This is a genomic window from Kitasatospora azatica KCTC 9699 (genome assembly GCF_000744785.1).
Taxonomy (GTDB): domain Bacteria; phylum Actinomycetota; class Actinomycetes; order Streptomycetales; family Streptomycetaceae; genus Kitasatospora; species Kitasatospora azatica.
The window spans coordinates 2969101-3025862 of sequence record NZ_JQMO01000003.1; the positions used below are offsets into that span (position 1 = coordinate 2969101).

The 56762-nt window shown below is 71.0% G+C and carries 47 protein-coding genes, 5 tRNA genes and 1 pseudogene; 23 read left to right on the forward strand and 30 right to left on the reverse strand.

Annotation, left to right across the window (positions count from 1 at the left end; genetic code table 11):
• Positions 1-34: 34 nt before the first annotated feature.
• The gene (locus BR98_RS23890; RefSeq protein ID WP_083976905.1) at positions 35-1444 is read right to left on the reverse strand and encodes a purine-cytosine permease family protein; all 1410 of its coding nucleotides are present in this window, start codon (positions 1442-1444) and stop codon (positions 35-37) included.
• 315 nt (positions 1445-1759) lie between these two features.
• Between BR98_RS23890 and BR98_RS23895 the strand changes: the two genes are divergently transcribed.
• From BR98_RS23895 to BR98_RS23910, 4 genes are all read left to right on the forward strand, one after another.
• Positions 1760-3505 carry a S1C family serine protease gene (locus BR98_RS23895; protein ID WP_063774834.1) on the forward strand — a complete coding sequence of 582 codons (1746 nt, stop codon included), beginning with the start codon at positions 1760-1762 and terminating at the stop codon, positions 3503-3505.
• Positions 3506-3555: 50 nt separating this feature from the next.
• Positions 3556-3643: transfer RNA gene (locus tag BR98_RS23900), tRNA-Ser, on the forward strand.
• Positions 3644-3728: 85 nt separating this feature from the next.
• A complete protein-coding gene (locus BR98_RS23905; protein WP_035847421.1) occupies positions 3729-5093 on the forward strand; it encodes an FAD-binding oxidoreductase in 1365 nt (454 codons plus the stop codon).
• Between the two features lie 293 nt (positions 5094-5386).
• Positions 5387-5716, forward strand: coding sequence for a hypothetical protein (locus tag BR98_RS23910; protein WP_035847423.1), 330 nt, complete (start codon positions 5387-5389; stop codon positions 5714-5716).
• Between the two features lie 172 nt (positions 5717-5888).
• Here BR98_RS23910 and BR98_RS23915 read toward each other — a convergent pair whose 3' ends face one another.
• Positions 5889-6833, reverse strand: coding sequence for an EamA family transporter (locus BR98_RS23915; RefSeq protein WP_083976909.1), 945 nt, complete (start codon positions 6831-6833; stop codon positions 5889-5891).
• Positions 6834-6992: 159 nt separating this feature from the next.
• On the opposite strand from BR98_RS23915, the gene BR98_RS23920 reads away from it, so the two are divergent.
• A complete protein-coding gene (locus tag BR98_RS23920) occupies positions 6993-7946 on the forward strand; it encodes a DUF1906 domain-containing protein (protein ID WP_035847425.1) in 954 nt (317 codons plus the stop codon).
• 305 nt (positions 7947-8251) lie between these two features.
• Positions 8252-9928 carry a long-chain fatty acid--CoA ligase gene (locus BR98_RS23930; RefSeq protein ID WP_035847428.1) on the forward strand — a complete coding sequence of 559 codons (1677 nt, stop codon included), beginning with the start codon at positions 8252-8254 and terminating at the stop codon, positions 9926-9928.
• Positions 9929-9955: 27 nt separating this feature from the next.
• On the opposite strand, the gene BR98_RS23935 is transcribed toward BR98_RS23930, so the two are convergent.
• The gene (locus tag BR98_RS23935; protein WP_035847429.1) at positions 9956-13228 is read right to left on the reverse strand and encodes a hybrid sensor histidine kinase/response regulator; all 3273 of its coding nucleotides are present in this window, start codon (positions 13226-13228) and stop codon (positions 9956-9958) included.
• 200 nt (positions 13229-13428) lie between these two features.
• On the opposite strand from BR98_RS23935, the gene BR98_RS23940 reads away from it, so the two are divergent.
• The 3 genes from BR98_RS23940 to BR98_RS23950 all read left to right on the forward strand — a co-directional run bounded on the left by BR98_RS23940 (position 13429) and on the right by BR98_RS23950 (position 13865).
• Positions 13429-13522, forward strand: a tRNA-Ser gene (locus BR98_RS23940).
• 154 nt (positions 13523-13676) lie between these two features.
• A tRNA-Arg gene (locus tag BR98_RS23945) sits at positions 13677-13752 on the forward strand.
• Positions 13753-13789: 37 nt separating this feature from the next.
• Positions 13790-13865, forward strand: a tRNA-Arg gene (locus tag BR98_RS23950).
• A gap of 67 nt (positions 13866-13932) precedes the next feature.
• On the opposite strand, the gene BR98_RS23955 is transcribed toward BR98_RS23950, so the two are convergent.
• Positions 13933-15171, reverse strand: a complete 1239-nt coding sequence (locus BR98_RS23955) for an MFS transporter (RefSeq protein ID WP_035847432.1) — start codon at positions 15169-15171, stop codon at positions 13933-13935.
• A 94-nt stretch (positions 15172-15265) separates the two neighbouring features.
• Here BR98_RS23955 and BR98_RS23960 point away from each other — a divergent pair, with 94 nt between their 5' ends.
• The 5 genes from BR98_RS23960 to BR98_RS23980 all read left to right on the forward strand — a co-directional run bounded on the left by BR98_RS23960 (position 15266) and on the right by BR98_RS23980 (position 21470).
• On the forward strand, positions 15266-15859 hold the full coding sequence (locus tag BR98_RS23960; RefSeq protein ID WP_035847434.1) for an ArsR/SmtB family transcription factor: 594 nt from the start codon (positions 15266-15268) through the stop codon (positions 15857-15859).
• A gap of 305 nt (positions 15860-16164) precedes the next feature.
• Positions 16165-18783, forward strand: coding sequence for an Ig-like domain-containing protein (locus BR98_RS39600; protein WP_157537912.1), 2619 nt, complete (start codon positions 16165-16167; stop codon positions 18781-18783).
• Between the two features lie 204 nt (positions 18784-18987).
• Positions 18988-20103 carry an SPFH domain-containing protein gene (locus BR98_RS23970; protein ID WP_051970136.1) on the forward strand — a complete coding sequence of 372 codons (1116 nt, stop codon included), beginning with the start codon at positions 18988-18990 and terminating at the stop codon, positions 20101-20103.
• Positions 20100-21152 carry a C40 family peptidase gene (locus BR98_RS36620; protein WP_051970137.1) on the forward strand — a complete coding sequence of 351 codons (1053 nt, stop codon included), beginning with the start codon at positions 20100-20102 and terminating at the stop codon, positions 21150-21152. The genes BR98_RS23970 and BR98_RS36620 overlap by 4 nt, the downstream gene beginning before the upstream one ends.
• 120 nt (positions 21153-21272) lie before the next feature.
• Positions 21273-21470: a hypothetical protein gene (locus BR98_RS23980; protein WP_035847438.1), complete on the forward strand. Its 198-nt coding sequence runs from the start codon at positions 21273-21275 to the stop codon at positions 21468-21470.
• A gap of 48 nt (positions 21471-21518) precedes the next feature.
• Here the strand turns inward: BR98_RS23980 and BR98_RS23985 are convergent, their stop codons facing one another.
• The 8 genes and pseudogenes from BR98_RS23985 to BR98_RS24020 form a co-directional block, all read right to left on the reverse strand.
• Positions 21519-22511, reverse strand: a complete 993-nt coding sequence (locus tag BR98_RS23985; RefSeq protein ID WP_232247505.1) for an endo alpha-1,4 polygalactosaminidase — start codon at positions 22509-22511, stop codon at positions 21519-21521.
• Positions 22508-23296 (reverse strand): spherulation-specific family 4 protein, encoded by a 789-nt coding sequence (locus tag BR98_RS23990; RefSeq protein WP_063774835.1) that lies wholly within the window; start codon positions 23294-23296, stop codon positions 22508-22510. Before BR98_RS23990 ends, BR98_RS23985 begins: the two co-directional genes overlap by 4 nt.
• A complete protein-coding gene (locus BR98_RS23995) occupies positions 23293-24189 on the reverse strand; it encodes an NAD-dependent epimerase/dehydratase family protein (protein WP_035847439.1) in 897 nt (298 codons plus the stop codon). The genes BR98_RS23990 and BR98_RS23995 overlap by 4 nt, the downstream gene beginning before the upstream one ends.
• Before the next feature lie 116 nt (positions 24190-24305).
• A pseudogene (locus BR98_RS24000) lies at positions 24306-25010 on the reverse strand (nucleotidyltransferase family protein); the annotation flags it as partial.
• 78 nt (positions 25011-25088) lie between these two features.
• The gene (locus BR98_RS24005) at positions 25089-26081 is read right to left on the reverse strand and encodes an SDR family NAD(P)-dependent oxidoreductase (protein WP_035847440.1); all 993 of its coding nucleotides are present in this window, start codon (positions 26079-26081) and stop codon (positions 25089-25091) included.
• Positions 26082-26124: 43 nt separating this feature from the next.
• Positions 26125-27633, reverse strand: coding sequence for a hypothetical protein (locus tag BR98_RS24010; protein ID WP_035847442.1), 1509 nt, complete (start codon positions 27631-27633; stop codon positions 26125-26127).
• Positions 27630-29084, reverse strand: coding sequence for a GT4 family glycosyltransferase PelF (gene pelF, locus BR98_RS24015; RefSeq protein WP_051970139.1), 1455 nt, complete (start codon positions 29082-29084; stop codon positions 27630-27632). The genes BR98_RS24010 and pelF overlap by 4 nt, the downstream gene beginning before the upstream one ends.
• Before the next feature lie 159 nt (positions 29085-29243).
• Positions 29244-31457 carry a hypothetical protein gene (locus BR98_RS24020; protein WP_035847443.1) on the reverse strand — a complete coding sequence of 738 codons (2214 nt, stop codon included), beginning with the start codon at positions 31455-31457 and terminating at the stop codon, positions 29244-29246.
• Between the two features lie 397 nt (positions 31458-31854).
• Between BR98_RS24020 and BR98_RS24025 the strand changes: the two genes are divergently transcribed.
• Positions 31855-32772, forward strand: coding sequence for a tyrosine-protein phosphatase (locus BR98_RS24025; RefSeq protein WP_051970140.1), 918 nt, complete (start codon positions 31855-31857; stop codon positions 32770-32772).
• Between the two features lie 46 nt (positions 32773-32818).
• Here the strand turns inward: BR98_RS24025 and BR98_RS24030 are convergent, their stop codons facing one another.
• The 11 genes from BR98_RS24030 to BR98_RS24075 form a co-directional block, all read right to left on the reverse strand.
• Positions 32819-33709 carry an RNA polymerase sigma factor SigF gene (locus BR98_RS24030; protein ID WP_035847446.1) on the reverse strand — a complete coding sequence of 297 codons (891 nt, stop codon included), beginning with the start codon at positions 33707-33709 and terminating at the stop codon, positions 32819-32821.
• Positions 33710-33881: 172 nt separating this feature from the next.
• Entirely contained in the window at positions 33882-34715 is an 834-nt protein-coding gene (locus tag BR98_RS24035) for an RNA polymerase sigma factor SigF (protein WP_407639489.1), read from the reverse strand.
• 230 nt (positions 34716-34945) lie between these two features.
• The gene (locus BR98_RS24040; protein ID WP_035847448.1) at positions 34946-35239 is read right to left on the reverse strand and encodes a Dabb family protein; all 294 of its coding nucleotides are present in this window, start codon (positions 35237-35239) and stop codon (positions 34946-34948) included.
• A gap of 121 nt (positions 35240-35360) precedes the next feature.
• The gene (locus BR98_RS40480; RefSeq protein WP_198042410.1) at positions 35361-35501 is read right to left on the reverse strand and encodes a hypothetical protein; all 141 of its coding nucleotides are present in this window, start codon (positions 35499-35501) and stop codon (positions 35361-35363) included.
• 369 nt (positions 35502-35870) lie between these two features.
• Positions 35871-36320, reverse strand: a complete 450-nt coding sequence (locus tag BR98_RS24045; RefSeq protein WP_051970141.1) for a DUF6917 domain-containing protein — start codon at positions 36318-36320, stop codon at positions 35871-35873.
• Complete coding sequence (locus BR98_RS24050) at positions 36317-37303, reverse strand: Gfo/Idh/MocA family protein (RefSeq protein ID WP_051970142.1); 987 nt, start codon at positions 37301-37303, stop codon at positions 36317-36319. Before BR98_RS24050 ends, BR98_RS24045 begins: the two co-directional genes overlap by 4 nt.
• Positions 37300-38475: an Ldh family oxidoreductase gene (locus BR98_RS24055; protein WP_083976912.1), complete on the reverse strand. Its 1176-nt coding sequence runs from the start codon at positions 38473-38475 to the stop codon at positions 37300-37302. Before BR98_RS24055 ends, BR98_RS24050 begins: the two co-directional genes overlap by 4 nt.
• Positions 38466-39794 carry a M20 family metallopeptidase gene (locus BR98_RS24060; protein WP_232247507.1) on the reverse strand — a complete coding sequence of 443 codons (1329 nt, stop codon included), beginning with the start codon at positions 39792-39794 and terminating at the stop codon, positions 38466-38468. The genes BR98_RS24055 and BR98_RS24060 overlap by 10 nt, the downstream gene beginning before the upstream one ends.
• Positions 39788-40057: a hypothetical protein gene (locus BR98_RS24065; protein ID WP_157537913.1), complete on the reverse strand. Its 270-nt coding sequence runs from the start codon at positions 40055-40057 to the stop codon at positions 39788-39790. Before BR98_RS24065 ends, BR98_RS24060 begins: the two co-directional genes overlap by 7 nt.
• Positions 40047-40229, reverse strand: a complete 183-nt coding sequence (locus tag BR98_RS40485; protein WP_198042275.1) for a hypothetical protein — start codon at positions 40227-40229, stop codon at positions 40047-40049. The genes BR98_RS24065 and BR98_RS40485 overlap by 11 nt, the downstream gene beginning before the upstream one ends.
• A 436-nt stretch (positions 40230-40665) precedes the next feature.
• Positions 40666-41547, reverse strand: coding sequence for a hypothetical protein (locus tag BR98_RS24075; RefSeq protein WP_035847453.1), 882 nt, complete (start codon positions 41545-41547; stop codon positions 40666-40668).
• Between the two features lie 836 nt (positions 41548-42383).
• Here BR98_RS24075 and BR98_RS24080 point away from each other — a divergent pair.
• From BR98_RS24080 to BR98_RS24095, 4 genes are read left to right on the forward strand one after another with little or no spacing between them, the layout of a single operon-like run.
• Complete coding sequence (locus tag BR98_RS24080; RefSeq protein WP_035847456.1) at positions 42384-44756, forward strand: ATP-binding protein; 2373 nt, start codon at positions 42384-42386, stop codon at positions 44754-44756.
• The gene (locus tag BR98_RS24085) at positions 44753-46423 is read left to right on the forward strand and encodes a DEAD/DEAH box helicase family protein (protein WP_035847458.1); all 1671 of its coding nucleotides are present in this window, start codon (positions 44753-44755) and stop codon (positions 46421-46423) included. The genes BR98_RS24080 and BR98_RS24085 overlap by 4 nt, the downstream gene beginning before the upstream one ends.
• On the forward strand, positions 46420-47019 hold the full coding sequence (locus BR98_RS24090; protein ID WP_035847461.1) for a hypothetical protein: 600 nt from the start codon (positions 46420-46422) through the stop codon (positions 47017-47019). Before BR98_RS24085 ends, BR98_RS24090 begins: the two co-directional genes overlap by 4 nt.
• Before the next feature lie 59 nt (positions 47020-47078).
• The gene (locus BR98_RS24095; protein WP_051970143.1) at positions 47079-48395 is read left to right on the forward strand and encodes a sigma factor-like helix-turn-helix DNA-binding protein; all 1317 of its coding nucleotides are present in this window, start codon (positions 47079-47081) and stop codon (positions 48393-48395) included.
• Positions 48396-48524: 129 nt separating this feature from the next.
• Here the strand turns inward: BR98_RS24095 and BR98_RS24100 are convergent, their stop codons facing one another.
• Positions 48525-49193, reverse strand: a complete 669-nt coding sequence (locus tag BR98_RS24100) for an Eco29kI family restriction endonuclease (protein ID WP_035847463.1) — start codon at positions 49191-49193, stop codon at positions 48525-48527.
• A gap of 326 nt (positions 49194-49519) precedes the next feature.
• Here BR98_RS24100 and BR98_RS24105 point away from each other — a divergent pair, with 326 nt between their 5' ends.
• The 3 genes from BR98_RS24105 to BR98_RS24115 all read left to right on the forward strand — a co-directional run bounded on the left by BR98_RS24105 (position 49520) and on the right by BR98_RS24115 (position 52677).
• Entirely contained in the window at positions 49520-50872 is a 1353-nt protein-coding gene (locus BR98_RS24105) for a DNA cytosine methyltransferase (RefSeq protein WP_035847464.1), read from the forward strand.
• Positions 50873-50876: 4 nt separating this feature from the next.
• A complete protein-coding gene (locus BR98_RS38325; RefSeq protein WP_083976914.1) occupies positions 50877-51671 on the forward strand; it encodes a very short patch repair endonuclease in 795 nt (264 codons plus the stop codon).
• Between the two features lie 193 nt (positions 51672-51864).
• Positions 51865-52677 (forward strand): HNH endonuclease, encoded by an 813-nt coding sequence (locus tag BR98_RS24115; RefSeq protein ID WP_083977601.1) that lies wholly within the window; start codon positions 51865-51867, stop codon positions 52675-52677.
• Between the two features lie 83 nt (positions 52678-52760).
• Here BR98_RS24115 and BR98_RS24120 read toward each other — a convergent pair.
• The 4 genes from BR98_RS24120 to BR98_RS36625 all read right to left on the reverse strand — a co-directional run bounded on the left by BR98_RS24120 (position 52761) and on the right by BR98_RS36625 (position 54548).
• Positions 52761-52850, reverse strand: a tRNA-Ser gene (locus tag BR98_RS24120).
• Between the two features lie 55 nt (positions 52851-52905).
• Entirely contained in the window at positions 52906-53421 is a 516-nt protein-coding gene (gene tadA, locus BR98_RS24125) for a tRNA adenosine(34) deaminase TadA (protein WP_051970145.1), read from the reverse strand.
• Between the two features lie 43 nt (positions 53422-53464).
• Positions 53465-54034 (reverse strand): tRNA adenosine deaminase-associated protein, encoded by a 570-nt coding sequence (locus BR98_RS24130; RefSeq protein WP_035853714.1) that lies wholly within the window; start codon positions 54032-54034, stop codon positions 53465-53467.
• A gap of 316 nt (positions 54035-54350) precedes the next feature.
• Positions 54351-54548 (reverse strand): hypothetical protein, encoded by a 198-nt coding sequence (locus BR98_RS36625; RefSeq protein WP_051970146.1) that lies wholly within the window; start codon positions 54546-54548, stop codon positions 54351-54353.
• 108 nt (positions 54549-54656) lie between these two features.
• Here BR98_RS36625 and upp point away from each other — a divergent pair, with 108 nt between their 5' ends.
• Complete coding sequence (gene upp / locus BR98_RS24135) at positions 54657-55292, forward strand: uracil phosphoribosyltransferase (protein ID WP_035847466.1); 636 nt, start codon at positions 54657-54659, stop codon at positions 55290-55292.
• An 80-nt stretch (positions 55293-55372) separates the two neighbouring features.
• Here the strand turns inward: upp and BR98_RS24140 are convergent, their stop codons facing one another.
• Together BR98_RS24140 and BR98_RS24145 are read right to left on the reverse strand one after the other, a co-directional pair.
• Positions 55373-56122 carry a LytR C-terminal domain-containing protein gene (locus BR98_RS24140; RefSeq protein ID WP_035847467.1) on the reverse strand — a complete coding sequence of 250 codons (750 nt, stop codon included), beginning with the start codon at positions 56120-56122 and terminating at the stop codon, positions 55373-55375.
• A 297-nt stretch (positions 56123-56419) separates the two neighbouring features.
• Positions 56420-56716 (reverse strand): type II toxin-antitoxin system VapB family antitoxin, encoded by a 297-nt coding sequence (locus tag BR98_RS24145; protein ID WP_030273186.1) that lies wholly within the window; start codon positions 56714-56716, stop codon positions 56420-56422.
• Positions 56717-56762: the final 46 nt, after the last annotated feature.

Consider the following 56762-nt stretch of genomic DNA (forward strand, 5'->3'; position numbering starts at 1 on the left):
GATGCGACGCAGGCCCCAACTTCAGGCGGTGCGGTCAGGCGCGGGGCAGCAACCGGGTGACACCCCAGGTGGCCAGGCCCGCGACCAGGAAGGAGAGCAGCGAGGCCGAGGACCACTCCTGCGGGGTGAAGTGCAGCAGCGACTGCGCGTTCGTCCAGAAGGAGGTCCACCAGGAGGTGACCGCCGTCGGCGCCAGGAACTGGTAGGTGGCGAAGCCCAGCGCCCACGGCAGCAGCATCAGCGGCCGCGAGGGCGCGTCCTGCTCCAGCGCCCAGCCCTGCCGGCCGCGCCCGAGGAAGTAGTCCACCGCGAGCACCGCGAGCAGCGGCACGAAGACCGAGCCGATCAGGCCGAGGAAGGCGTAGTAGGAGTCGGTGAACTGCTTGATCTGCAGCGCCAGCGCCGTCACCAGCACCCCGATCCCGCCGGTCAGCAGCCGCCGGTCCACCTTCGGGAAGAGGTTGTGCACCGACATCGCGGTCGAGTAGACGTTGGCGAAGGACTGGTCCGCCTCGCGCAGCACCAGCACCAGCAGGAAGGCCCAGCCGGCGGCCACCCCGCTGAACGAGGTCAGCAGGTTGTCCACGTTGCCGTGCGACTGCAGCAGCGCGATCAGCCCGAGCAGGTAGCACCAGACCTGGGCGACCGTGTAGCCGGAGAAGGTGCCCCAGAACGAGGCGCGCGGGGTGCGCGAGTGCCGGGTGTAGTCGGCGGCCAGCGGCACGAAGGAGATCGACACGGCGATGATCGCGTCCGTCGCCTTGAGGAACCCGTGCCAGTTGCCCGCGCCCGGGTTCGGGAAGCCCTGCCGGCCCAGCTGGACCGTGAAGTAGACCATCGCGACGCCCACCGCGACCGCCACGTACTTGCGCAGCGCCGCGATCGCGCCCAGCGGCCAGATCGTCAGCACGGTGGTCAGCGCACCCGCCGCCACCACGAAGAGCCAGCGCCAGCCCTCGGTGCCGGCCACCGTCTGGGCGCCCCAGGCGATCACCGTCAGCTCGTAGACGCCCCAGCCGACGCACTGCGCGATGTTCAGCACCGTCGGCAGGTACGAGAGCCGGGTGCCGAACAGCCCGCGCAGCACCGTCATCGCGGGCGCGCCGGTGCGGGCGCCGATCAGCGCGGCCACCCCGAGCATCGCGGTGCCGATCACCGTGCCGACCACGATCGCGGTGGTCGCGGCGGTGAAGGAGAGCTCACTGCCCGGTGCGCCGAGCACCGTGGCGGCGCTGGTGAAGCCGATCAGGCTGATGCCCAGGTTGGCCCAGAGCGCGAACTGGTCGCGGAAGCCGAGGGTGCGCGGTGGCGCGGTGTCCAGCACCAGGGGTGCCTCGGCGCGCACCGGCGGCTCCAGCAGCGCGGTCGCGGCAGCGGTCGTGCCACCGGTGGTGTCACCCGTGGTGTCACCCGTCGTGGCAGGGGAAGGCGAAGCAGCCGTCATGGCCGATACTCCCTACGCCGGCATTACCCGGTCAGGTTCCGGCGGTCAGCGCTCCCTCGCCGTACGGGGCCTCACTAGCATGGCGTACGGTCGACCAGCGCACTCTCAGCCTGGTGGGTCCAAGCTCCCGCGTGTCAGTTGTGGAAGCGACAGGGTAGCCCGGAGCCTTGAATACGCCAAGGCGGGGCGGAGCGCGGGGGGCTGTTCGGTCTGCCTAAGGATTCTTACCACTTCTTCAGGCGGCCCCTTACGGCAACCAGATCGGACATGGGAAAAACTAGGGGCCAAGGTCCTGGTCAGCAATGGAGGTCGTCCGTGAGCACCGAGCACGAGAGTGGTTCCACCGGGCCGCAGGGGGAGCAGCTCTCCAGCGGTCACGGCGAGCCGGGGGGCACTCCGGCGGTCGGTGAGACACCGGCGGTGGGGGAGTCCAAGCCGACGATCGCGTTCAGCAAGCTGAGCGCGCCGGAGCCCGCAGCCGCGCCGGAGCCGGTGCAGGCGTCGGCCGCCGAGGGCGGTCCCGCCCTGCCGCCGCCGGCCGCGCCCGGCTACCTGGACGCGCTGCCACCTGCCGCGCCGGGCTACCTGGACGCGCCGCCGCCGGTTCCGCCGGCGGCGGAACCGGTGCAGCAGCCGCTCGCGGCCGAGCCGCCGGTCAACCCGTACGCCGCCCCGGTGACGCCCGCCGCTCCGGCTGCTCCGGCTGCACCCGCTCTCGCGGCCCCGCAGGCCGAGCACCACCCGTTCGGCGCCGGTCACCCGGTCGGCGGCTGGGGCACCGAGCCCGCCGGCCCGACCGGTCCCGCCGGCCCCGCTGCTCCCCCCGTGCCCGGCTACCCGGGCGGCCCCGGCGCGCCCACCAACGGCTGGGGGACCGGCTTCGCCGACTACCCCGGCGGCTACGGCCAGGAGCCGGCGCCGCGCAAGAAGGGCAAGGGCGGTCTGGTCGCCCTGGTGGCCGCCGTCGCGCTGGTGGCCGGCCTGGCCGGCGGCGTGACCGGCGCCGCGATCAAGGGCGACGGCAAGTCCTCCTCGACCTCCGCCGGCACCAGCCGCACCAGCACCACCGTCAGCACCAGCGACAACGGCAAGGCCGTCAACCGGGCTCCCGACTCGGTGGCCGGCATCGCCGCCAAGGCGCTGCCCAGCACCGTCACCATCAAGGCCCAGGGCAGCTCGGAGTCCGGCACCGGCACCGGTTTCGTCTTCGACACCGAGGGCCACATCCTGACCAACAACCACGTGGTCGCGCCCGCGGCCAACGGCGGCAAGCTGACCGTCAAGTTCTCCGACGGCACCAGCTACCCCGCCTCGGTGGTCGGCCAGGCCAAGGGCTACGACGTGGCCGTGGTCAAGCTCGACAACCCGCCGTCCGGCAAGCTGGTCCCGCTCCCGCTGGGCGACTCCGACCAGGTCGCGGTCGGCGACACCACCATCGCCATCGGCGCCCCCTACGACCTGGAGGGCACCGTCACCTCCGGCATCGTCAGCGCCAAGAACCGCCCGGTGGCCTCCGGCGACGAGACCGGCGCGCAGGTCTCGTACATGAACGCGCTGCAGACCGACGCCTCGATCAACCCCGGCAACTCCGGCGGCCCGCTGCTCAACGCCAACGGCGCCGTGATCGGCATCAACTCCGCGATCCAGTCCAACTCCGGCGGCGGCTCCGGCCAGGCCGGCAGCATCGGCCTGGGCTTCGCCATCCCGATCAACCAGGCCCAGCGGGTGGCCAAGATGCTGATCCAGACCGGCACCCCGGTCTACGCCACCCTCGGCATCCTGCGCAACGACCAGTACAACGGCGACGGCGCCCAGGTGCAGACCTCCTCGGTCCAGGGCACCCCCGCCGTTACCCCCGGCGGCCCCGCCGACAAGGCCGGCCTCAAGCCGGGCGACGTCATCACCAAGCTCGGCGGCGTCAACATCGACAACGGCCCCGCCCTGGTCTCCACCATCTGGACCCACTCCCCCGGTGACCAGGTCGAGGTCGAGTACACCCGCAACGGCCAGGCCGCCAAGACCACCGTCACCCTCGGCAGCCGCAGCGGCGACACCAACTGACAAACCAAGTGCACCGACCCCCTCCGGACCCGTTAGGCTGACCTCCGCCTGGAGAGCTGCCCGAGCGGCCTAAGGGAACAGTCTTGAAAACTGTCGTGCGGTGACCCCGTACCGTGGGTTCGAATCCCACGCTCTCCGCCGCCACCGGCCCCTGACCCGTATCAACGGTCAGGGGCCGGCTGCTTTTGCGGGCGTAGGCTCCGCTGGGGAACGGAGGGTGCTCATGAGTGAGTTGACGGAGCGGTTGGTGGCGGGGCTGCCGGCGGGGGCGGTGGTGGTGGACCCGGATGTGACGGGTGCCTACCGGTATGACATGGCGGGGTTCTGCGAGGCGGGGGAGCCGGCCTGCGTGGTGTTCGCGCAGACGGTGGAGCAGGTGCAGTTCGTGATGCGGACGGCGAGTGAGTTGCGGGTGCCGGTGGTGCCGCAGGGGGCGCGGACCGGGCTGTCGGGTGGGGCGAACGCGGTGGCGGGGTGCGTCCTGCTGTCGCTGGTGAAGATGGACCGGATCCTGGAGCTGGACCCGGTCAACCGGATCGCCGTGGTGGAGCCGGGGGTGGTCAACGCGGTGCTGTCGCGGGCGGCCGAGAAGCACGGGCTGGCCTATCCGCCGGATCCGTCGAGCTGGGAGTCCTGCACCATCGGCGGGAACATCGGTACCGGCGCGGGCGGGCTGTGTTGCGTCAAGTACGGGGTGACCAGTGAGTACGTGCTGGGCCTGGACGTGGTGCTGGCGGACGGGCGGCTGCTGCGGACCGGGCGGCGCACCGCCAAGGGTGTGGCGGGGTACGACCTGACCCGGCTCTTCGTCGGCTCCGAGGGGACGCTCGGTGTGGTGGTCGGCGCGGTGCTCGCGCTGCGGCCCGCGCCGGCCCCGCAGCTGGCGCTGGCAGCCGAGTTCGCCAGTACCGATGCGGCCTGTGCGGCGGTCAACGACATCATCGGGGCCGGCTTCACGCCCTCGCTGATGGAGCTGATGGACACCGTGATGATCCGCGCGGTCAACCGGCTGGCCCGGATGGGCCTGCCGGAGTCGACCCGGGCGCTGCTCATGGTGGCCTTCGACGGGCCGCAGCAGCGTGCCGAGTTGGAGGCCGTCGGGCAGTTGTGCCGGTCCGCGGGGGCCACCGAGGTGGTGCCGGCCGAGGACCAGGCCGAGTCCGAGCTGCTGCTGCAGGCGCGTCGGTTGGCGTTGACCGCGATGGACACCCTGGGCACCACGATGGTGGACGACGTCGCGGTGCCGCGTTCGCGGATGGCCGAGATGCTGAACGGGGTGGCCGGGATCGGTGAGCGCTACGGGCTGACCATCGGCGTCTGCTGCCACGCGGGGGACGGCAACACGCACCCGATCGTCGCCTTCGACGCCGCCGACCCGGAGCAGGTGGCGCGGGCCAGGGAGTCCTTCGAGGAGATCATGGCGCTCGGTCTGGAACTGGGCGGCACGATCACCGGCGAGCACGGGGTCGGGCTGTTGAAGCGGGAATGGTTGGCGCGCGAGTTGGGTCCGGTCGGACTCGACCTGCAAAGGCAGATGAAAGGATTGTTCGACCCGCTCGGAATCCTCAATCCGGGCAAGCTGTTCTAGCCATTCCTGGGGTGGCGCAGGTGGGGTGGCGTGACTTCTCGCGGCCTGTTGCAGCGCCCGTGCGGCGGCAGTGAGGGCCCGGGTTGGCCGAACTCCGACCTGTGGATATCGGCATGTCACGGGGGCGGGTTTAGCGCTCGGACATCACGCGTTCGAGGTAATTGGGCAGTGGGGTCTGGCGGTTTGTCGGTCGGATGCGGAGTCTTGATTTCGGCGTCGCAGCCCGCAGGGGTTCGTCTGGCCGCGAACTCCCGCACCAGTTCTTCGACTTCGAGATTCCTGGAGGATTTTCCATGGCGCGCAACCGCACCGCCCGGATCGTCGCCGCGCTCGCGGCAGCACCGCTCGCCGCAGGTCTGCTGCTGGCAGGTGCCGGTGCCGCGTTCGCGGAGAACGGGGCCGGCGCCGGGGACGGCTCCAACGCTGCCGTCGTCTCCAACATCGGCAGCGGGAACATCTTCGGCACCGTGGACGGCAACTCCAACTGGACCCAGCAGGTGGCCACCGGCAGCGGTGCCTCGAACCAGAACAACACCCTCGCCTCGAAGGACAACTCAGGCTTCATCTACGCGGACCAGTCCAACAAGAACGTCGACATCCTCTTCGCGCCCATCATCAAGTAGCTCCCGCTCCGTCCGGGGAGCGCGGGCGTGCTCCTGATCGGACGTCAGCGGGCGGAGGGACCGGCGGCGGAAAGGGTCACCGCACTCCGGGTCCGTGGGCGGTGCCGGTTTCGGCACCGCCCACCGGCGTTCCCAGAAGTCCTTCCGGAAGACGCTGTCGCCCGGACACCGATCAGTGCTGACGGCCGGTCAGGGTGGCGCCGGCGCTCGCCCCCACCACGCAGGCGATGCCCAGCAGCTGTGGCCAGTCGAGGAGTTGACCGAGCACCAGCAGGCCGACCAGCGCGCTGACAGCCGGCTCCAGGCTGAGCAGGATGCTGAATACCCGCTCCGGCAGGCGGCGCAGCGCCGTCATCTCCAGGACGTAGGGGAGCACCGGGAGCAGCAGCGCCACCCCGGCGGTGGCCAGCACCAGGCGGACGGGGTGCGCGGCGACCGCCAGCCCGTGCCAGGCCTCGCCCAGCCCGAAGGGGGCCAGCACCACGCCGCTGACGGTGATCGACACGGCCAGCCCCTCGAAGCCCTCGAAGACCGCGCCCACCTTGTGGGTGGCCAGGATGTAGCCCGCGTAGCAGGCGGCCGCGGCCGCGCCGAAGAGCAGGCCGAGCGGGTCGAGGCCGTGTCCGGACCCGCCGTCGCCCACCAGGGTGAGCAGCGCGACGCCACCGGCCGCGAGCAGCGCCCAGGCCAGGTGGCTGGGCCGGCGCGACAGCAGCAGCGCGACCGAGAGCGGTCCGAGGAACTCGATGGTCGCCGAGGTGCCGAGCGGCAGCCGAGCGGTGGTCAGGGCGAAGAACAGCGTCATCCCCGCCGAGGCCGCCCCGAGCAGACCGGCCGCCGCCAGATCGCGTCGGCTGCGACCGCGCAGCGTCGGACGGGTGGTCAGCAGCAGGATCACGGCCGCGCAGCACAGCCGCAGGAACGAGGTGCCCAGCACGCCCAGCGCGTGGAACAGGTGGGTGGCCAGCGCCAGACCGGTCTGCACGGTCACCATCGCCAGTACGCAGATCACCGGCGCCGGGGCGCGGCCGAGCGGGCCGCCGCGGGCGGTGGCGCCGCCGGTGCTGCTCGCGGGTGCGGTGGCGATCGGCGGCTCGCAGCGGTCGGTGCTGGACATGGCGCGAGTCTGGCGTCAGGACCGTAGGGCTGGCAAGGCACTGTCCAGGACTTGTGAATGACACTGTCCAGGACTGGTGAATGCGCCGGACGGGTGGGCCGCGCTCACCTGCGTGGCGTGTCTCTGCGACGGTCCGTCAGTTCGAGTCAGGCTCGGAGGATGGTCCGCTACCTGCGTTCGACGGCGCTCTCGACTGCCGCTCTCGTGCTGTTGCTGGCCACCGACGGGACGGGTGGGGCGACGGCGGCACTGGGCGCGGCCCCCGTCGCGGCGGTCCTGTCCGCCGCGGCCCCCGCGCCCAAGACTCCCGCACCCGCGCCGAAGACCGCCGCCCCCAAGACCCCCGCACCGCTCCCGCCCACCGTGCTCCCCGACCCGGGCCGCGCCAAGCTCGTCGCCTCGCAGACCGTCTTCACCGGTAGCGGCTTCGACGCCTGCAGCGCCCCGTCGCTGGACGCGATGCGGGCCTGGCGCGGGGCCTCGCCCTACGGCGCGGTCGGCGTCTACACCAGCGGCCGCCAGCGGGCCTGCCCGCAGAACCGGCTGACCAAGGACTGGGTGCGCCAGGTCCGCGCGCTCGGCTGGCGGTTGCTGCCCACCCACGTCGGGCGGCAGGCGCCGTGCATGGCCGGCGCGGGCAAGCCGCAGCGGATCGACCCGGAGAAGGCCGTCCAGCAGGGACGCGACGAGGCGGGCGAGGCGGTCCGGGGCGTGAAGGCGCTCGGGCTCGGCCCGGGGACGCCCGTCTACCTGGACCTGGAGGCCTACCCGCCCGGCGACGCCGGCTGCGCCAAGGCGGTGGTGGACTTCACCCTGGGCTGGACCCAGGCCCTGCACAACGCGGGCTACTTCGCCGGGTTCTACTCCAGCCTGGACTCCGGCGTCGCCGACCTGGCGGCCGCCGCCCGGGCCGGCGCGGCCCCGCTGCCCGACGCCGTCTGGTACGCCCGCTGGGACGGCCGGACCAGCACCGACGGGGGCGGCACCATCGACCCCGACCAGTGGAGCGGCCACCGTCGCGTCCACCAGCACCGCGGCGACGTCACCGAGAAGTACGCCGGCGTCGAGCTCACCATCGACCGCGACCAGCTCGACACCCTGGTGGCCCGCTAGAGCCTCGCTACGAGCGGCCCCGGCCCTCCGGGAACAGCGGACGGCGACCGCTCCTGGGGTCGAGCTCGGTCATGGTTCCCTCCGCCGGCTGGAGTACCGCCCGGAGCAGCACCGGCTCCCGGAGGCGGAACGGGCCCAGCTGTCCGCGCTCGGCCCGCGCCGCCCGGTCTGAGCCGCTCGTCTCATTCCGCTCGTGCCTGCTGACAGCGCGCCCCGGCAACGCCAGAATCGGCACGGACCATCGGCTACCGGCAGGTAGCCACCGGCCCGCGTAGGCAGGCAAGCCCGGTCAAGGAGGACCTCGCGTGTTCAGCACCATGCAGGACGTACCGCTCACCGTCGCCCGGATCCTGGAGCACGGGTCGACCTTCCACGGGCAGGCCACCGTCACCACCTGGACCGAGTCCGGCCCCGAGGTGCGCAGCTTCGCCGAGATCGGCGCCCGGGCCGCGCAGCTGGCCCACGCCCTGCGCGACGACCTGGGCCTGACCGGCGACCGGGTGCTGGCGACCCTGATGTGGAACAACGCCGACCACCTGGAGGCGTACCTCGCCGTCCCGGCCATGGGCTCGGTGCTGCACACGCTCAACCTGCGGCTGCCCGCCGCGCAGCTCGCCTACATCGTCAACCACGCGGCCGACCACGCGATCGTGGTCAGCGGCAGCGTGCTGCCGCTGCTGGCCGGCGTGCTGGACCAGCTCTCGCCGACCCTGCAGCACATCGTGGTCAGCGGCCCCGGCGACCGCTCGCTGCTGAGCGGCTTCGCCGGCACCGTGCACGACTACGAGGAGCTGATCGCCGGCCGTCCCACCACCTTCCCGTGGCAGGACGAGATCGACGAGCGCCGCCCCGCGATGATCTGCTACACCTCCGGCACCACCGGCGACCCCAAGGGCGTGGTCTACAGCCACCGTTCGGTCTACCTGCACTGCCTGCAGGTCAACTCGGCGGCCACCTTCGGCCTGACCCCGCAGGACGTCACGCTGCCGGTGGTCCCGATGTTCCACGTCGGCGCCTGGGGCATCCCGCACGCCGCCTTCATGTCCGGCGCGAGCCTGCTGATGCCCGACCGCTTCCTGCAGCCGCAGCCGCTGGCCACCATGATCGAGCAGGTCCGACCCACCGTCAGCGCCGCCGTGCCGACCATCTGGAACGGCCTGCTGGACGAGCTGGACCGCCCGACGGGCCGCGACACCCCGTACGACGTCTCCTCGCTGCGCCAGGTGGTGATCGGTGGCTCGGCCTGCCCGCCGGCCCTGATGCGCGCCTTCCAGGAGCGGCACGGCATCCGGGTGGTGCACGCCTGGGGGATGACCGAGACCTCGCCGCTGGGCACCTTCGGCCTGCCGCCCGCCGGGCTGAGCGAGGAGCGGGAGTGGGAGTACCGGGCCATGCAGGGCGTCTTCCCGGCCTCGGTCCAGGCCCGGCTGACCGGCCCGAACGGCGAGCGGATGCCGCACGACGGGGTGTCCGCCGGTGAGCTGGAGGTGCGCGGCCCGTGGATCGCCGGCGCCTACTACGGCGGCGCGGACGGCGAACCCGAGCGCCCCGAGGACAAGTTCACCGAGGACGGCTGGCTGCGCACCGGCGACGTCGGCACCATCACCCCCGACGGCTTCCTCACCCTCACCGACCGGGCCAAGGACGTGATCAAGTCCGGCGGCGAGTGGATCTCCTCGGTGGAGTTGGAGAACCACCTGATGGCCCACCCCGAGGTGGCCGAGGCCGCCGTGGTCGCCGTACCGGACGAGAAGTGGGGCGAACGGCCGCTGGCCACCGTGGTGCTGCGCCCGGGGGCCGCCGTCGACCTGCGCGGCCTGCGCGCCTTCCTGGCCGAGCGGGTCGCCTCCTGGCAGCTGCCCGAGCGCTGGTCGCTGGTGCCGGCCGTTCCCAAGACCAGCGTGGGCAAGTTCGACAAGAAGGTGATCCGCGCCGACTACGCCGCCGAGCGGCTGGACGTGACGGTGCTCGGCAAGGAGTGAGCCGGCCTCGGGCGAGGCCGCCCGCCCTCAGCGGTGGGCGACCTCGCCCAGCGAGCCGATCCGGCCCAGCAGGTCCACGATCCGCTCCTGGACGTCCGCGCTGGTCGAGCGCTCGGCCAGGAAGAGCACCGTCTCGCCGGTGCGCAGGCGCGGCAGTTCGGCCGGGTCCAGGTCCACCGAGGTGTAGACGACCAGCGGGGTGCGGTGCAGCCGGTCGTTGGTGCGCAGCCAGTCCAGCAGGCCCATCCGGCGCCGCTTGATCTGCAGCAGGTCCATCACCACCAGGTTGGGCTGCACGCTGGACGCCTTGGAGACCGCGTCGTTCTCCGACTCGGCGTGCTCCACGTGCATCCCGCGCCGCTCCAGGCTGCTGGTCAGCGCGGCCGCGATGTCCGGGTCGCCCTCCACCAGCAGCACCCGGGCCGCGTGGTTCTCGCTGTCCTTGGGGGCCAGCGCGCGCAGCAGCACCGCCGGGTCCGCGCCGTAGGCGGCGTCCCGGGTGGCCTGCCCGAGGCCGGCCGTGACCAGCACCGGCACCCGGCTGTTCAGCGCCGCCGTGCGCAGCGACTGCAGCGCGGTGCGGGTGATCGGCCCGGTCAGCGGGTCGACGAAGAGCGCCGCCGGGTAAGCGGCGACCTGTGCGTCCACCTCCTCGCGGGAGCGCACTATCACCGGCCGGTAGCCGCGGTCCTGCAGCGCCTGCTTGGTCGACGGGTCCGGCTCCGGCCAGACCAGCAGTCGGCGCGGCCGGCCGTCGGCGGCGGGGCTGACCATCGTCGGATAGTCCGGGTACTCCGGCACCCGCGGCGTGCTGGCCCCGGTGGCCTCGTCCTCGCCGGTGAGCCGGGGCAGCGCGCTGTCGCCCACCGAGGCCCGAGCCGACGGATCGTCAGCCGAGACCGAAGGGGCGGACGGCAGCTCGGCGACCGGGCGCGGCGGCGTGCGCTGCTCCACCTGTACGGGCTGCGCCGGCGCCGGGACCGGGAAGGCGGCCGGGAACGCGCTCGCGAAGCCGGAGGGCCGGTGCGGCGTCAGCTCGCCGAGCCCGGTGCCGACCGGCACCTGCTGCGGTACGGGCAGGGCCGCCGGCGGTCCGCTGAGCATCGGCGGGACCGGGGTGGCGGTGGGGGCAACGGCGGTGCTCGGCGCTTCGGCCAGGGCGAGCGCGCTGGACGGGCCGGACTCGGCCGGCTGGGCCGGACGGGCCGGTTCCAGCGCCATCGGGCCGTTGCCGGTGGTGGTGCCGGTGGTGGTGCCGTTGCCGGAGCTGGTGGCGGCACTGGTGCTCGCCTGCTGCTCGCCGCCGGGCAGGCCGAGCCGTCTGCGCCGGCCGGTGGGCTGCTGCTGCTCCGCGACCGGCGCGGCTGCGGGCGCGACCGGGACGGCCGGCAGCGCGTGCTCCAGCCCCGGGTACACCGGCATCCCGGTGTCGGGCACCCCGGGCAGCGCCAGGGCCGGGGGTTCGTTCGAACTCTGTGCCGGCAGCGCCCGCCGCCGCCGGGACGGCTTCTCGCTCTCCTCGCCCGTACCGGTCCGGGCAGTGCTGCCCGAACCCAGCGCGATCGGGTCGCGCGGCTCCGCCGGGGCCGGCTCGGCCGCCACCGGCGCGGGGCCGCCGGGGCCGAGTGCGATCGGCGTCCGGGGTTCGGCGGCCGGTTCGGCGGGCTCCTCCGACGGGTCGTCAGCAGCTTCGGCCGGACCGCCCGCCAGCCCCGGCAGGTCCGGCAGCACGGCCGTGTCGGTCTCCCGCGGCACCCGCCGCCCGTCACCCGCCGCCGCCCGGGCGGCCGCGGCCTGCGCCGCGTCGTCGTCCAGCGGCAGTTCCACCACATAGGTGGTGCCCGCGTGGTTGGGCAGGTCGTGCGGCTGCAGCACGCCGCCGTGCCGCTCCACCAGGGCGCGGGCCATCGGCAGGTGCACCCGGCTGCCGCCGCGGCCGGGACCGCGGACCTCGATCCGGGCCACGTCACCGCGCTGCGCCGCGGCCAGCACCACCATCGGGGGCTCGCCGGTGTCGGTGGTCACCGAGCCGGTCAGCGCAGTCCCGCTGACATCGGCCACCAGGTAGGCCAGCGCCTGGGCCAGCCGCTCCTGGTCGGCGGTCACCTCGACCGCGGCCGCGTGCACCGAGAAGCGCAGCCGGCCGTGGCCGACCAGCTGCCCGGCGTACTCGACGGCCCGGGCCACCAGCTTGTCCAGTGAGGTCTGCGCGCGGTTGAGCCCGCCGTCGGCCTCCTCCGCCTGCTGGTGGGCGAGCACGCCGTCGATCAGCAGGCCGAACCGGCGGCAGTCGTCGGCCAGCGCGCGCAGCATCCAGTTCGCCTCCGGCCAGAGCTGTCCGGCGGGGTCGGCGGCGAGGGTGGCGATCCGCTGCTGCAGGGCTTCCAGGGCGCCGCTGACCTCGGTCTCCAGCACCGCGCCGAGGTGCTCGACCTTGGCGGTCAGGGCGAGTTCGCGAGTCCGGTCGGTGAACGTCATCACCGCGCCGACCAGCTGCTCGCCGTCGCGCACCGGAGCCGTCGTCAGGTCGACGGTGACCGGGCGGCCGTCCTTGCGCCACAGGGTGGCGCCGCGCACCCGGTGCTTGCGGCCGGAGGTGAGGGTGTCCAGCAGCGCGGACTCGTCGGCGGCCAGCGGGGTGCCGTCGGCCCGGGAGTGCTGGACCAGCGGGTGCAGTTCGCGGCCGCCGAGCTCGCTGGCCCGGAAGTCGAGGATGTGGGCGGCGGCCGGGTTGACCAGCACGACCCGGCCCTCGAGGTCCACGCCGAGCACGCCCTCGGCGGCCGCGCGCAGGATCATCTCGGTCTGCTTGTGCTGGCGGCGCAGTTCGGCCTCGACGCCGAGCCGGCTGGACAGGTCGCGGACCAGGAGCAGCAGCAGGTCGTTGGCGGAGCTGGCGCGCGGACCGCCCTCGCGGTACGGGTCGTACGGGACGAGCGGGGAGAGCGCGTAGCCGCGGCCCTCGCTGGCGGTCTCGTCGGCGAAGTCGTTGCCGGAGACCTCCACCGGGAAGGTGCTGCCGTCGGTGCGCCGGGCGGTCATCCGGACCGGCTTGTCGGCCTCGTCCTGGTCGCGCGGGGCGGGGCGCATCGAGCCGGGGATCCGGCTGGGGTCGAAGTCGGGGAGCAGGTCCAGCACGCCCATCCCGACCAGTGAGGTGCCGGGGGTCTGCATGGCGCGGACGGCGGCGTGGTTGGCGTCCACCACGGTGCCGTTGCTGTTGACCAGCAGCAGCGCGTCGGGCAGTGCGTCGAGTATCGCGGCGAGGCGAGCAGCGCCTCGGATCGGCCTGCTGCTCACGTCGACAGGTCTCCTCACGACTTACGACTGCGGTTCGCGGGTGCGGACCGGGCTGCCTCCGGGGGTTGGAGTATCCCATTGTTTTTGCCGAGAGGACGACCCGCCTAGTAACGTAACCAGTGGTTGGTGCCGGAGCCCCGAGCTGTGGCATCATCGCATCCACGCGGAGAGCGCCGGAGTCCGGCGCGGTCCGCAGGGATGGAGGCTTCGCCTAGTCCGGTCTATGGCGCCGCACTGCTAATGCGGTTTGGGTCTTAAAGCCCATCGAGGGTTCAAATCCCTCAGCCTCCGCCAAGAGGGCCCCGCCGACTTCGGTCGGCGGGGCCCTTTGCGTTCGAGGTCCGCCCAGAGCCGCCCGGACCCGCCGGAACTTATCGATTTCACCCCAGGTCGGCGGTCATGTAATGTTGTCCCCGCACCGCCCCGCTGGCCCCGGCCGACAGGGCGAGCGCTCATAGCTCAACGGATAGAGCACTTGACTACGGATCAAGAGGTTGCAGGTTCGAATCCTGCTGAGCGCACCACCACCCCGCTCAACGCGTCCCCCCGGGGCCGCACCGAGCGCTCATAGCTCAACGGATAGAGCACTTGACTACGGATCAAGAGGTTGCAGGTTCGAATCCTGCTGAGCGCACCACCCGAAGGCCCCTCGACTCGTCGAGGGGCCTTCGTCGTTCCTGACCCCCCTTCAGTGGCTCGGCTGGTCAGTGGCCCGGCGCGGGCCAGGCGGCCGAGCGCAGCGCCCGGCTGCAGGTGGACGGCAGCAGGCCGAGCGCGAGCAGTCCGGCGAGCAGTGCCAGCGCGGTGCCCGGGGCCAGCCGGTCGAGCAGCAGGCCGGCGCCGAAGGTCCCGGCGGGGACGCCCAGCATCAGGGCGGTCATGGTGACGGCGATCACCCGGCCGCGCAGGGCGTCCGGCACCTGCTGGAAGATCAGCACGTCGATCATCACCCGGAGCGCGGGCATCGCCAGGTTCATCGCGGCGAGGGCGAGGAAGACGGTGACCTGTCCGCCCGGCAGCAGCGGCGCCAGGGTCAGCGGGACGCAGAGCCAGGCGGCGGCGAGCAGCAGTCGGCCGGGGCCGGCCAGCCGCTGCAGCCGGCCGACCAGGAAGGCACCGGCGATCGCGCCCACCGCCTCGCCGGCCAGGGTGAGGCCGATCGCGGTGCTGGACCCGCCGCGGTCGCGGAGCAGCACGATCACCGCGAGGGTCATCGCCGAGCCGACCAGGTTGAGCGGGATCGCGGCGCCGAGGGTGGCGCGCAGCAGCGGGCTGGCGAGCAGCAGCCGCAGTCCGGTCCACGGGCCGGGCGGGTGCGGAACCTCCGACCGGTCGGACTCCGGGGCTGCGGGCCTGCCGTCGTAGCGCACCGCGCAGGTGGCGAGGAAGGAGAACAGCGAGCCGAGCGCGGTGCCGAGGACCGGGACGGCCCGGCCGACGGCGAAGAGCAGTCCCGCCAGCGGTGGGCCGAGCAGGGCGGCCGTGCTGCCGCGCAGCTCCTCCCGGGCGAGCGCCTGGGGCAGTTGGGCGGCCGGCACCACGGCCCGCACCGCGAGCATCCGCACCGGTCCGCCGTACGCCGTGGCGCCGCCCACCACCGCGGCCGCCAGCAGGGCGTGCGCCACGGTGAAGTGATGCACCGCCAGGGCGACCACCACGCTGGCTGTGGCCAGGAACCGGACCGCGTCCGCGGCCAGCAGGACGGTCCGGCGGTCGTACCGGTCGGCCACCGCTCCCGCGTGCACGCCGCACAGCACGGAAGCGGCGAACTGCACCGCGCCGAAGGCGCCGGCGACGGCGGGCGAGCCGGTCATCGCGAGCAGCAGCAGGGGGTAGGCCGTGTCGGCGAGGCGGGCGCCGAGGACGGAGGCGGCGGCGCCGGTCCACAGGACCTGGAAGCGGCGGTTCTGGTGCAGCGGAACCGGGATCGCGGTATCCAGCATGGCATTCCCCCTTGTGGCAACGTTCACTAATGCGTGAATGATTACCGATGGGTGAGCATCACCACAAGCCCTGAACGCGTGCCAGACTGACCGCATGCAGGAGAGGTCCGAAGAACGCCTGGTGGACGACGTCGCGACGCTCAAGGCGCTGGCCGATCCGGTGCGGCTGGCGATCCTCGACGCGCTGGTGCGGCACGACCCGCAACCGCTCACCGCCAAGGAGCTGGCCGTCGAACTGGACGAGCCGCAGACCAAGCTCTACCGCCACCTCAAGCAGCTGGAGAAGGCCGAGCTGATCGGGGTGGCCGGCACCAGGCTGGTCTCCGGCATCGTGGAGAGCCGCTACCAGGTGCGGCAGAAGGAGCTGCGCCTGGCCAGCGCGATCTTCGCGGCGGGCTCGCCGGAGCGGCCGGAGGCGCTGGGGGCGATGCTCGCGGCGCTGGACTCGTTCCGCCACACCTTCGAGCGGGACTTCCTGGCCGACCGGATCGACTTCGCCTCCCCGCCGAGCGGGGCCCCCGGGGTCTTCGCGCACAGCGTCTTCCGGGTCAGCCCGGAGCGGGCCGCCCGGCTGCGGGCCCGGCTGCGCGAGGTGCTGGCCGAGGCGGCGCAGGCGGAGGAGGGGGAGGAGAGCGGGGAGACCGTGGACGTGAAGCTCTTCACCCTGATGTACACCGAGCGGTCCTAGCGCTCTTCCCGCAGAGCCTGCCGCCGTCTGTCCGCCGTCCGTCCGCCCGTCCGCCGTCCGTCCGCCCGTCCGCCGTCCGTCCGCCCGTCCGCCGTCCGTCCGCCCGTCCGCCGTCCGTCCGCCCGTCCGTCCGCCCGTCCGCCGTCCGTCCGCCCGTCCGCCGTCCGTCCGCCCGTCCGCCGCCCGTCCGCCGCCCGTCCGGGGGCCGTCCGGGTGGTTCGTGGGGATGTCACGCGGGTGGCGGTGTTGACGGGGCGTTAGATCGTGATTCCTTTTTGTCACATCTTGTGCTCAGGAGGAGTCTCATGACCGCGACCCGGCAGAGCAGAGGTCGTCGCCCCAGGCGGACGGTCGTGGTCACGGTGGCGCTCGCTGCCGGGCTGACCCTCGGCTGGGTGCCGACCGTCTCGCAGGCGCAGCAGTCACCGGACAGTTGGACCGCCGAGCAGCGCGCCGTGCTGCGCTCCGGCCTGACCGTCGACCTCGACTTCACTCCCGTGCCCGGCGTCGGCGCCCAGGCCGAGGCGGGCCGGCTCGGCGAGGCCGGCTTCGCCGACGGCGTCCGCGCCGGGGCGCCCGCCGAGACCTTCACGGTGGCCCAGGACCGCCCGCAGGTGGACGGCGCCTGGCGAACCCTCGGCACGCTGCAGCTCACCTTCTCCCGCCCGGTGCGCAATCCCCGACTGCACGTCAGCGGACTGGCCGGAGTGGCCACCGGCAGCAGCGGCAGCACCGCCTCCGCCCTGCGGCTGAGCGTTACCGGCGGCAGCCCGGCCGGCCCCGCCCTCACCGCCCGGTCCCCCTGGAAGGGGTGGACGGTGGCCGGCGGCGCGCTCGGCCCGGCCGGCCCGGACGGCGCGGCCGACGGGACCGTGGAGCCGGCCGGCAGCCTGGAACTCGACGGCACCTTCGACACCGCGACCTTCCGGGTGGAACGGCGCGACACCGCCGCGCCCGGCAGCGTCACCGCGCCCCCGAAACTGCGTCAGGCCTTCACCGTCACCCTGGACGAGGCACTGGGCAGCGCGCCCTCCGGATACGGCAACGCCTCGCACCTGATCTCCGACCTCTTCCTCGGCAACGACGCCGTCAGCGCCGTGCCGGCCAACGGGCTCGCGCACCGGGGCGCCGGCTCCGGGCCGCAGCCCGCACCGCCGGAGATCCAGCCGGGCCGCACCGAGCACACCGCGAACGACCCGACGCTCAGCTTCCCCCGGGACGCCGCGATCGGCCGGTACTACGACCTGACCGTCCCGGTCAGCCCCGGCCAGGCCGGAGCAACCCTCGCCGGATGGATCGACTTCGACCGCGACGGCCACTTCGACGCCACCGAGCGCGCCCAGGTCGACATCACGCCGGGCGCCGGCAGCGCGACGCTGGAGTGGATCGTGCCGCCGAACGTCGCCGCCGGGGACACCTGGGCCCGGCTGCGGATCGCCCGCGACCCGGCGCAGGTGGTCGCGGCCGACGGCTTCGCGGACGCGGGCGAGGTCGAGGACCAGTCGATCAACCTCGCGGTGGGCGCGGCCAAACCGGAGATCACCAGCCCCGTCGCGGGCTCGGCGGTCGGCGACACCAGGCCCGAGTTCCACGGCGACAGCGGCGTGGCCGGGGCCACCGTCCAGGTCCAGGAGGGGACGGTGACGCTCTGTCAGGCCAGGGTGGACGGGAGCGGCAACTGGAACTGCCGCCCGGCCACCGGACTGTCCCAGGGCGAGCACACGGTGCTGCCCTCCGAGACCACCAGCGGCGGCGTGGTGCTGCGCGGGGACCCGGTCCGGATCACCGTCAGCACGACGCCGCCCACGCCCCCGCTCCTCACCCTGCCCGAGTACACCAACGACCCCGGGCTGCTGCTGACCGGGACGGGAGCGGAGGCGAGCACCGTGGCCGTGACGGAGACCGTCGCGGGTTCGGTGAACGAACTCTGCCGTACGGCGGTACGGGCCGACCGGGCCTGGTCCTGCCTGCCGGTGGAGGAGCTGGCCGAGGGCACCCATGTGCTCACCGCGGTGGCGGTCGATCCGGCGGGCAACCGTGCCGCCGGAAAACCCACCACGCTGATCGTGGACACCCTGCCGCCGACCAAGCCGGTGCTGACCGCGCCGGGGCCGGGCGAGGAGGTGCACGTGGTGCGGCCGCGCCTGACCGGCCGCGGTGAGCCCGGTGCGATCGTCACGGTGATCGCCGGCGGGGACGGCGCGCTCTGCGCGGCGGTCGCGGCGGTGGACGGGAGCTGGGCGTGCAACGCGGTCCGGGACCTGGGGGAGGGCGAGCAGCTGCTGACCCCGACGGCGACGGACCGCGCGGGTAACGCGGCGACGGGGGACGCGGTGCGGGTGCGGGTGGTGCTGCCTGGGGCGGCGGCTTCCCCGAGCGGGAGCGCGAGCGCGGTGGCTTCCCCGAGCCTCAGCCCGAGCGCCGGCCCGAGTGCGAGCCCGAGCCCGAGCGCGAGTGCGAGTGCGAGTGCGAGCTCCAGCCCGAGCGCGAGCCCCAGCGTGGGCGCGAGCCCGAGTGCGCTCGTGGCCCCGAGCACGAGCCCGAGTGCCCCCGCGAGCCCAGCGAGTCCTGCGCCCGGTAGCGCGAGCCCGCTCCCCGATTCCGCCCCCGCGTCCCTCCTCCCGCTCCCCGGCGACTACCCGCTCCCCGTCCACGTTCCCGCCGTGCGGGCGCTGTTCATGAGCTCCGTCCCCGGCCACGCCCCCCAGAAGTCGATCCCGCCGACTTCTCACACCCCTGACACCTCGTTGACCCCCGCCCTCGCCCAGCCCCTCGCGCCGCCCCCCACCGAGGTCTCGCTGGTGCGGCACGCCTCGCTCGGGGGATGGCGGGCCGCCACCTGTGGGGCGTTCCTGATCCTGACCGGCATGACGCTGATCACCAGGAGGGTCCTCGCCCGGGGCTCCGGCACCCGGCGGCGCTGACCGCCACCCCGGGTGGCGGTATGCCCGAGGACACCTGGCGGGCTGTCAGTGACCTGCGCAAACGGCACCGACGGTCCGTCAGGAAGAGCCGACACACCGACAGCTAAATGTCGCATTTAAAGACTTATGTACCTAGCCTGACTCTGGCACCGCCCGTCAGACCCGGGCCGACAGTTGCGTGACACATCGACCCCGAGGATCCCCATGGACGTCCCCCGCGACCCCTCCCTTCGTACGCTCGCCGGGGCCACCCCACTCCCCAAGACGGCGCTGCCCGCCACCGTCGGTCCACAGCTTGTGGATACCCGCGCCGAGCTCGCCAGCCGCCGCCCGCCGAAGGCCGACCCGGACCTGCGGGAGTGTCCGGCCTTCGCCCTGCCCGGCTGGGTCGCGCTGCTGGCGCTGCTGCTCGCGACGGCCTCGATCACCCTGGTGCTCGCCCAGACCGGGGTGATCCCGCACTTCGCCGACACCCTGCCGGACCTGCGCACCGAGGCCGTCCGCGAGGCCGGCGGGCCGGTGGTCACCGACGGGGCGCTGGCCGCCGTGAGCGGTGCCGGGCTGGTCCTGCTGGTCGCGCTCGCCGGGCTGCTCGCCAACGCGGCCGGCCAGACCCGGGTGGTCAGCCGCTGGGGGCGCTACCGGGGCACCGTCCGCCGGGCCGGGCTGGTCTGGGTGAACCCGCTGCTGCGGCGTCGGCGGGTGGACGTCCGGCTGCGGCACTGGCGCAGCGAACCGGTGCAGGTCACCGACCGCACGGGGACGCCGATCCTGGTCCGGCTGCTGGTGGTCTGGCGGATCAAGGACACCGCCCGCGCGGTCTTCGGGGTCCGCGATCACGAGGCCTACCTGCGCGAGCAGATCCACGCCGTGCTCAACCGGACCGCCAGCACCCTGCCCTGCGACAGCGACGCGGGGCCCGGACCGGCGCTGCGCGACGGACAGTGGTTCGCCGACGAGCTCACCCGCTCGCTGGCCGCCGAGGCCGCGCCGGCCGGTCTGGAGGTGTACTCGGTGCAGCCGCTGGCCCTGGAGTACGCGCCGGAGGTGGCCGAGTCGATGCGCCGGCGCCGACTGGCCGACCTGGACGCGGGGCTGCGCACGGTGCTGGTGGACGACGCGGTGGAGGCCGCCGCGCTCGCCGTGCGGCGGCTGGAGCGAGCCACCGCCCATGAGCTGGACAGGGCGGCTCGCAGTGCGCTGATGGAGCAGCTGCTGGTGGCCTTCGTCGCACCGGCGGGGGTGACGAGCACCGTACCGGCGCCCGCCGCCCGGCCGGTCACCAAGAACGGGGTCCGCAAGGAAGGAAATCGAGCATGAGGATAGCCACCGACCCCGCCCTGATCGGCTTCGACGAGCGGATCGGCGAGCTGGCGGCGCCGCAGGAGTGTGGCTGCCCGCACTGCGCCCGCCGGGCGAGCCTGCGCACGGGCGAACCGTCGGGGCGCGCGGGCCGAATATCCGCGATGGGCATCACGGTCCGCAGCACCTGTCTGGCCACCACCGTCCTCGCGGGCGCCGGTGTGATCGGGCTCGGCCTCGGCGCCGGGACGGCCAACGCGGAACCCGCGCCCAGCCACGCGGGGTGGGACGGCACCCGCTACTGGTTCAAGAACGAGAGCGGCGCCTGGCGCTGGACCGTCCACTACGACACCTACCTGAACCGCACCGGCGGCGGCTCCGCCAAGGCCACCGCTACCGACGACGGCATGAGGCAGGGGTGGGACGGTTCCCGCTACTGGTTCAAGAACGAGGCCGGCGAGTGGCGGTACACCGCCTACTACGACACGTATCTGAGCCGGACCGGCGGCGGCTCCACCAGTGCCACCGCGACCGACAGTGCCACCGCCACCGACGACGGCATGAGGCAGGGGTGGGACGGCTCGCGCTACTGGTTCAAGAACGAGGCGGGCGAGTGGCGGTACACCGTCCACTACGACACCTATCTGAGCCGGACCTCGGGTGCGAGCAGCACGGCGACCCAGCAGTCGAGCACCAGCAGCACGAGCAGCACCGAGCCCGCCATCGCCTACGCGCTCGCCCAGCTCGGCAAGCCGTACGTCTGGGGCGGCGACGGTCCGTACGGCTACGACTGCTCGGGCCTGGTCCAGCAGGCCTATCTGCGGGCCGGGATCGAGCTGCCGCGGGTCGCCGACGACCAGTACGCGGCGACCACCCCGATCGGTTCCGGTCAGCTGCGCCGCGGCGATCTGATCTTCTGGTCGGACAGCAGTCGGGCCTCGGGCATCCACCACGTGGCGATCTACCTGGGTGACAGCCAGTACATCGAGGCGCCGCGCCCGGGCAAGAACGTCCGGATCTCCACCCTCAACAGCGGCTACTACCCGACCCACCTGGGCCGGCCGTAGCCGTCGGCGCGGCCCGGAGTCTGTCCACAGCCTGTGGACAGACTCCGGGCCGCCTCGCGTCACTCGGGTGAGGGGTCCGGGCTGTGCCGGGGCAGGGTCGATTGGCTAGAGTCCCATGCCATGGCTGAGAACAACTATGAAGACCCTGCCGGCAGCACTCAGATGTTCCGGGCCTTTGTGGAGACTCCGGCGGCCCAGGCCCCGAGCAACGTCTCCGTGCACCGCAGCAGTGGCGGCGGCCGCACCGGTCTGATCGCGGTGGGTGCGATCGTCGCGGTGCTGGTGGTCGTCGCGGTGGTCTGGCTCGCCGTCAAGTAAGCACCCGCCGTCAAGTAAGCACCCGCCGTCAAACAGGCAAACGCCTGATCAGCAGGGCTGGCGCCAGGCGTCCAGCTCCAGGTGCTTGGCCATCGAGCTGAGCTTGAGTCTGCGCGACTGGTCGCAGAACTGGCTGGTCGGCACGTTGTACTCGACGTTCAGCACGGCCTTGCCCTGCTGGATGAACGGCGTGAGCTTGTCGCACTCCGAGTACTCGGCGCACTGCTCGTTGACCGCGAAGTCGAAGTCGCCCACCAGGGCCGGGATCTGGTCGAGGTCGTTCTTGAGGGCGACACCCAGGCCCCGGTCGTGGGCGAGTGCTGCCACCATCTTGTCGAAGGCGAGCTGCTGGTCCGCGGTGAGCGGGAAGCCGGAGTTGTTGGCGTAGGCGTCCAGCAGGTCGGGCTCGATCGCGTCGAAGCCCTTCTCCTTGCACATGTCGAAACGCTTGCCCAGCAGCGGGCGCAGCACGTCCAGTTGGCGGATGTCGAACCACTTCTCGCCCTTCCACCCGTTGCCGGAGCCGCGCACCGCGTTGGGGAAGGCGCCGGCGTCCGGGCGGAAGTCCTCCCAGGAACCGGCGTTGACGTAGCAGATCACCTTGCGGCCCTTGGCGTGCAGCGAGGCGACCACGGCGGCGCTGTTCTCGAAGCCGTCGATGTCGTAGACCGGGGCGTCCACGGACTGGTCGACCGAGCCACCGAGTTGCCACTGCCAGGTGGTGCCGGGCGCGGGGTGCCAGATCGCCTTGCCGGGGGAGGCCGACCCGGACGGCGAGCCCGAGGCCGAGCCCGAGGCCGAGGCCGAGCCGGACGGTGACGGGCTGGGCGAGCCGGACGACCCGCTGGGCGAAGGGGTGCCGGTCGGAGCCGTGCTCGAGGCGGACGGCGAGTCCGAGCTGCCGGCCGAGGCCGACGGCACCGGCTGCGGCGCCGCCGTCTCGTCCCCGTCGTCGCCACCGCCGTCGCTGCCGCAGGCGGTGGCGAGCAGCGCGGTGGTCAGGGTCAGGGCCGCCAGCAGGATGGGCGTACGACGGGTCACAGCGAGCACTCCGGATCAGTCGGGTTCGGTGGTGATGGAGTGGCGGGAGTTCCCGTGGCGGCGGGTGGAACAGCGGGTGCGAGCCCGTACGGCAGCGTATCCCAGGGGTTCTCCCCGCCCCCGGGCACCAGGCAGCCGGCGCCGGCCCGGCGGGAGGCGAGCAGGGTGCCCGCCGCCTCGGCCCGGCCGGCGGGGACTTCGTAGACCAGGTGGCAGAACCGCTCGGCCGGGTGGTGTCCGGTCCACAGCGGCAGCACCAGGTCCTCGTACCGGCTCAGGCTGCCCTCGAAGGTGACCAGCAGGTCGCTCAACTCGGGCTCGGCGTACTCCGGCTCGGGGTGGTTGCCGTGGCCGAGGACCACTGTGTGGCAGCCGGCCGCACGGGCCGCGACGGCGAGCCGGCGGTAGTGCGGGACGGCCGCCGGGTGGCTGGCGGCCTGGTCGAAGTACACGCCGGTGGTGCCGTACCACTGACGGTGGGTCAGCAGGTCGGCCACCACCTCGGCGTGCGGTCGGGTGCCGTAGTCGGTGTCCACGTAGCCGAGCAGCTCGATGCCGGCCGCGGTGAGCTCCTTCGCGGCCTGCACGAACGCCGGGTCGGGCGCCGGGCCCGGGCCGTTGGCGACATTGAGCACCACGGCCCGCACGGCGCCCGGCCCGGCGGCCGCCACCGCCTGCCAGGCCGCCGGGTCCACCGCGGGGTGGACGTACAGCGGCACCAGCAGGCGGCCGGCGGTCGGGGCGGTGCCGGTCGTGGCGGCGCCGGTCATCGCAGTGCCGATCATCTCCGGCCGGCGTCCCGGGTGACGGACGACCAGAGGTCGCGCAGGCTGTCGGCCAGCTCGAATCCCGGCCGCCAGTCGAGCGCGGCCGTGGCCGCCGAGATGTCGGCCTGCTGCCAGGAGACCGCGGCCGACCGCTCGGAGCCGCTGCCGGTCTCGGCCAGCCGCCCGGTGTAGCCGGCGGCCGCCACCAGGCCCTCCGCCACCGCCCGGACGGGCTGGGCCCGGCCGCCGGCGATGTTGAGGATCCTGGGCAGCGGGGCGGGTGCCAGCACGGCGGCCACCACCGCGGCCGCGACATCGCGGGCGTCCACGAAGTCGCGGTGCGCGGACAGGTCGCCGAGGGTCACCGCCTCGCCCGGCCCGGCCGCCAGTTCGGCGGCGAGCCGACCGGGCAGCGAGGCCGCGGGCGCGCCCGGGCCGACCGGGTTGAAGACCCGCAGCACCACCGCGTCCACTGCCGACTCGGCCACCGCCAGGGTGCCGGCCAGTTTGGTGACGCCGTAGATCCCGGCCGGCCGGGCCTGGTCGAGCTCGGTCAGCGAGCTGCCGGGCTCGGCCGGTCCGTACTCGCCGGCCGAGCCGAGGTGCACCAACCGCGCTGTCGGGCAGGCGAGTTGGATGGCCTCGGCGAGCACGGCCGGACCTCGGGCGTTGACCTCCGTCTGATGCAGCGCGGAACCGGACACGGCCCCCGCGCAGTTGACCACCGCGGCCGGCGCAAGGGACGCCAGGTCGGCTGCGAGTTCCTTGACCTGACAGGTCGTCAGATCGAGGTGGAGGTCGTGGTCGGGCCGCCGGCCGGCGGTGCGCAACTCGGCCGCGGGCAGGGCCCGCAGCGCGAGTGCGACATGCCGGCCGAGGAACCCGTCCGCGCCGAGCAGCAGGATCCTCACGCGGCCCGCCCGTCGGCGGCGACCGCCTCGGCGAGCTTCACCGGTTCGGCCGGAGCCGGCTCGGCCACCGGTCCCACCATGGAGACCGGCTGGCCCGGCGCCACCGGGGCACTCTCCCGCAGCAGCAGCGAACGCCGCTCGGCGAACTCGGCGTTGGCCCGGTCGTAGTCGTCGGGGCGGCCGATGTCCAGCCAGTAGCCGTTGAACTCGTAGGCGGCCGGCGGGGTCTGGGCCTCGAGCAGGTCGAGCACCAGCTCGTCGAAGCCCAGCGGCAGTCCGGGCTGGTACTTGGCCAGCGCGTGCCGCGAGACGCCGTAGACGCCCATCGAGACCCGGTAGTCGTAGCTGGGCTTCTCGCGGAACTCGGTGATGCTGCCGCTCTCGGTGGTCAGCACGCCGAAGTCGATCTTCACCTCACGCGCGTAGGTGGCGATGGTCAGCGGCGCCCCGGAGTCCTCGTGGTGCCGCAGCACCCCGGCGAAGTCCAGGTCGGTGAGGATGTCGCCGTTCATCACCAGGAAGTTGTCGGGCAGCCGGTCGAGCATGGTGAGCAGCGGGCCCATGGTGCCCAGCGGCGTGTCCTCGACGGCGTAGCCGACCCGCAGCCCCCACTGCGAACCGTTGCCGACGTAGGCGCGGATGATGTGGCCGAGGTGGCCGATGGCGAGCGTGACGGTCTTGAAGCCCGCGGCGGCGAGCTGCCGCATCACGATCTCCAGGATGGCGTGCTGGTCGCCGATCGGAACCAGCGGCTTGGGCAGCGCGGTGGTGTAGGGCCGGAGCCGGACACCCTTGCCGCCGGCCAGGATCACTGCGTGCATAGTGGTCTCCCCCACGAAGTCGACTGGGACGTGCTCAGAACTGGACGTTGTTCAGGGTCGGAACGTGCTCAGACTGGGTCACACGTTGTACAGGTCGGTCTTGTAGCGGGCCAGGTTGGCCGGGTCGCGGAAGAACGCGATGGTCTTCTCCAGACCGGCCTCCAGCGAGTGTGCGGGCGCCCAGTCGGTGGCGGCGCGCAGCCGGCTCGCGTCGGCGACCAGGCGCATCACCTCGGAGTTGGCCGGACGCAGCCGCTGGGTGTCCTCGCGGACCGTCAGGTCGACGTCCATCAGCTTGCCGACCAGGGTGACCAGGTCGCCGACGGAGATCTCGCCACCGGTACCGGCGTTGAAGGTGCGCCCGACCACGGTCTCGGCGGGCGCGGTGCCGACCGCGTGGAAGGCGGCGGCGGTGTCCTTGACGAACATGAAGTCCCGGGTGGGCCGCAGGTCGCCGAGGGTGATCTCCCGGGTCCCGGCCGCGATCTGGGCGATCACGGTGGGGATCACGGCCCGCATCGACTGGCGCGGGCCGAAGGTGTTGAACGGCCGCAGGGTCACCACGGGGGTGTCGAAGCTGGCGTGGTAGCTGTCCGCCAGCCGGTCCCCGCCCGCCTTCGAGGCCGCGTACGGCGACTGGGTGTTGATCGGGTGGTCCTCGGTGATCGGGACCGTCTGCGCCGTGCCGTAGGTCTCGCTGGTGGAGGTGTGCACCAGACGCGGGACGTCCAGGTGGCGCACCGCCTCCAGCACGTTGAGGGTGCCGGTGACGTTGGTGTCGATGTAGGAGTGCGGGGCCTGGTAGGAGTACGGGATCGCGATCAGCGCGGCCAGGTGGTAGACCGCCTCGACCCCCTTGACCAGGCCGTTCACCGATCCCGGGTCGCGCACGTCGCCTAGCACGATGTCCACGGAGTCGAGGGTGTCGGCCTCCAGCGTCTCCAACCACCCGAAGGAGGAGAAGGAGTTGTACTGGACCATGGCCCGCACCCGGTGCCCGTGGGCGACCAGGTGTTCGACCAGGTGGGAGCCGATGAATCCTTCGGCCCCGGTGACTGCGACGGTGGTCATGTCGGTGAACTGCCTTCTCTGTGTGGTGTGGTGGTAAGGAAAATCAGCGGTGACGGGTGGTGCGACCCAGCACGACGACGGCGACCGGGACCAGCAGTACGGCGGCTGCTCCGCAGCCGTACAGCTGGACCATGACCGGATCGCCACCGGCCAGCAGGGCGGTGAACTCGAATCCGGCCGCTGCCAGGCAGAGGCCGGCGGTGCGCCAGGCGACCGCCAGCGCCTGCAGCAGCAGTGCCGTCCACAAGGTGGCGGCGAGCAGCAGCAGGGCGGTCAACTGGGTGGCGCCGATCAGGTGGGCGTTCGCCCAGAGTGGGGTGACCGCGAAGTCGATCGCGGCCACCGCGAGCAGGTAGCCGAGCAGGCAGCCGGCCAGTGCCAGCGCGGTGCGGCGGCGGAAGGCGGCGGGGCTGAGGCTGACCCGCAACGCGGTGGTGGCCAGCGCCCGGTAGCGGTAGAGCAGCCACTCGGCCAGGCCCAGGCTCAACGTGAGCGCCACCAGGGCGGGACCGGTCGCCGACGCCCCGGCGAGCGGTGCGGCCAGCGGACGCAGCGCGTGGTGCAGCGTGGCACCCAGCCCCGCGATCATGGTCAGGGTGCCGACCGCCAGGCCGAACAGCCCGGCCGCCACGGTGCTGGACCAGTCCGGGCCCTCCGCCGCCGTGGCCGACTTGGCGAAGCAGCGGCGCACCTCCCAGCCCGCCAGGCCGAGCGCGGCCGCCAGCGTGCCGAGCAGGATCGCGGCCCGGGCCGGGCCCGGCAGCGGGACGGCGAAGACCAGCCCGGCGCCGATCGCCGACGGGCTGAGCGCGGCCAGCAGCAGCTTCTCCTTGCCCAGCACCAGCAGCGCGGTGGCCGCCGCCAGGTAGCAGGACTGCCCGATGGTGAAGAGCAGGGCGGCCAGCGGCCCGCCCAGCAACCAGCCGGCCGTCGCCGCCAGCAGCGCGCCGGCCGGTCCGCCGATCGCCAGCGCCCGGCCCGCCGCGCGCCGGTCGGCCCGGCTCAGCCAGCCGTACGCGCGGTGCGCCAGCGCCTGGTTCCAGGCCCAGCTGAGCAGCGTGGCGGCGGCCATCGCGGCCATCCCGGAGGGCAGCCCGAAGCGCATCCGGTGCGCGTTGAACAGGCCCGCGCCGAGCAGGTAGCCGAGACCGGGCAGCGCGAAGACCAGTCCGCGCAGCACACAGCGCCACGGGTCGGCCCGCCACGGGTCGGCGGCGGTGACCGGCCCGGGGTAGCGGCGGTCGACCTTGTCGAACAGCTCCTCGGCCAGGGTGAAGGCGTCGGGGCGGCCGTAGAGCAGGGCGGCCTGCTCGTCGGTCAGCCCGTCCGACTCCAGGAAGGCGGCGATCTCGTAGGGGTGCACCGCGTCGGCGCACAGGTCGGCGAGGCGGTCGGCGAGTTCGTCCAGCGGGTCGGGGGAGAGCTCGGGATAGTCGGCGACCGGGTCGAGCGACTTGGGTCGGCGCCGGCGCGGCAGCGTGCGCAGCCGCATGGTCTCCTCGGCCCACCCCGGAGTGCCCTCGTCGGGTACCAGCCGCAGGGGCCCACTCATGCGGCACCCTCTTCGTCGGCGTCCTGGACCACCGTGAGGCCGGGCTTCTCGCCGAGCAGCTCGGTGTAGATCGACCGGAAGCCGTCGATGTTCTGGCGGAGCGTGAACTGCTCGATCACCCGCAGCCGGGCCGCCTCGCCCATGCCCGCCCGGCGGACCGGGTCGCGCAGCAGCTCCAGCGCCGCCCGGGCCATCGGCTCGGGCTCGCGCGGCGGCACCACCAGACCGGTGTCGCCGACCGCCTCGCGCACCCCGCCGACGTCGGTGGAGACGGTGGCCCGCCCCGAGCTCATCGCCTCGATCAGGGTGAACGGGAAGCCCTCGCTGATGCTGCTGAGCATCACCACGTTGCCGGCCGCGTACGCGTCCTGGATCAGCTCGACCCGGCCCTCGAAGACCACCGAGTCGCCCAGCCCCAGCTCCTGGGCCAGCGCCACGCAGCCGTCCCGGTAGCCCTCGGCGCCGCGCGCCGTGCCGCCGAACAACCGCAGTCGGGCGTCCGGCAGTTCGGCCCGGACGATCGCGAAGGCGCGGATCAGGGTCTCCAGGTCCTTGATCGGGTCGACCCGCCCGGCCCAGCTCAGGGTGGGTACCTCGGGCTCGGGGCCGGCCGCGGGGAAGAGTTCGGGGTCGACCCCGTTGTAGACGGTGCGGATGTTCTCCGAGGGGGTGCCGCCGCGCTCCTCCCAGCGCCGGTTGTACCGGTTGCCGGGGGTGACCAGCGCCGCGCGCGAGTAGCTCTCCTCGGCCAGCATCCGGTAGAAGCCGAGCAGCAGGGCCTTCACCGGCCAGCGGTACGGTCCGGTGCGGTAGCCGAGGTAGCGCTCGCGCAGGTAGATGCCGTGCTCGGTGAGCAGGAACGGCACCGCGTACTGCTGGGCGGCTATCAGCCCGGGCAGCGCGGCGAGGCCGCCGCTGACCGCGTGGGCCACGCCGGTCTGAGGCGGTTCGGCGGCCAGCGGGCGCAGCGCGTGCTCGAGCAGGTCGGTGGCGTGCAGTGCGTCGTGCAGGGTGGGGGTCGCGGCCGCGGTGGGCAGGTAGGGCCGGGTCCACACCCCCTGCAGGGTGCGCAGCGCGCCCTCGCTGCGCAGCGCGGGGCTGAGCAGTCCGCGGCGGGCGAAGTCGGCGAAGCCGTAGAGCTCGGTGCCGAAGTGGGTGTCGTAGACGGGGTCGAGCAGGGAGTGCAGGAATCGCTCGTAGGCGTCCAGGAAACGGCGCAGCTCGCGGCCGCGCGGCGGCTTGCCCTGGTCGGCGGGGCCCCAGAGCGGTGCGGTGGTGACACTGCGGACCTGGGGCGGCAGTTCCCAGGCGAGCTCCTCGGTGCCGCTGCCGGTCACCGCGATGATGTCGAACTCGACATCGGGCATGCCCTGGACCAACTGGTCGCACCAGACACTGACGCCGCCGTGTGCGTGCGGGTACGTCCCCTCGGTAAGCAAGGTGACGCGCATCCTGCGTCCTTTCCGCCAAGATCGGTGGCACCCGGTGGCGGCCGGGCGCCGCACCGGTGCGGTCTCGTCGTCTGCGAGCCCGCACCGGTGGGTTGGTGCTGTGCTGTGCTGTGCTGTTGGTGCTGTGCTACTGGTGGTGCCGGTGGTTGTCCGCGCCGGTTACTTGCCGCTGGCCGGGACCAGCGACTTGGCCTTGCTGCGCTTGGTGTCACCCGGGCCGGCCGGGACCGCCTTGGTCACGCCCGAGGGCACGACGGCCTTCGGCGCGGTGCTGGTGGTCTTGGCGGTGCTGGTCACGGTCTTGGCGCCCAGCGCGGCCGGGGTGTTGCCCGAACTCAGCTGCAGGGTGACCGCGCTCTGGAAGACGCCCGGGGTGGCCCAGCCGGACAGCGTGCCGGCGTAGGCCGAGCCGAAGGCGGTGGAGCCGAGCAGCTGCTGCTGCACGGTGCCGTTCGGCATGGTGGCCTCGACCTGGACGCCGGACGGCGCCTGGACGGTGACGGTGCTGCCGATCCGGTAGCCGGTGACCTGGCCGGCCGCGACGGCCTTGCTCCAGGCGGCCCGCTTCTGCAGCTCGACGCCGATGTTGGCCTCGCTCAGGTTCACCACGGGGGCGTTGGTGTTGTACAGCCCCTTGTAGGTGTTGAGGATGCTGTTGAGGACCGGGTAGGCGATCTTGTCCTCGGCGAAGTTGGACTGGTGGATGAAGTGCGGCCGCGGGTCGTTGTTCAGCACGTGGCCGAGGTCGATCCGGGTCTCCAGCGGCACGATGTACGAGGCGTACCCGGTGCTGGTGTTCAGCGGGGCCGCCAGGCAGGTGGAGTTGCCCGAGGTCTCACAGACCCCGCTGCCGCCGTTGGCCTTGCTGGTGTAGATCCAGTTGTACTCGTCGACCTCTTCGTTGGTGTGGCCGGCGTTGTAGAACACGTTCATCGGGTAGCGCGGGACGGTCTCCGTGCTGCCCACCAGACGCTGGTTGGCCTCGCGGGAGGCGTCGCTGCCGGTCCACTTGATCCCGGTGGCGGCCAGCGCCGGCGCCAGGTTCGGGTTGTCGACGGGCTGCTGAGGCGTGGTCACCAGGCCCGAGTGCTCACCGGTGAGCAGCTCCTGCGGGTTGATGTTCAGCTTCTGCGCCTTGGCCCAGTCCAGGTTCTTCTGGATCGCGGTCTGGATGTCCGCCTGGCTGACCCAGACCGTGTTGCCGCTGGCGTCGGTCTGGCACTTCCACGGCACGACGGTGACGTCCTGCACGCAGCCCAGGAACGGGTGGTCCCAGGTGTGGTTGATGAACCGCAGCGAGTTCTGGTTGGCCAGGGTCGCGGTCAGCAGCCCGTCGGTGGTGGCGCCGGAGTTGGAGAGGTAGTCCTCACTGCCGTAGCCGTTGAACGGCAGGTCGACGGTGAAGTTGTTGGCCTTCTCCCAGTTCACCAGGTAGGTGACGTCGTCCGCGGTCATCCGGATCGGGTTGCTGTCGGCCGGGGTGCCCGGCTGGCAGGTGACGTCACCGGGGGTGCACTTGAGGTTGGTGTCCCAGCGGTCGTCGGACAGGAACAGGTCGTCCGCGTGGAGCGCGAAGTAGTTCCGGTCGTAGCCGAGGTGCACGCCCTGGGTCAGCCAGTCCACCATGCCGCGGGCCAGCAGCCGGTACTGCTGCTGGTACTGGTTGTAGACGAAGGTGACGACCAGTTCCTTGCGGCTGTCGTGGCTGTACTCGCCGACCAGCGAGCCGCGCGCCGTGCTGTTCGGGATCGGCGCGTCCACCAGGGGGGTGAACGAGGCGCCGGCCGGCAGGGTGGTGAGCGGGGTGGCCAGGTAGCCGTAGCTCTCGCTGACGTTCGGGTCGTTGTCCTCGAACGGGACACTGCCCTTGAGGTACCCGAACGGGCCCGCGGTGCCGGCGGTGGTGACCGCGCCCTGGGTGCCGTCGAGGGTGCCGATGAAGCCCGGGTTCTGAGCCCAGTTCAGGCCCACGTCCGGCCGGGCATAGGTGTAGGCGTCGATCTGTCGGATGCCGAAGGTGGCCTCGTACGAGGACAGCGCCGTCATCTCGGCCGAGCCGGACGCGAACGGGTTGTCGTTCGGCAGCACCACGCCCTGGAACTTCGCGCGCGGCGAGCCGTTGAGCGTGTCGCTGAGGAAGGCGGAGGTGATCGTGGGTCGGTTGGGGTCCGACAGCTTGATCACGGTGTAGGGGGTGCCCTCACTCGCCAGTTCCGCGGTGATCGCCGCGACGGCCGGACCGCCGTCGTCGACCACCAGGACGGTGAGGTCGATTCTGTTCTGCGCCGCTCCGAAGGCGGTCGCCGTCTGCAGGCACGTGGCAAGCAGACCGGCTGCCGCGCACGCGGCAGCACGACGGGTCACTCGACCCATGTGGTGTTCCTCCCCTGAACGGTGGACCGCCCCCGCTGTGTCCACCCGGATGTACTTTGCGTCCCCCGTGCTCCACGGTCAACCGTGCGAGCCACTGCCGACCATGGTGGAGCAGGATTACCTGCTTCATAGGCCGAACGGATGATAGTGCAGCCAATCTGTCATAGACGTTCACCTTGGTGCCACGTTGGTCACCTGAAAGTTGTTAAGGCGGTCTTAATGCGGCGATAAGGCGGGTGGAACATGACAAGTTTTGCTTTATGAACGCGTCTCACCAGGTGAAACGCGTCGTACACGGGCGCGCGCGGCCCAGGTCAGCGCGCCGGGCCCCGCCCTGTCCCACGCGCTGGCGCACTTCGTACGCTTGTCATAACCGTGCCGACCCCGAGGAGTACCCGTGACCGAGCAGCCTGAGCAGCCCACCACGGCAGCGGCCGAGCTGGCCGCCCGCAGCCTGGGCCTGGCGGGCGCGGTCAACGCCCGTGACCTCGGTGGCTACCGAACCGTCGACGGGCGGGTGCTGCGCACCGGCGTCGCCCTGCGCAGCGACGGCCTCAACCGCCTCACCGAGGCGGACCGGGCCCCGTTCGCCGCCCTCGGCATCCGCCATGTCGTCGACCTGCGCAGCCTGGACGAGGTCCGCGAGGCCGGTCCGGACAAGGTGCCCGGCCTGCCGGTGGCCGACATCTCGGCCGTCGAGCTGTCCGCCGAGCCGCTCAGCGTCAGCGCGCCCGGCCCCGACGGCATCACCCTGCACCACCTGCCGGTCTTCGCCGCCGACTTCGACATCTATGTCGCGCTGCGCGACGCGCTCGCCGACCGCGACCCGGTCAAGCAGCAGGCCCTGCTCGGTGACGGGCGGGCCGCGCAGATGATGGTCGGGCTCTACCGCTGGTTCGTCACCGACCCGGTGGCCCGCGAGCGGTTCGCCACCGTGCTGCGCCTGCTGGCGGCGCCGGACTCGCCGCCGGTGCTCTTCCACTGCACGGCCGGCAAGGACCGCACCGGCTGGACGGCGGCCCTGGTGCTCACGGCGCTCGGCGTGGACCGGGCGACCGTCTTCGAGGACTACCTGCTGACCAACGTCCGCTCCGGCGCCCTGGTCGAGACCATCGTGGACAGCTTCTACACCCGCGGTCTGATGCGCGACCCCTCGCTGCTGCTGCCGCTGTTCCGGGCCGACGCCGCCTACCTGGAGGCCGCCTTCGCCGAGGTCGAGGCCGGCTGGTCGGGCTTCGAGGAGTTCTGGCGGTCCGGCCTGGGTCTGGACGACACCGTGCTGGCCGGACTGCGCAAGAACCTGCTGGGCGACTGAGGCCGGCTCAGCACGTCATCAGTACTCGCTGGTCAGTACTCCGCGGTCAGTACTCGCTGGTCAGGCCCTCGCGCAGCTGGGTGAGGGTCTTGGTCAGCAGTCGCGAGACGTGCATCTGCGAGATGCCGATCTCCTCGCCGATCTGCGACTGGGTCAGGTTGCCGAAGAACCGCAGCATGATGATCCGGCGCTCCCGGGGCGGCAGCTTGGCCAGCAGCGGCTTGAGCGACTCGCGGTACTCCACGCCCTCCAGCGCCAGGTCCTCGTAGCCCAGCCGCTCGGCCAGCGGCCCGTCGCCGTCCTCCTCGCCCGGGGCCGAGTCCAGCGAGCTGGCGGTGTAGGCGTTGCCGACGGCCAGGCCCTCGACCACGTCCTCCTCGCTGACGCCCAGGCAGGCGGCCAGCTCGGCGACGGTGGGGGAGCGGTCCAGCCGCTGGGCGAGCTCGTCGCCCGCCTTGGTCAGCGCCAGCCGCAGTTCCTGCAGCCGCCGCGGCACCCGCACCGACCAGCTGGTGTCCCGGAAGAAGCGCTTGATCTCGCCGACCACGGTGGGCATCGCGAAGGTCGGGAACTCCACCCCGCGGTCCGGGTCGAACCGGTCGATCGCCTTGATCAGCCCGATGGTGCCGACCTGGACGATGTCCTCCATCGGCTCGTTGCGGCTGCGGAACCGGGCCGAGGCGTAGCGCACCAGCGGCAGGTTCAGCTCGATCAGGGTGTCCCGGACGTAGCTGTGCTCGGCGCTGCCCGGCGTCACGGTGGCCAGCCGGCGGAACAGCGAACGGGACAGGGTGCGGGTGTCCAGCGCCGGCGAGGCCGCCGGACCGGTCTGGACCGCGGTCTCGACTACCGGCACCGGCCCGGGTCCGGCCGCGGGCGCCTGCTCGACGACCGCCGTACCACCGTGGATCTCTGCGCTGCCCAGCTCTGCGGACATGCACCCTCCCCCTCGTGACTGGTCCAACGGGAGCCTCCGCTCGGCGGTTCCCCGGTGCGCGCCGAGTGATCGGCGTCCCCCCATCGCTTGCTTACCGGAACATAGCGCGCGGCAAACCCGAACGTCGCGAGATGTCACGTGGTAGTAACGCGCAGCGATGCACCGTCAGTGGTCACTCGTCCCAGGAGTTTCCGGTGCGAAGCCTGGTCAAGATCCTCGACAACAGCCGGGACACGTGCATTTGAGACATTCCCAGCTCGTTGGAAATCTGGGACTGCGTCAGGTTGGCGAAGAAGCGCAGTATGACGATCCGGCGCTCCCGCTCGGGCAACTGCACCAGCAGGTGGCGCACCATGTCGCGGTGCTCCACGTCGGTCAGCGCGGAGTCCTCGTAGCCGAGCCGGTCCAGCAGGGCCAGCCCGCCCTCGTGCTCCTGGGCGGCCTCCAGCGAGGCGGCGTTGTAGGCGCGGCCGGCGTCCAGGCAGGCCCGCACGTCCTCCTCGGGGATCCGCAGGTTGGCGGCGATCTCGGGCACCTTGGGGGTGCGGCCGTGAGTGACCGTCAGCTCCTCCATCGCGCCGCTGACCTGGACCCAGAGCTCCTGCAGTCGGCGCGGCACGTGCATGGTGCGCACATTGTCCCGGAAGTAACGTTTGATCTCCCCCAGGATGGTCGGCAGCGCATAGGTGGGGAACTGCACGCCGCGGTCCGGGTCGAACCGGTCGATGGCGTTGATCAGGCCGATGGTGCCGACCTGGACCACGTCCTCCATCGGCTCGTTGCGGCTGCGGAAGCGGGTGGCCGCGTAGCGCACCAGCGGGATGTTGACCTCGATCAGCGCGGCCCGCACCTGCTCGCGCTCGGGGGCCTGCGGGGGGAGTTCGGCGAGCCGCTCGAAGAGCACCCGGGTGAGGGTGCGCACGTCGATCGGGCCGGCGGTCTCCACGAGCTCGACGAGCTCCGCAGGCTCCGCGCTCTCGGCGGACTCCACTGAATCCACGGTCACCCCCTCCTTCTCCTTGGTTCACCACCCTGTCCTGCCCGGCAAAATCGGTCATAGCATCACAAGCCGGGCGTGCTCCGTTCAAGTACCGGACGGAGGCGTGTTGACGGACCGTCGGCTGCGCGCGGGCCGGAACGCGACGGCCCCCCGCCACTCGGACGGGCTCACCGGGAGCCGTCGGGTGGTGGGGGGCCGTTGGATCGTGCGAGTACGACCTGTGGTGCTGGTGGGGATCAGACCTCGAAGTCGGCGACCACCAGAGTGGCGATCTCCCGCCACTGGTGGGCGGCGGCCACGTGGTCCGGATGGGTGGCGTAGGCCTGCAGGGCGTTCTGGTCGGCGACCAGGCTGTTGAGCGCATAGTCGTACGCGACCTCGCGCGGGCTGACGTTCCAGCCGTGCTGCCACTCCAGCAGCTCGGGGATCTGCTGGTCGAGCCCCTCGAAGGCCTTGTGGGCGGCGAGCGCCCGCTCGTCGTCCTTGCTGATGCCTTCGTTGAGCTTGAACAGAACCAGGTGGCGGATCACGGGCGTGCTCCTTGCGGGGCCGAGAGGGTGGCGGACCCGGACACGGTAACCCGGGGCCACCGCCGGTCGGCGGGGCTGCCCGCCATGTGGCCGGGCTGCCCGCTACGTGGCCGGGCCGGCGCTATTTGACCAGGCCGGTCATGAAGGCGCCGACCGACTTCGCGGCGTCCGAGATGCCGAGGAACCCCGACTGGACCAGCTCGGCCGCGCGTGCGGGCGAATGGATGATCGTGTAAACCACGAAAATCAGCAGCAGATACATGCCGATCTTCCTTGCCTGTGCCATCGGAACCGCCCACCTCCGCCGTCAGTCGCACCGATCCAGAGCGCAGCCTATCCACCGAATGGCGCAAACAGGTGTGCAACGCGTTCACTCGGCGGGACGAAGGTCCCCGCGACTGGGGCCCTTGTGCGGATGCCCGCGGGCGAGCACGGCGGCAGGATGGTTGTTGTACCGAGGGTCTGGCAGGAATTCCCGGTACGTGGGTCCGGAGCTCCCCGCTGTGGGACCGGGTGCCGCGGGGTTCCCCCGAGCGGCACCGGTTGTGGGACCTCCGCCGGGGGAGCCGTCCGTCCCCCCGGGACGGCTCCCCCCACCTCTCCTTGACGGTGGTTCAGGCCTGGGTACTGCTCAGGACTGTGTGAAGCGCACCTCGGCCTCGGGGCTCAGCCCCAGCTCCTCCCCGGTCACCGGCTCGCCCGTGCTGATCAGGATGTTGTAGTGGTTGGGGAAGTGGCAGGCGTCGAAGCCGAGCACGGTGCCGACCGGCCGCCCGCCGATCCAGACCGTGTCGCCCCGGTCGATCACCCCCGCGCGGGAGATCTCGGTGAAGCCCAGGAACCCCACCCGGTCCACCCGGGTCCCCGGCGTCCCGTCCAGGACGTCGGTGGTGACCAGCTCGTGCAGCTCGCCGGCCCGTACGCAGCGGCTGGCATACGGCTCCACCGTCATGCCGCGGTCCTCGCGGCGGTGGATCAGCACCTTGACCAGCTGGCCGGCCACCGGGCGCTTGGCGCCGTCCTCGGGCACGGCCGGTGAACCCTGAACGGCGAGCGAGGGCGCGCCCTGCTGGAAGGTCATCGGGCCTCCTGGGGGATCCGGATCGCGATGTGGGTGGCCTGCTCGCCGTCGAGCCGGTACGCGGCGTGCACCAGCTCCAGAGCGGCCAGGCCGCCGTCCCGGTGCGCCGCCGGGTCGTCCAGTGCGGCGCCGAAGGCCGCCAGGATCCCGCGGTACTCGTGCCAGAGCGACTCCTTGAACCCCGGGTGGCCGGCCAGCAGGTCGGCCCGGTGCACGGTGCCGTCGGCCAGCGTGACCTCGACGTCCTTCAGCTCGCCCGGGTACGACCAGTCCAGTTCCACCCGGGCCCGGCTCGGGGTGGGGCCGGCGGTGGCCAGCTCGATCACCGCCTGCCGGTCCAGGCCCCGGGCGTCGCGGTCGATCCGGACCCGGGTCACGGTCAGCTCGGCCTCCCCGAGCAGCAGCCGGACCAGGTCGAAGGCGTTCGGGCCGTTGTCCGCCACGCAGCCGCCGCCGCACCGCGCGGGGTCCAGGTACCAGCGGTCCCGGCCGACGTACTCCTCGATCCGCTCGAAGTAGCGGACCCGGACCCGCCTGACCGGGTTGTCGGCCGGAGCGGCCGGCAGGGCGAGCACCGGGGCGTTGTAGCGGCGGTGGAAGGCGGTGAACAGCACGGTGCCGCGCTCGGCGGCCAGCGCCGTCAGCGCCCGGGCCTCGGCGAGCCTGGTGGCCAGCGGCTTCTCCACACAGACCGGCAGACCGGCCGCGAGCAGGTCGCGGCAGAGCGCGGCGTGCGCGTCGTCGGGCACGGTGACGACCACCCCGGCCAACTCGGGGTGGGCGGCGAGCATGGCGCGGTGGTCGCGGTAGGCGGGCACGGTGGCGTCCCGCAGCGCCGCCTCGTTCAGGTCGCAGACGGCGGCCAGCCGGAAGGCGGGGTCCGCCTCGATGGCGGCCAGGTAGAAGCGGGAGATGACGCCGAGGCCGATGACGGCCAGCGGGCGGGGGCCGGTCTTCGGGCCGGGGTCGGTACGTGTGCTCATGCGGCGCCGCCGATCGGTCGGGGAGCGGTCAGGCCGCTGTCGGCGGCCAACTCGGTCAGCTCCTGGAAGCGGGCCGGCGACAGGTGCACCCCGCTGATCAGCTGACGGGCCGCCAGCTCGCCCTCGGGGTGGCCCGGGTAGCTCACCGGCCGGGTCGGGTCGACCGGCGGGCAGTCCAGCAGGCTGCCGAACAGCCCGGTGGCCTGGGCGGCGAACTCCGCGCCGTCGCGCAGCGCGCCCGGTGCGACGGCCAGCGTCAGGTAGCCGATGTCGTCGTCGCGTCCGGTCGGGCCGCCGTCGCCGGCCAGCGCCTGCTGGGCCGGGCCGAGGCCCGCGCCGGCCAGCAGCGCGCCCAGCACCTCGACCACCAGCCCGAGCCCGTACCCCTTGAAGGCGCCGGTCTCCGGCCGACTGCCCAGCCAGAGCAGGTGCGCCTCGCCGCGGTCGAAGGCGGCCGGGTCGGTGACCGGCGCCCCGTCCTGGTCGGCCACCCAGCCCTCCGGGATCCGCTGCCCGGCGCGGGCGGCGGCCCGGACCCGGCCGGTCGGCACCGCCGTGGTGCTCATGTCCAGGACGAACGGGTGCAGTCGCCCGCCCGCCGGGGCGGCCACGCTGAGCGGGTTGGTGCCGAGCATCGCGGGCCGGCCGCCCGGCGGACGGGCGATCCGCTGCCGGCCGCAGTTCGCCGCCAGCAGGCCGATCATGCCGCGCCGGGCGGCCCGCAGGGTGTGGAAGCCGGCGCAGCCCAGGTGGGTGGCGCCGCGCACCGAGACCAGGCCGATGCCGTGGGTGGCGGCCCGCTCCACCGCCAGGTCCATCGCGGCCGGGGCCGCCCACAGGCCGAGCGCCCGACGGTCGTCGAGCAGCACGGCGGCGCCGAGGTCGGTCAGCCGCTCCGGCTCGGCGAGCGGGTCGGCCCGCCGCTCGTCCAGCAGCGGGAGGTGGAGCCGGGTGAGGTTGACCAGGCCGTGCGAGGTGAGACCGGTGAGGTCGCCGTAGCAGAGCGCCTCGGCGGCGGTCCTGGCCCGGGCGGCGGGCAGGCCGCGGTCGGCGAACACCTCGGCGGTGAAGCGCAGCAGCTCGGGGTAGCGGACCAGGACGCCGGGGCGGCTCGTACCGTGCGGGGCGCCGAGGCGGGCGCCGTCGCCTTCGAGGGTGGAGGTCACGGGCATGCGGGGTGCGGCTCCTGGGTGCTCGGGCGGGGGGACGGGAGAGTGGCTGAAGCGGTGTCGAAGGCGGCGAGCAGGTCGGCGACGGCGCGGGCGAAGGCGGTCAGCTCGGCGGTGTGCACGAACTCGCCGTCGGCGTGGGCGTTGTTGCCGTCGAGGGTGCCCGGGCCGAGCACCACGGTGGTGGCCTCCGGGCGGCCGGCCAGCCAGATCGCGTCGCAGGTGAAGCCGGGCAGTTCGGCGGGCCAGGGAGCGATCCGGGCGGCGGCCAGCAGCTCGGTGAGCCGGCGGTCGCCGGCGGGCGGCTCCAGCGCGGGCAGGCCGCGCTTGAGCCACTGCAGTCGCGTGATCCGGGCGGCGTCCACCGCGGTTCGGGCCAGCAGCGGGTTGGCGGCGAACCGGTCGGCGAAGGCGCGCAGCCCGTCGGCCAGGCCCTCGGTGACGGCCTGCTCCAGGCGCTCGGCGGTGGCGGGGGAGGGGTAGGCGAGGTTGAGCAGCAGCTCGCCCTGGCCGTAGACCCGGTTGTGCAGGTGCCCGGTGTGCAGGCCGGCCACGCAGAGCCGGCCGTCGCCCGGCTGGACCGTCGCGGCCAGGTGCTGGGCGAGGAAGCCGAGCAGCACGGTGGCGTTGTGGCCGGCGGCGGGCCGGTCGTCCACCGCGTCCTGGCCGTGCACCTGGATCCGCGCGGTCATCGCGGCGGTGCAGCTGGTGAGTGCGCGGTTGCCGGTGGGCTCGCAGAAGACGTTGAGCCGGCCGTAGTGGCCGGCCGCCACCAGCGGGCGGGTGCCGATGGTGCCGAGCGCGCCGCCCTCCTCGCCGGCCACCGCCTGGACCAGCACGGTGATCCGCTCGGCCAGGCCCGGGCGGAGCGCCAGCGCGGTGCGGATGCCGGTGAGCAGCGCGACGGCGGGGCCCTTGGCGTCGACGGCGCCGCGCCCGTAGTACGTCCCCGGCCCGCCCCGCTCGCCGGTGTACCGCACCTCCTGCTGCCCCGCCACCGTGTCCAGGTGCACGTTGAACATCACCGTGCGTTCGCGCGGCAGCGCCGGGCCCAGCCGCAGCAGCAGGCTCGGCTGCTCGGCGAGGAACCGCGGGTCCGCTGCCGCCGCCTGCCGCACCGGCAGTGGCACGTCCGGCAGTTCGGCCCAGCCCGGGTCCGGCGCGGTGTGCTGCAGCACCTTGAAGCCCAACCGGGCGGCGGCCTGGGTGTAGGCCTGCTGCGCCGCCCAGAGCCGGGCCGTCCCGGTCGGCTCCTCCAGCGGCCCCGCCGTCGGCAGGGCCAGCAGTTCCAGCAGCAGCTGATGGTCCGTCGGTTTCAGCACGGGGACCACTCCAGCCCCGCCGCCGTCGCCCGCCAGCCCTCGGCGGCCGCCACCGTCTGCTCGGCGAGCTCGCGCAGCGCCCGCCCGCAGCGGGCGAAGCTGCGGCGGCACTCGGCGGGGTCGGCCCGGTACCCCTCGTGCGGGCGGACCGCGAGATGCGGTTCGTCGGTGATCCCGCAGTAGCCGATCCGTCGTTGGGTGCTTTCGCTGCTTCCGGTGCTTTCGCTGCGCGCGGGTGTGGTGCGCACTGCCTCAGTGGACATATGACAACTCCCGTTGGCTCGACTCCGGTTGTCCCAGCAGCAGGTCGGCGCCGCTGATCCGCTTGGCGTCGCTCAGCAGCCGTACCGCGCGCACATGCGGGTCGAACTCCACCTCGGGCGGCAGTGGGGCGGCCAGCCGGTCGGTGAGCGTGCTGGCCAGCCAGGGCGCCACCACCGAGACGTCAGACTGCCGATCTTGACGACGCGAAGTCAATTCGCTTTGGGGTGTTTCTTCACGAAAGAGTGGATTACCCGTCATCAGCACTCTTTTGATGGTATGGCGCTGGACAGTTGACATACCCTCGGTCCCCCGCGGCCCACCCCTTTGGAGATCCTTCTCGCCTCCTCCCTCCTCACCGCCCACGTGTTCCGCCACCCCCACGGCCTCCCCGAAGCCACCCCTACCGCCCTCCGCCTCCGCCCCACCTTCCTCACCCGCCCCCACCGCGCCATCGACTACGCGGGAGACTGGCTCGCCCTCCGCCCCAACAGCTAGGCAGCCGCTGCCTCGGCGGGACTGGCGGCAACTCGCGTGCTCGCCAGGACCTCTGACCTGGCAGGAGCAGTGCCATGAAGCCAACGCCCCCTCCGCCACGCCCTCCTGCGGCTCAACCGGCGGCCAGCCTGCCGATCGCCAACCCAGCCCTGGCGGCACGCAACGCATCCCGTGCCCGGCCAGCGCCTCTGGCACTCACCGCCGCCCCGCCGCCCACCGCGATCACCCGCCCACCGAGGCCCGCACACACGCGGCAGATGCCCGGCCGGGCCACCGGGTCATGGCACTTGGCGCACTCGGTCTGCCGCCGAGCTGTCGGCGACGGCTCGGGCGAACGCACGGGTGGCATCTTGCGCTCCAAGCGACTGCGCAGCACCCCGACGGGGGAGTGCACGGTCGCAGGCAGGCCGGGCAACAGCGCCCGCGCCAGCTCCGCCGGGGTACTGCCCCGCTCCAACCACTCCGCCACGAGCGGCGCGAGCTTGCGTGCCTCGGCCTCGCCCACCCACAGACGCGGCTCCGGCTTGATCACCCGGAACAACCTTTGAACCGCCACACGGACCTGCTCGTCAGGCATCGCCGTGCTTTCTCCGCTGCTGCCGGGGAGGGTAGGTACTTCCACCAGCTTCTTTACAGGAGGGATGTCAGCAGAACCGAGCCTCGCTTCACCGGCACCCGGACGCATGACACCCGGCGCCCCCAACTGCGGCGTGTCGAAGACATGAGCCTCCGAGCGCACCGTCCCGTTCGGCATCCGCACCGTATCGACCCGGTAATACCCGGCCGCCATCAGCTCCTTCAGAGCCTTGCGGATCGCCCCGCGCCCCTGCGGACTGGAGTCGGCCATCTGACGCCCGTCCTCGCGCCAGCCGTCGGGACGCGAGAGCAGGTCGACCAACAGGCCGCGAGCGGTGTAGCTGAGCCGACGGTCCTGGAGAAGGCCGTTGGGTAGCACCGTGAAAGAGCGCACGTGGGCGCTACGATGAATGTGCATCGGGAGTTGCTGCTCCTGTTGCCGGACCCCGGGGTGTTAGCGCACCGCCGGGGTCAACTCTTGAGGCGTTAAGCCAAGATGCCGCCCAGCTTACCTTGCGTGCTGCACTGGTGACACTGCGTCCTCGCTGGTCGGACAATCCTATGGACTGTCAGTTTCACTACCTTGCCGCTTGCCTCCCCGACGGCCGTCCAATCCCAAGGCGTGGTCCGTGTTCTCCTCGAGGGCAGGCCAGCCAGTCGGTAGTGCGCCTTATTCCGATGCCGGTGCGGGTCAGTGGCGGCGTGCTGCAGTGGGAAGTACGTGATCCGGAGCTCGCGGATTTCGCGCAGGATCGAGTAGCCAGCCCATTCGGCAGACAGGGCCAATCCGACTCCAAGTCGGCGAGAGCGAAGCTCCGCCAGCAACTGGGCAAGCCTCGAAGACCCGGCTGTCTTGGCCGACCTCGAACGTAACCCCCGGCTATGGGAGCCGATTCCTTGCCTAGGAGTCGGCCGCCTGCGCCGGCCGTGGCTCCCGCGACGGCGGCACCCACATCCTGTTCGCGGCCCGACGGCGCCATTCAACCTGACGACCCTGGCCCCAGGCGCCGCAGAACACCGGGAATGTGCCAAACGTTTCGGCCTCCGCTCCGTCTACGTCGCCATGCCTCGTCTCAAGAACATGCGCTGTCTCTCGGACTGATGCTTGTGAAGCGCCTGCGGACTGTCAGTGTTTGCCCCTACGCTTTCCGCTACGCACGCGGCTCCTTGTGGAGTCAGAGCGCTTAGCGCTGCCCGCGATGGGCTTCCGCGGCGTGCTCGCGTGCAAGCTGAGAGCTGGAGGCTGCCCGCACCATGAAGATCACTCCCTCCGCGCGTGTGCTGCGCATGCTCGGCGAGATCGAGTTCGACGAATGGCAGTGCCTCGCAGAGCTCGTCGACAACGCGTTCGACGATTTCACCGAGATCCACCGATCCGGAGTCCCCTGGGTCGGCGGCTTCCGGGTCAGTGTGCGGCTTCCCAGCTCCGTGAGCGGTGAGCTGGTGATCGAGGACACCGGCCGGGGCATGACTTACGAGCGTCTCGAGCGCGCTGTCCGCGCGGGGTGGTCGGGCAACGACATGCACGACAAACTTGGGCTCTTCGGCATGGGCTTCAATGTGTCTACTGCCAGGCTGGGCCGGCGGACCCGGGTCCTGACTACGCGTCAGGGAGACCCCGAGTGGATTGGGGTGGAGATCGACCTCGATCGTATCGGTGACGACTTCGAAGCCGAGGACATCGTTGAGCCGAAGGCTGACCCGAACGAGCACGGCACCCGCATCATCATCAGTAAGCTGCACGCTGGCCGTGCCCAGTGGCTACGCAAGAACGGCTCGGCGCTGCGCAACATCCTCGGTGGCGTCTATTCCTGGCTGCTGGAGAATCGCCCATTCGAACTGTGGATCGGCGGGATCCAGGTGAAGCCGGTGCGGCACTGCCGGTGGGGAGACGACCGCTTCGTCCTCTACAACAACAAGGAGCGGATCCCCGCCTACGTCGAAATCGACGAGAAGCTCGAGGACGGCGTCGCGTGTGCCGATTGCGGGCAGTGGCAGTTGCCCGGCCGGGAAGTGTGTGAGGACTGCGGTAGCGATCGGCTCAATGTCCGCGAGCGTCGGGTGCATGGGTGGCTCGGGATCCAGCGGTACCTGCACAAGCAGGAGTACGGAATCGACTTCCTCCGCAACGGCCGCAAGATCCTGCGGTGGGACAAGCGGCTGTTCACCTGGCGCAACCCTGACGGCGGCGTTGGCAACGAGGAGCCCGAGTACCCAGTGGAGCTTGTCCATCAGGGCGGCCGCATCATTGGTGAGATCCACCTCGACCATGTCCCGGTCGGCTACCAGAAGAACGCTTTCGAATACGGTGACCGCAGTTGGCGCTCGGCCGTGGAGATCCTGCGCGGTGTCGGCCCGTTGCTCCCTCAGCGGGCAGCCGCCCTCCAGTACCTTGAGAATACAAGTCCCCTCGCTCGACTGGTGAAGGGCTACCGCCGGAACGACGCCGGTGAGCGCTACCTCATTCCTGGGGACGGCCGGAAGCCAATCCACGATGACACCCGCCGCTGGGGCCTGGAGTTCCATAAGGGAATCGCCGCGTACCAGTCGGACGAACGCTGGTGGCAGGCGGTGCTGGATCACGAGGCCGCCAAACGGAACGGCAAGAAGGAGAAGGCCTCCACCAACACGCCGGATCAGCCGGATGAGGCGGCCGTGCTCGAAGCGCTCGGTCTGGACGAGGCAGCGGCGGACCTGCTGAACGGTTTGCAGCCCGAGTCCCCTGCCCAGTCTTCGGTGCAGACTCCCCCGGTAGCAGCCGGCGCGCCTACCGTTGTGGCGGAGCAGGGAAATCGGGAGAAAGAGACCCGACAGGAGCGAATCAGCCGCTACGCCGAGAACTCCACCGTATACCCGGCGCTGAGCCGCCCCCTTGGTCACCCGCGCATCGGATACGTCGATATCGAAGCCCGTCGGCTCACCAATGGCCCGCTGCTCGATGACAAACTCAACCCGACCCCGGTCCTGCTCGACCAGCAGCGCGGCATGTCCTTCGCCGCCTTCCTCGACCTGGAACACGAGGTCTTTCAGAAGTTCGGTGTGGACCCCGCCGACCTGCTGATCGCGGAAGCCGCCGTACTACTCAAGGTTCAGGCGGACAGCGACTGGAGTCACTCCCAGCTCATGGCAGCAATCCGCGCCGAATCCTTGCCTGCTACCGCGCTCGACGCCCAGCTGATCAGCGCCGAGGCACAGGAGCTGCTGGCGGAGATCCGTCAGCGCATGGCAGCGGAACTGGACCGCGCCGGTGAACCTGCGCGCGCCTTCCAGTACCTCTCTCCAGACGAACTCACAGCTACCGAAACCGCCATGATCGCCAATGGGAAGATCACCAGGACCGCTGATCTGGGCACACGTGGTGACTTCCTGCTGCATGTCCCCCCGCTCTTCCTGGTACGTCTGCTGGAGTCCTGGCCGGAAGTGTTCATGGACGGCCACGTGTTCCAGGGCCTGTACGAGGGCGTTTCTTCCCCCGGGGCTCAGCGGCTCAGCCTCGCCCGGTCTGTTGGCTATCTCTCTGACGTCGCCACCCAAGCCAGCTACACAGTCGCCAGCCTCCCGAGCCAACTGCTGCGCACGAGGCTGAGCATCCGTCTGCTGTCCGACGAACTCGCGGAGGAACGGTGAGTGCAGTCTTCCTGGCGGCGGACGAGCTTCTGAGAGGTGGCCCCGTCGGGCTGCCCCATGCCGTTGAACGCGCACTGTGGTACCTCGGATTCAATGACGTTCGCGTTATCGATGGAGCCGGCGACAACGGTGCTGACCTCCTCGCGGTGCGCGCCCGTGAGCAATGGGTCTTTCAATGCAAGTGGAAGGCAAACGGGAAGGTCGACCGAACAGGCATCGATGACCTCGAGCGTGCCCGGACACGCTACCGTGCGGACAAGGCCGTGCTGGTCACTAACACGGACGTTAACCAAGCAGCGGAGGAGCGGCGCCGCGCCCTCAATGGAGTGGGCATCCCCATCACTGTCTGGCAAGGAGCCACCCTGGCTGCGATCGGCGACCGCATGCCCCAGACCGTTCCCAGTCAGTATGCGCTTCGTCCCTATCAGGTAGCGGCTGCGGACGCTCTCGAGCGGGATCTTCGCACGAACGGAGCCGCTCTACTTGTCCTGGCAACTGGCTTGGGTAAAACGGTCGTCGGCGGCGAGGTGATCAGTCGTCACCTCGCCGCCGACCCGAACGCCAGGATCCTTGTGGTCGCCCACATGAAGGACCTGGTAGAGCAGTTGGAGAAGGCGATGTGGCGGCACCTTCCCAAGTCCGTCCCCACACGGCTGCTCACCGGGGACAGCAAGCCCCAGCTCCTTAACGGTGTGCTCGTCGGCACCGTTGAGTCTGTACTCGGGGCGGTGCACTTGGGCTACCGTCCCGACCTCATCATGATCGACGAGACCCACCACGTGGCAGAGACCGGCAGGTTTGCGGAATTGCTCGACTTGTGCGGGGATACCGCACAGCTAGGGGTGACCGCGACACCCTGGCGGGGCGACAAGTTCGATATCACCTCACGCTTCGGCGAACCCAGCTTCAAGATGGGAATTGCCGAGGGCATGGCTGCTGGCTACTTGTCCGCCGTCGACTATCGACTCTACGTGGACAACATCGACTGGGATGTTGTCAAAGACGCCAGCCTGCACGGGCAATCGATCAAGGACCTCAACCGTTCCCTCTTCTTGCCGCAGCGCGACGAGGAGGTCGTCGAGCACTTTCGTGAGGCATGGCGGACGACCCCCGACCCGCGCGCGATCGTTTTCTGTCAGACCATTGAACACGCGGAGCACATGGCCAAGTTGCTCGCCAGTGCGGACCCTGCGTGGGCGAACGCGTCGTTCCTACACAGTGGACTGCCGCGGCAGCGGCGGCAGATCCTACTCAATGAGTTCCGGCTCGGGCGCGTTCCGGTGGTCACATGCGTCGATGTCTTCAACGAAGGTGTCGACGTTCCTGACGTCAATCTGATTGCATTCCTGCGGGTCACCCACAGTCGACGCATCTTCGTCCAGCAGCTCGGCCGCGGCCTGCGCTTGAGCCCCGGCAAGAAGGCCCTTCGCGTCCTCGATTTCGTCACCGACATCAGGCGCGTCGCAGCCACCCTTGACCTTCGCCGCTCACTCGAGGCCGAGCAGCCCGAGTACCTGAGGGTGCGGATGCCCCATGCCTCCCGGATCGAGTTCAGCGACGAGACCGTCGGCAGCCTCATGGACCACTGGATCCGAGACGCCGCAGACCTAGAGACCGCGGCGGATGAGGTCCGCCTGCAGTTCCCGATCACGACAGGAATCGAATGAGCGCCTACTCCCTGCCCACTGACGTCGAAGCGGAGATCGTCCGCCTCCTCTACGGACAGGCGGCTGACGTCAACTGGACCTACCTCCCGGACGCAGAGCGCACGAGGCTGTACCAGCAGTGGACTGCGGACCCGCAGATCGGCGGCCGGCTTCTGCCGTTCGTGGGCACGCCTGAGAATGTTCGTCCGTGGATCAAGGACGGGCCGATGAAGGAATATACGCGCGCGACGTATGGCGTGGGCAAGTACGCGCCATTGATTGCTAAGCCCACTACCAGTGTGGACACGCTCGTTGAGAAGGCGCTCGGCTCGGGTTGGTCGGTCGATTTGGAGTCGCTCGACATCAAGCCGCTGAAAGTCGTCATCCAGCGCCAGGACGACGAGGACGTGGAGCAGCGCTTCACATGGGGGCCGGTGAGGGATTTCAAGCACCTTGCCTGGGCGGCGATCACGGCTCAGGCCGACGGTGACCCGCTGCCGTGGGTGATCTGCGCGGTCGACTCCTTCGTACGTCGGGTTACCCCGGCGCAGAAGGCGACTCACGAGCGAATCGCACAGCGTCTCGGCCTGGTTGTCGCTCACGTTACCGATGGCTGACGTGGTTGGAGCGCTGGCGACAGCGGATCAACGGAAGAGACGATCGCAGGGGTAGCAGCATGGAGTTGCAACTTGACTGGCTCGGGGTCGCGTGGGCGACGTTGGACGAGCGGTCCCGGGCAGTCTTTGTCGCCCGGCAGGAGGGTAAAACCCTAGACGAGATCGGTCGGGCACACGATTTCACGCGTGAGAGGGCTCGGCAGATCCTCGTCAAGACCAGCACTAGCTTGCGGTGCTTGGGCGACTTGCTCGCGCCGGGGTGGCGCGAGCGGGTAGAGGAACTCGATGCCGGGATCGCGATCTCGCGCGCAGAAATCGCCAAAGCGCTCGATGCCCGTGATCACCTCGCGATCGAGGCGTTCGCAGAGGCTGTGGGCTACAAGCCGCCTCGCACGTGGGCTGGTGACCTGCAAGGCTGGTGGACCTCCTCTCCTGGCGCGCTGGAGGTGCTCCTGCGCGACATCGCTGCTCAGGCCCCTTTGAGGGAAGGCGAGTTGGACAAGGCGATCGCCGAAGCACGGATACCAGAGGCTATTCCGGTCGCCACCCTTCTGACCCACGCTCGGAGCCCTCTCGTTTCGGGGGGGAACGGCAGCTGGCTGCGCCGCCGAGCCCGGGGACGAGACGCTGCCTACCTGTGGCTGCTCGAGCATGGCGCGCCATGCCGGGTCGAGACGATGCTCAATCCGACGGGTTTCGCGAACACGCACGCTCTTGCTGAGGCGTTGCGGCGCGACGAGAGGTTCGTCCAACTTCGCCCCGAAGGCAGCTGGGCCTTGGCGGAATGGCCCGGAGTCAGCCGCATGCCCTACAAGAGCGCCGCTGAAGTACTCGTCGATGTTGTCGGCGAGTTCGGCCCCATCACGAAGGAGGAACTTTTCACCAAGGTCGTAGAGCGGTACCCCGTCACGACCTGGCGCCTGCAGCAGTGCTTGCTCAGTGACCAGATCGGGACCACCGGAGAAGGACTGATCGACCTAGTCGCCCGCGGCGCCCAGCCCAACGAGGAGACTGAGCCCCCTAGGCCCGCCAGCATGGCTGTGAACGAGGCCGGCACTGTCTACGGCATAAGGATTACGGTGGACAAGGATGTCCTGCGCGGAAGCGGAATCCTCGTGCACAAGTGGATCACTTGGAAGCTTGGCCTGCGCCGTGCCCCAATGTCCTTGACCTTCGATACTCAGGACTCGCAGGGCCCGCTTATCCTCCGTCGCGGCACTAGTGGTGCGCAGCTCTCCAGCCTGCGCCGGTTCGTGAGGGAACTCGGCTTGGTTCTCGGATGTGAGCTCGTGGTTCTTCTGAATACTAGAACGGCCGTCGCACAGGTCCGGCACGTTTGCCCGGTCGCCAAGTGTCCAGTACGGACGGCAGGCTGAGCAGATTAACCTCACGCTTTATGAAACCATCCGCCTGATGGTTGATCAGAAGCGAACGTTTGGTTTATAGGTCTGCCCACACTGGTCCGGTGAACGGGAACAGCCCACCGGACCAGTGTGGGCAGGCCGTCACAGACAATCGAGCTGAGGCCCATCGAGCTCAAGGAACTCTTCGGTCGCGGGGTGCGGCCATGGCAAGGCGTCATACCCGCTGACCTGGTGATCAATATGAGCCTTGACTGTTGCGACCAGGGCCTCGGCGTCATGGACGACGCCGCCGTGGGAGCGTCGCCGTCCTTCGTGCACGGTGTCCCACTTGCTCTTTCTGCTCTGACGGGTCGTCGCTCCCTGCTCTTTGCTGCCAAAGCCAGTGAGAGTGCTGTTCCAGACGGGCTGGTAGCCGACGCGCAGTCCGTTCTCGCCTAGGTTCGCGTGGACATCCGGCAGCAGGAGTGCCCGGAATCGGAACTCGGTGATCGGGAGACCACCCTCGATGATCGAGATCCGGTGCTGCTTGAGGCGGCTGTGGAGCGGGTATCGCTCTCGGACAGTTGCTCCGGTGGCGCTGTTGCTGGTGGCTTGCCCCACGTACACAGGGATCTGAAGGGTCACGAGAGCCAGATAGAGCTGCACGCCCGCTCCGCGGTAGTACAGCGCATACAACCCGGACCCCTCGAACCTCGGGATCTCGTGGGTCATGGACACCAGGGGCTGACGTTCGAAGGTCTCGCAGACGGTGTTCGCGATCTGCTCGGTCGATAGCGGGTCGAACTCGGCTGGCGTGTACTCGGATGCCATGGCTTCCTGCTCGTTGGGAGGCAATGTCCGCCCCGACGGTCGGGTGGGATTCTGGTTCGACTACGGCTTCAGTCCGGCGTCTTCAGTGCGTACGAGGAAGCGCGAGGCCAGTGGGCATGGCCGGCGAGCCGATCACCGAGCTCCCTAGTGGTGCTTCAGGCGTCGGCACAGGTGTTCTGGCCGCCTGCGGCCGGGCCTGCCGGCGTCATTCGCGTTGCTCCTTCTGAGTTGTGGATCACCCAGAACCCTATGGTCTTGCTCACTATCAGGCGACTCATTCGAGTGAATAAGCCTCGAGAACCCCAACTCCGCGGTATGGTTCTTCCATGGTTGACCTGCCCGAAGACATGAAGAGCCCGCGCACCAGTGTTGAGCTGTTCGCGGGCGGGGGTGGCCTCGCCATGGCGGTCCACCAGGCGGGCTTCAGGCCGCTTTTGTTCAACGAGTTCAACCATCGGGCCTGCGAGACTCTGGTGGCCAGTGCGCGGAAGACGCTTGGGGTCCACGGTCTACTGCGCACCGAGGAACGGACGCCGAAGCCCCCGCAGCCAGGCCAACCTGCCCCCCTGTACCCCGGGGACGTGCGCGACCTCGACATGACCGCACTCCAGGGGAAGGTCGATGTGCTCGCCGGTGGGCCGCCTTGCCAACCGTTCAGTGCCGGAGGGGTCGCCAAGGGCGACGAGGACAAGCGCAACATGTTCCCGGCGATGTTCAAGGCAGTCCGGGAGATCCGGCCCAAGGCCGTCATCTGCGAGAACGTCCGGGGTTTGCTGCGGCCTTCGTTCGCTGAGTACTTCCAGTACATCCAGAATGAGCTGCAACTCCCGTTCGAGAAGCGGGATGACCGGGTCAGCTGGCAGCACCACAACGCCCATCTAGAAGGAATCCTCGGGAAGCTCTCTGAGGATGACGCCGACCCCGATCACTACAAGGTCGTGATGGTGCCTGTTAATGCCGCGAACTACGGGGTTCCGCAGGTGCGGAACCGGGTCGTCATCGTGGCCTTCCGGGCCGACCTGGGCGTGGATGTTGAGGCATTCACGAAGTACGTTGAGACGCACAGGTTCTCTGAAGCGGCCCTGCATCGGTCCATGCGGGACGAGGACGGCCCCTACTGGCAGCGTCACCGCGATGTGCCTGACCATGTACGGGACCGGGTGCGGGCGCGCTTGCCAAAGGTGATCAAGGAAGATGATTGTCAGCCCTGGCGTACGCTTCGTGACGCTATCCAGGGCTTCGGTACGGATGTGAAGCTTCCGGCGCTGCCGTGGGTCGACCCCAATCGACTTCACGAGAAGTTTGACTTCGGCAGGGAGTTTGGCGCCATTGACCACATTGGTTGGCCTGGCGCCCGAATTTACAAGGGCCACACCCCGAACGAGCTTGACCGGCCCGCGAAGACGGTCAAGGCTGGTGTGCACGGCGTGCCGGGCGGTGAGTCGGTGATGCTGCTGGATGATCAGGTCCCCGATCCTCAGTCGTCCGACGGCTTGACCTATCTGCACCGCTATATGACCGTGCGGGAGACTGCTCGGGTAATGACCTTCCCCGACGAATGGCTCGGCTCTGGGCCTCGGGGTGAGCAGATGCGGCAACTGGGTAACGCGGTGCCGGTAGTGCTTGGCGAGTTCTTCGCCACCGCCGTCGCCGACGCCCTTGCGCTGGCAGGACACTGAGATCATGCCTGACACGGACAGGGGGCATTGGAAGGATCAGCTCCCCTCAGAGCGGGCGTATAAGCGTCGTGCCGGTGCTGTCGCGCCAGCGATGGAGCAGGATCGTGCCGCTGGAGGCCGTGGCCGACGCAGCGTAGCTCTTGGCGATGGGCGTATTGCGCGGGCTTCGGTCAGCCTGCGCCTGTACCGCCGTACGCGGCGCATCCGCGCCTATCTGCGCTGGTCGCAGGACGGTAAGACCCAAGAGCAGTACGTCTGTGAGGTCGAGCATGCCACCAGGCGAGAGAACCTGACTGAGGCATGGCAATGTGCGCGGGACAGAGGGCTGTTGGCGCAAGAGGTGTTGCCGCCCGAGTCGACTGCCTCCTCGCCTGATGTCCGCGCCACTATGCGCGCCAACCGCGGTAAGGACACCGGCCCGGAGCTGGCGTTGCGTAGTCTGTTGTACCAGCGAGGGCTGCGGTATCGGGTTAACGCTAGGCCACTTGCCGAGATCCGCCGCAGGGCAGACGTGGTCTTCCCTGGTGCCCGTGTCGCGGTCTTCGTGGATGGTTGCTTCTGGCATGGTTGCCCGGACCACTATCGCCCTGCGGTTAAGAACGCGGACTTCTGGCGTGACAAGATCGACGGCAACCGGGCCAGGGACGCGGAGACTAACCAGAAGCTGCTCGCCGCTGGTTGGACGGTCGTCCGAGTCTGGGAGCACGATGACCTCACCCGAGCTGCCGAGGAGATCGAGCAGTTGCTCCGGCAACTGCGTTCCTCTGGGCTGAGAAGGAACGCCACGGCCGGCTGTTGAGGAAGCCGGCACTGGCAGCAGGCTGTTGTCTTCGCTCAACAGCCAACTGGCGGTGATCGTCGCACCGGTCACACTCGACCTGCCGTGACCAGCAAGCGCCCGTACCGGGCTGCTCTCTGTCGTGGGGGCGCAGTAGGAGCTCGGCGTGCGGGGCTTCGGACGGACCGTTGCGGAGCCTCGTAGGCTCGGGCACATGGAGCCTGGACCGCCTGAAGGTAAGAAGCGCCGTAATCCGGACTGGGAGTGGGACGAGCTTGTGCTTGTCTGCGACCTTGTCGCCAGCAATGGGTGGGAGGGGATCCACGCTCGGGAGAAGGACCCGCGCGTGATCGAGCTCTCACGACATCTGCGAAGTCTGCCCGTTCATCCTGCTGAGATCCGTCGCGAGGACTTCCGGAACGAGAACAGCGTGGGACACAAGACCTACGACTTCGCCACGGCCTACCATCCGGATCGCGCTACGAAGAAGGGCGGCGCCGGCGTCCTGAAGGTCCTTCAGGAGTTCCTGGCCCGGCCAGCGGAGATGGCTCAGGCTGCTCGCCGACTGCGAGACGGGATCGAGGCTGGAAGTCTGCTCGACCTGCCATCCGTCAGCGAGGAGGACCTTGAGGAGTTCAGCGCCATTGAGGGGCGACTGCTCCTCCGGCGGCACTTCGCCCGCGAGCGAAACCGGACACTGCGGACGAAGAAGATTGATCAGGTCCGTCGGCGTCAGGAGGCACTCGCGTGCGAGTCATGCGGCTTCGACTTCGAGAAACAGTACGGCGAACGTGGTCGCGGCTACATCGAGTGCCACCACGTCGTTCCGCTTCATGAGGCCGGCGAGGAGCGAGTGAGGCTCGATGACCTGGCCCTGATATGCGCAAACTGCCACCGAATGATCCACCGTCGCGCTCCGTGGCTCACCCCCTCGCAGCTCAAGGACGTGATCTGGGGGCAGCCCACCGCACGAATCCAGGTCGTCGCAGACTTCCCAGGCCACGGGCGCGCGAGCGGTAGTGCGTAGTCCGTGAATGCTGGCCGAGCCAGCGACAGGGACAGAAGTTAGCGAAGCCTCGTCCAGTTGGACGAGGCTTCGCTAACTTTCTCTGGCGGTAGCGGTGGGATTCGAACCCACGGTGAAGTTGCCCCCACACACGCTTTCGAGGCGTGCTCCTTTGGCCGCTCGGACACGCTACCGAGGGAGACTCTACCGGACGGGCGGGGCGGGGACGAAATCCGTTGTCGGGCGGGGTCAGCGGTGGGTGTCGAACCAGGTGCGGAGCTGGGTGGCGCAGTCTTCGGCGAGGACGGTGGGGATGACCTCGGGGCGGTGGTTGAGGCGGGGGTCGCGGAGGGCGTCGAAGAGGGAGCCGGCGGCGCCGGTCTTGGGTTCCAGGGCGCCGTAGACGACGCGGTCCAGGCGGGACAGCACGATGGCGCCGGCGCACATGGTGCAGGGCTCCAGGGTGACCACGAGGGTGCAGCCGGTCAGGCGCCACTCGCCGACGGCTGTGGCGGCCTGGCGGATGGCGACGATCTCGGCGTGCGCGGTGGGGTCGCCGATCGCCTCGCGCTCGTTGTGGCCGCGGCCGAGGACGGTGCCGTCCGGGCCGAGGACCAGGGCGCCGACCGGGACGTCGCCGGTGGCGGGGGCCAGGGCCGCCTCGGCGATGGCTTCCCGCATGGCCGGGACCCAGCGGTCGCGCACCGGGTCGGGGCGCACCGGGGCCGGCAGCGGCGCGAGAGCGAGGTCGAGGTGGGGCTGCATCCCACCAGTGTGGGGGATGCAGCCCCGGCCACGAGAAGAAGAGCTAGCGGACCGCTTCCAGCACCTCGGCGCATCCCAGCGCCTCGGCGATCTCGGCCAGCGCGTCGCCGGGCTCGGCGCCCTCGCCGCTCAGGTCGAGCAGGTCCTTGGCGGGCACACCGAACTCGGCGAGCAGCTCGGAGTCGCCGAGCGGGCCGACCGGCACACCGCCGGGGCCGGTCAGCGGGCCGTCCTCCTCGTCCTCCTCGGCGCTGTCGGACAGCTCGGCGTCCTCGCTGTCCTCCAGTTCGGTCACCAGGCTGTCGAGGTCGTCGAACTCGCTGTCGCCGGCCCGGCCGACCAGCTCCTCGGTGAGTACGACGTCCCCGTAGGAGCTGCGCGCGGCCGCGGCGGCGTCGGAGACGAAGATCCGCGGATCCTCTTCGCCGTCCACCCGGACGACGGCGAACCACGCGTCCTCCTGTTCGATGAACACCAGCACCGTGTCGTCGTCCTGTGCCGCTTCGCGTGCCAGGTCGGCAAGATCGGCAAGGGTTTCGACGTTGTCCAACTCGGTCTCGCTCACATCCCACCCGTCCTCGGTGCGAGCAAGCACTGCAGCGAAGTACGCCACCAGGGACACTCCCAAATGGTCTCGGCCGTAGGCGATCTCGGGCGAACGCGGTCTGGCCGCCCCCGCACCAGAGGCGGTCCGCTGTTCGGACCGTCCCATCGGAATCGTGACAGATAGCCAGGCCCTGCGGGGAGTGTTCGGCAGCGCGTCTTCGCAGGTCGTGTCGGATTGGTCGGTTCTGCGCCGTGGACTGTCCGGGATTCGGTGCAGATCCGGTTCGGAACCGTCTCAGTGCCGGCTCAGGACGAGCTCAGGACGAGCGCAGGACGAGTGCAGGACGACCGCAGGACGAGTGCAGGACGAGCGCAGGACCGGTTCAGATCCGGAAGGTGCGCATGCGCAGCGCCTCCCGCATCCGGCGCTCCTTGGTCTTGCGCGGCTGCACCCGGGCGCGCAGCTCCCGGGCTTCGGCCAGCTCGCGCAGGAAGACGGCCCGGCGGCGGCGGCGCTCCGCCTCGGTCTCCATTGGCGCGTCGGCCGATTCGGCCGAGGGGTCCTCCGGGGTCCTCTTCATACCGTCCGACTTTCCCAGAACTCGCGGGTAGATACCACAGCAGGCACAGCACAACCCTCACGACACGGCTGTCGTGAGTGCACCCGGGACCCCATTAAGGTCGGGACTATGCGGATCCACGTCGTCGACCACCCCCTGGTGGCCCACAAGCTCTCCACGCTGCGCGATGAGCGCACTGACTCCCCGACCTTCCGTCGCCTCACCGACGAGCTGGTCACGCTGCTGGCTTACGAGGCCACCCGGGACGTGCGGACCGACGAGGTCGAGATCACCACCCCCGTCGCGGTCACCACCGGCACCCGGCTCAGCTACCCGCGCCCGCTGGTGGTGCCGATCCTGCGGGCCGGGCTCGGCATGCTGGACGGCATGACCCGGCTGCTGCCCACCGCCGAGGTCGGGTTCCTCGGCATGGTGCGCAACGAGGAGACCCTGGAGGCCTCCACCTACGCCACCCGGATGCCGGACGACCTGTCGGGCCGCCAGGTCTACGTGCTCGACCCGATGCTGGCCACCGGCGGCACCCTGGTCGCGGCGATCCGGCTGCTGATCGACCGTGGCGCCACCGATGTGACGGCCGTGGTGCTGCTGGCCGCGCCGGAGGGCGTCGCGGTGATGGAGAAGGAGCTGGCGGGGCTGCCGGTCACCGTGGTCACCGCCGCGCTGGACCAGCGGCTGAACGAGCACGGCTACATCGTCCCGGGCCTGGGCGACGCGGGGGACCGGCTGTACGGCACCGCCGGCTGAGAGACACACAAGCGAACAGACGAGTGGGCGGCACTCCCAGCCGGGAGTGCCGCCCACTCGTATGAGGTGCGTATGACGTGTCAGCAGTTGCCGGGCAGCGGGGAGGCGCTGGGCGAGGGTTTCATCGCCTCGGTCAGCGCGGCTGCGGCGGCGTTCGGGTCGAGCAGCGCGGTGTACGCGTCGCCGATCACGAAGTCGACGCTGCCGTCGGTGCGGGTGTCCGCCATGGTGCTGGCGCCGGTCACCTGGGCGCCCAGCAGGGTGGCCGCGCCGGCGCCGGACTGGCCGGCCACCAGCTCGGCGGCGCCGGGCACCTTCTTCTGCAGGGCGGACGGCGCGTTGCCGACCTTGCCCACGGTGAAGCCGCGCTTCTTCAGCTCGTCGGCGGTCTTCGCGGCCAGGCCGGCCTTGTCGGTGGCGTTCAGCACGTTCACCGTGACGGTCTGCGGCTGCGGGACGGCGGTGGCGGCCGGCAGCGGGCTGCCGAGCGCGGAGGGGGCGGTGGAGGGGGCGGCGGACCCGGCGGCCGAGGGCGACCCGGAGGCGCCGGCCGACGGCGACCCGGAGGCCGTGGCGGGCGCGGCCAGCGGCTTCCCGGCGGCCGAGGCCGAGGGGTGCGCGGAGGCACAGGCCTGCGCGGTGCCGTGCTTGCCCTTGCCGGTGAAGATGTCCACCACCTGCACCCCGCCCAGCGCGATCAGCGCGAGCGCGAGCAGCGATCCGATCAGCATCAGCACCCGGCGCCCGCGCTTGGGCGGTGGGCCGAGGCGCGGATAGCTGGTGCCGGTGATCCGGAACTGCTTCCCCTTCAACCCTTGGGGAGTCAACATGCTCACAGTCTGTCTCCCCTTGATGGAAGGGCAGCCGTTGGCGGCGATGACGGGCGCGTCGGGCGCGGCCGGCGGGCGGCCGGACGCGAATGTCCGCAGCGCGCTGGGGCCGTGGTCAGCAGCCTAGTCCGGTTCCCGGGATGAAGGTAATAAATGATCATCATTTGGCGCACCCGAGCACTCGAAAGGGTGTACTGACGATCATTCGGGCACCTCGTCCGGGTGACAGAGGGCGACAGAAGAGCGATCAGCTGGATGGCGGCGGGGTGGCGGACGGCCGCGCCGAGTGAGCCGCCGTCAGTCCATCTCCAGCACCCGGGCGTGCAGCACCTGGCGCTGCTGCAGCGCCGCGCGCACGGCGCGGTGCAGCCCGTCCTCGAGGTAGAGGTCCCCGTGCCACTTGACCACGTGGGCGAAGAGGTCGCCGTAGAACGTCGAGTCCTCCGCCAGCAGGGTCTCCAGGTCCAACTGGCCCTTGGTGGTCACGAGCTGGTCCAGTCGCACCGGGCGAGGGGCGACGTCCGCCCACTGGCGGGTGCTGGTACGGCCGTGATCCGGGTACGGCCGCCCGTTGCCGATGCGCTTGAAGATCACACGGAAAGCCTACCGTTAGCGCGGCGGGTGGCGCAGCAAGCGCGCT

Excerpts from the sequence above, each read along its gene's own strand:
- upp (WP_035847466.1), top strand. The coding sequence starts at position 54,657 with ATGCGGATCCACGTCGTCGACCACCCCCTGGTGGCCCACAAGCTCTCC.
- pelF (WP_051970139.1), bottom strand. The coding sequence starts at position 29,084 with ATGCGCGTCACCTTGCTTACCGAGGGGACGTACCCGCACGCACACGGC.
- BR98_RS23970 (WP_051970136.1), top strand. The coding sequence starts at position 18,988 with ATGGACGTCCCCCGCGACCCCTCCCTTCGTACGCTCGCCGGGGCCACC.
- BR98_RS23890 (WP_083976905.1), bottom strand. The coding sequence starts at position 1,444 with ATGACGGCTGCTTCGCCTTCCCCTGCCACGACGGGTGACACCACGGGT.
- BR98_RS36625 (WP_051970146.1), bottom strand. The coding sequence starts at position 54,548 with ATGAAGAGGACCCCGGAGGACCCCTCGGCCGAATCGGCCGACGCGCCA.
- BR98_RS23905 (WP_035847421.1), top strand. The coding sequence starts at position 3,729 with ATGAGTGAGTTGACGGAGCGGTTGGTGGCGGGGCTGCCGGCGGGGGCG.
- BR98_RS23980 (WP_035847438.1), top strand. The coding sequence starts at position 21,273 with ATGGCTGAGAACAACTATGAAGACCCTGCCGGCAGCACTCAGATGTTC.
- BR98_RS24030 (WP_035847446.1), bottom strand. The coding sequence starts at position 33,709 with ATGTCCGCAGAGCTGGGCAGCGCAGAGATCCACGGTGGTACGGCGGTC.
- BR98_RS40480 (WP_198042410.1), bottom strand. The coding sequence starts at position 35,501 with ATGTATCTGCTGCTGATTTTCGTGGTTTACACGATCATCCATTCGCCC.
- BR98_RS24075 (WP_035847453.1), bottom strand. The coding sequence starts at position 41,547 with ATGCACATTCATCGTAGCGCCCACGTGCGCTCTTTCACGGTGCTACCC.
- BR98_RS38325 (WP_083976914.1), top strand. The coding sequence starts at position 50,877 with ATGCCTGACACGGACAGGGGGCATTGGAAGGATCAGCTCCCCTCAGAG.
- BR98_RS24045 (WP_051970141.1), bottom strand. The coding sequence starts at position 36,320 with ATGACCTTCCAGCAGGGCGCGCCCTCGCTCGCCGTTCAGGGTTCACCG.
- BR98_RS24140 (WP_035847467.1), bottom strand. The coding sequence starts at position 56,122 with ATGTTGACTCCCCAAGGGTTGAAGGGGAAGCAGTTCCGGATCACCGGC.
- BR98_RS24105 (WP_035847464.1), top strand. The coding sequence starts at position 49,520 with ATGGTTGACCTGCCCGAAGACATGAAGAGCCCGCGCACCAGTGTTGAG.
- BR98_RS36620 (WP_051970137.1), top strand. The coding sequence starts at position 20,100 with ATGAGGATAGCCACCGACCCCGCCCTGATCGGCTTCGACGAGCGGATC.
- BR98_RS23960 (WP_035847434.1), top strand. The coding sequence starts at position 15,266 with ATGCAGGAGAGGTCCGAAGAACGCCTGGTGGACGACGTCGCGACGCTC.
- BR98_RS24005 (WP_035847440.1), bottom strand. The coding sequence starts at position 26,081 with ATGACCACCGTCGCAGTCACCGGGGCCGAAGGATTCATCGGCTCCCAC.
- BR98_RS24055 (WP_083976912.1), bottom strand. The coding sequence starts at position 38,475 with ATGCCCGTGACCTCCACCCTCGAAGGCGACGGCGCCCGCCTCGGCGCC.
- BR98_RS24090 (WP_035847461.1), top strand. The coding sequence starts at position 46,420 with ATGAGCGCCTACTCCCTGCCCACTGACGTCGAAGCGGAGATCGTCCGC.
- BR98_RS24115 (WP_083977601.1), top strand. The coding sequence starts at position 51,865 with ATGGAGCCTGGACCGCCTGAAGGTAAGAAGCGCCGTAATCCGGACTGG.
- BR98_RS23920 (WP_035847425.1), top strand. The coding sequence starts at position 6,993 with ATGGTCCGCTACCTGCGTTCGACGGCGCTCTCGACTGCCGCTCTCGTG.
- BR98_RS23910 (WP_035847423.1), top strand. The coding sequence starts at position 5,387 with ATGGCGCGCAACCGCACCGCCCGGATCGTCGCCGCGCTCGCGGCAGCA.
- BR98_RS24080 (WP_035847456.1), top strand. The coding sequence starts at position 42,384 with ATGAAGATCACTCCCTCCGCGCGTGTGCTGCGCATGCTCGGCGAGATC.
- tadA (WP_051970145.1), bottom strand. The coding sequence starts at position 53,421 with ATGCAGCCCCACCTCGACCTCGCTCTCGCGCCGCTGCCGGCCCCGGTG.
- BR98_RS24010 (WP_035847442.1), bottom strand. The coding sequence starts at position 27,633 with ATGAGTGGGCCCCTGCGGCTGGTACCCGACGAGGGCACTCCGGGGTGG.
- BR98_RS24020 (WP_035847443.1), bottom strand. The coding sequence starts at position 31,457 with ATGGGTCGAGTGACCCGTCGTGCTGCCGCGTGCGCGGCAGCCGGTCTG.
- BR98_RS24050 (WP_051970142.1), bottom strand. The coding sequence starts at position 37,303 with ATGAGCACACGTACCGACCCCGGCCCGAAGACCGGCCCCCGCCCGCTG.
- BR98_RS23915 (WP_083976909.1), bottom strand. The coding sequence starts at position 6,833 with ATGTCCAGCACCGACCGCTGCGAGCCGCCGATCGCCACCGCACCCGCG.
- BR98_RS39600 (WP_157537912.1), top strand. The coding sequence starts at position 16,165 with ATGACCGCGACCCGGCAGAGCAGAGGTCGTCGCCCCAGGCGGACGGTC.
- BR98_RS23955 (WP_035847432.1), bottom strand. The coding sequence starts at position 15,171 with ATGCTGGATACCGCGATCCCGGTTCCGCTGCACCAGAACCGCCGCTTC.
- BR98_RS24100 (WP_035847463.1), bottom strand. The coding sequence starts at position 49,193 with ATGGCATCCGAGTACACGCCAGCCGAGTTCGACCCGCTATCGACCGAG.
- BR98_RS23990 (WP_063774835.1), bottom strand. The coding sequence starts at position 23,296 with ATGATCGGCACTGCGATGACCGGCGCCGCCACGACCGGCACCGCCCCG.
- BR98_RS24095 (WP_051970143.1), top strand. The coding sequence starts at position 47,079 with ATGGAGTTGCAACTTGACTGGCTCGGGGTCGCGTGGGCGACGTTGGAC.
- BR98_RS24065 (WP_157537913.1), bottom strand. The coding sequence starts at position 40,057 with ATGTCCACTGAGGCAGTGCGCACCACACCCGCGCGCAGCGAAAGCACC.